Source organism: Pseudomonas sp. HS6, from assembly GCF_023375815.1.
Taxonomy (GTDB): Bacteria; Pseudomonadota; Gammaproteobacteria; order Pseudomonadales; family Pseudomonadaceae; genus Aquipseudomonas.
The window spans coordinates 737,643-794,179 of sequence record NZ_CP067412.1 but is presented as its reverse complement, the minus strand read 5'-3'; the positions used below and the strand labels follow the sequence as shown (position 1 = coordinate 794,179).

At 60.1% G+C, this 56,537-nt stretch carries 53 protein-coding genes and 1 other RNA gene (2 of these 54 cut by a window edge); 33 read left to right on the top strand and 21 right to left on the bottom strand.

Annotated elements, in window-relative coordinates:
* The 3 genes from JJN09_RS03790 to JJN09_RS03780 form a co-directional block, all read left to right on the top strand.
* Positions 1–1,236: the 3' portion of an efflux transporter outer membrane subunit gene (locus JJN09_RS03790; RefSeq protein WP_249485781.1), read on the top strand. The gene continues 216 nt to the left of window position 1, outside the view; only the last 1,236 of its 1,452 coding nucleotides appear in the window; the start codon falls outside the window, past its left edge; the stop codon is at positions 1,234–1,236.
* A 129-nt stretch (positions 1,237–1,365) separates the two neighbouring features.
* Complete coding sequence (locus tag JJN09_RS03785) at positions 1,366–1,731, top strand: helix-turn-helix transcriptional regulator (RefSeq protein WP_007953843.1); 366 nt, start codon at positions 1,366–1,368, stop codon at positions 1,729–1,731.
* 75 nt (positions 1,732–1,806) lie between these two features.
* On the top strand, positions 1,807–2,364 hold the full coding sequence (locus tag JJN09_RS03780; RefSeq protein WP_249485780.1) for a chorismate lyase: 558 nt from the start codon (positions 1,807–1,809) through the stop codon (positions 2,362–2,364).
* A gap of 51 nt (positions 2,365–2,415) precedes the next feature.
* On the opposite strand, the gene JJN09_RS03775 is transcribed toward JJN09_RS03780, so the two are convergent.
* The 5 genes from JJN09_RS03775 to JJN09_RS03755 all read right to left on the bottom strand — a co-directional run bounded on the left by JJN09_RS03775 (position 2,416) and on the right by JJN09_RS03755 (position 5,338).
* Entirely contained in the window at positions 2,416–2,691 is a 276-nt protein-coding gene (locus JJN09_RS03775; RefSeq protein ID WP_249485779.1) for a LysR family transcriptional regulator, read from the bottom strand.
* Between the two features lie 59 nt (positions 2,692–2,750).
* The gene (locus tag JJN09_RS03770; RefSeq protein ID WP_007953834.1) at positions 2,751–3,260 is read right to left on the bottom strand and encodes a flavin reductase; all 510 of its coding nucleotides are present in this window, start codon (positions 3,258–3,260) and stop codon (positions 2,751–2,753) included.
* Between the two features lie 146 nt (positions 3,261–3,406).
* Entirely contained in the window at positions 3,407–3,784 is a 378-nt protein-coding gene (locus tag JJN09_RS03765) for a MerR family transcriptional regulator (protein ID WP_249485778.1), read from the bottom strand.
* Positions 3,785–3,835: 51 nt separating this feature from the next.
* Positions 3,836–4,411, bottom strand: coding sequence for an NAD(P)H-dependent oxidoreductase (locus tag JJN09_RS03760; protein WP_249485777.1), 576 nt, complete (start codon positions 4,409–4,411; stop codon positions 3,836–3,838).
* Positions 4,412–4,456: 45 nt separating this feature from the next.
* A complete protein-coding gene (locus tag JJN09_RS03755) occupies positions 4,457–5,338 on the bottom strand; it encodes a LysR substrate-binding domain-containing protein (protein ID WP_249485776.1) in 882 nt (293 codons plus the stop codon).
* Positions 5,339–5,479: 141 nt separating this feature from the next.
* On the opposite strand from JJN09_RS03755, the gene JJN09_RS03750 reads away from it, so the two are divergent.
* On the top strand, positions 5,480–6,244 hold the full coding sequence (locus JJN09_RS03750; protein ID WP_249485774.1) for a sulfite exporter TauE/SafE family protein: 765 nt from the start codon (positions 5,480–5,482) through the stop codon (positions 6,242–6,244).
* Here the strand turns inward: JJN09_RS03750 and JJN09_RS03745 are convergent.
* Complete coding sequence (locus JJN09_RS03745; protein ID WP_249485770.1) at positions 6,234–6,548, bottom strand: putative quinol monooxygenase; 315 nt, start codon at positions 6,546–6,548, stop codon at positions 6,234–6,236. The two genes, JJN09_RS03750 and JJN09_RS03745, sit on opposite strands and share 11 nt — an antisense overlap.
* 201 nt (positions 6,549–6,749) lie before the next feature.
* Here JJN09_RS03745 and JJN09_RS03740 point away from each other — a divergent pair, with 201 nt between their 5' ends.
* The 9 genes from JJN09_RS03740 (at position 6,750) to JJN09_RS03700 (ending at position 15,981) form a co-directional block, all read left to right on the top strand.
* Entirely contained in the window at positions 6,750–7,340 is a 591-nt protein-coding gene (locus JJN09_RS03740) for an NAD(P)H-dependent oxidoreductase (RefSeq protein WP_249485768.1), read from the top strand.
* A 60-nt stretch (positions 7,341–7,400) separates the two neighbouring features.
* Positions 7,401–8,312: a LysR family transcriptional regulator gene (locus JJN09_RS03735; protein WP_249485766.1), complete on the top strand. Its 912-nt coding sequence runs from the start codon at positions 7,401–7,403 to the stop codon at positions 8,310–8,312.
* A 103-nt stretch (positions 8,313–8,415) separates the two neighbouring features.
* On the top strand, positions 8,416–9,309 hold the full coding sequence (locus JJN09_RS03730) for an NAD-dependent epimerase/dehydratase family protein (protein WP_249485764.1): 894 nt from the start codon (positions 8,416–8,418) through the stop codon (positions 9,307–9,309).
* 432 nt (positions 9,310–9,741) lie between these two features.
* Positions 9,742–11,463, top strand: coding sequence for a carbamoyltransferase C-terminal domain-containing protein (locus JJN09_RS03725; protein WP_249485762.1), 1,722 nt, complete (start codon positions 9,742–9,744; stop codon positions 11,461–11,463).
* 65 nt (positions 11,464–11,528) lie between these two features.
* Positions 11,529–12,704, top strand: a complete 1,176-nt coding sequence (locus tag JJN09_RS03720) for an MFS transporter (protein ID WP_249485759.1) — start codon at positions 11,529–11,531, stop codon at positions 12,702–12,704.
* Positions 12,670–13,377, top strand: a complete 708-nt coding sequence (locus JJN09_RS03715) for an HAD family phosphatase (protein WP_249485756.1) — start codon at positions 12,670–12,672, stop codon at positions 13,375–13,377. Before JJN09_RS03720 ends, JJN09_RS03715 begins: the two co-directional genes overlap by 35 nt.
* Entirely contained in the window at positions 13,374–14,012 is a 639-nt protein-coding gene (locus JJN09_RS03710; protein WP_249485754.1) for a YdcF family protein, read from the top strand. The genes JJN09_RS03715 and JJN09_RS03710 overlap by 4 nt, the downstream gene beginning before the upstream one ends.
* A 25-nt stretch (positions 14,013–14,037) precedes the next feature.
* Positions 14,038–15,495 carry an amidohydrolase family protein gene (locus JJN09_RS03705; protein ID WP_249485751.1) on the top strand — a complete coding sequence of 486 codons (1,458 nt, stop codon included), beginning with the start codon at positions 14,038–14,040 and terminating at the stop codon, positions 15,493–15,495.
* 117 nt (positions 15,496–15,612) lie between these two features.
* Complete coding sequence (locus JJN09_RS03700) at positions 15,613–15,981, top strand: glyoxalase superfamily protein (RefSeq protein WP_007953815.1); 369 nt, start codon at positions 15,613–15,615, stop codon at positions 15,979–15,981.
* Between the two features lie 220 nt (positions 15,982–16,201).
* Here the strand turns inward: JJN09_RS03700 and JJN09_RS03695 are convergent, their stop codons facing one another.
* Positions 16,202–17,233 carry an AraC family transcriptional regulator gene (locus JJN09_RS03695; RefSeq protein WP_249485749.1) on the bottom strand — a complete coding sequence of 344 codons (1,032 nt, stop codon included), beginning with the start codon at positions 17,231–17,233 and terminating at the stop codon, positions 16,202–16,204.
* 211 nt (positions 17,234–17,444) lie between these two features.
* Here JJN09_RS03695 and JJN09_RS03690 point away from each other — a divergent pair, with 211 nt between their 5' ends.
* The 8 genes from JJN09_RS03690 to JJN09_RS03655 all read left to right on the top strand — a co-directional run bounded on the left by JJN09_RS03690 (position 17,445) and on the right by JJN09_RS03655 (position 28,233).
* On the top strand, positions 17,445–19,040 hold the full coding sequence (locus JJN09_RS03690; RefSeq protein ID WP_249485747.1) for an FAD-binding oxidoreductase: 1,596 nt from the start codon (positions 17,445–17,447) through the stop codon (positions 19,038–19,040).
* A gap of 5 nt (positions 19,041–19,045) precedes the next feature.
* Positions 19,046–20,641, top strand: coding sequence for a glycerol-3-phosphate dehydrogenase/oxidase (locus JJN09_RS03685; RefSeq protein WP_249485745.1), 1,596 nt, complete (start codon positions 19,046–19,048; stop codon positions 20,639–20,641).
* 20 nt (positions 20,642–20,661) lie between these two features.
* Positions 20,662–22,230 (top strand): FGGY-family carbohydrate kinase, encoded by a 1,569-nt coding sequence (locus JJN09_RS03680; RefSeq protein WP_249485743.1) that lies wholly within the window; start codon positions 20,662–20,664, stop codon positions 22,228–22,230.
* A 116-nt stretch (positions 22,231–22,346) separates the two neighbouring features.
* Positions 22,347–23,633 (top strand): phospholipase, encoded by a 1,287-nt coding sequence (locus tag JJN09_RS03675; protein ID WP_249485741.1) that lies wholly within the window; start codon positions 22,347–22,349, stop codon positions 23,631–23,633.
* 45 nt (positions 23,634–23,678) lie between these two features.
* Complete coding sequence (locus JJN09_RS03670; protein ID WP_249485739.1) at positions 23,679–25,637, top strand: DUF1302 domain-containing protein; 1,959 nt, start codon at positions 23,679–23,681, stop codon at positions 25,635–25,637.
* 163 nt (positions 25,638–25,800) lie between these two features.
* Complete coding sequence (locus JJN09_RS03665) at positions 25,801–27,174, top strand: DUF1329 domain-containing protein (RefSeq protein ID WP_249485737.1); 1,374 nt, start codon at positions 25,801–25,803, stop codon at positions 27,172–27,174.
* Between the two features lie 179 nt (positions 27,175–27,353).
* Positions 27,354–27,707, top strand: a complete 354-nt coding sequence (locus JJN09_RS03660; protein ID WP_249485736.1) for a type II toxin-antitoxin system HigB family toxin — start codon at positions 27,354–27,356, stop codon at positions 27,705–27,707.
* 52 nt (positions 27,708–27,759) lie between these two features.
* Entirely contained in the window at positions 27,760–28,233 is a 474-nt protein-coding gene (locus tag JJN09_RS03655; RefSeq protein ID WP_249485734.1) for a type II toxin-antitoxin system HigA family antitoxin, read from the top strand.
* A gap of 214 nt (positions 28,234–28,447) precedes the next feature.
* On the opposite strand, the gene JJN09_RS03650 is transcribed toward JJN09_RS03655, so the two are convergent.
* Positions 28,448–30,367: a methyl-accepting chemotaxis protein gene (locus tag JJN09_RS03650; protein ID WP_249485732.1), complete on the bottom strand. Its 1,920-nt coding sequence runs from the start codon at positions 30,365–30,367 to the stop codon at positions 28,448–28,450.
* Positions 30,368–30,620: 253 nt separating this feature from the next.
* Here JJN09_RS03650 and JJN09_RS03645 point away from each other — a divergent pair, with 253 nt between their 5' ends.
* Together JJN09_RS03645 and JJN09_RS03640 are read left to right on the top strand one after the other, a co-directional pair.
* Positions 30,621–31,292 (top strand): histidine phosphatase family protein, encoded by a 672-nt coding sequence (locus JJN09_RS03645; RefSeq protein ID WP_249485729.1) that lies wholly within the window; start codon positions 30,621–30,623, stop codon positions 31,290–31,292.
* Positions 31,289–32,110, top strand: coding sequence for a phosphatase PAP2 family protein (locus tag JJN09_RS03640; RefSeq protein WP_249485727.1), 822 nt, complete (start codon positions 31,289–31,291; stop codon positions 32,108–32,110). Before JJN09_RS03645 ends, JJN09_RS03640 begins: the two co-directional genes overlap by 4 nt.
* 64 nt (positions 32,111–32,174) lie before the next feature.
* Here the strand turns inward: JJN09_RS03640 and JJN09_RS03635 are convergent, their stop codons facing one another.
* The 10 genes from JJN09_RS03635 to JJN09_RS03590 all read right to left on the bottom strand — a co-directional run bounded on the left by JJN09_RS03635 (position 32,175) and on the right by JJN09_RS03590 (position 43,666).
* The gene (locus JJN09_RS03635; RefSeq protein WP_249490752.1) at positions 32,175–33,611 is read right to left on the bottom strand and encodes a glycosyltransferase family 39 protein; all 1,437 of its coding nucleotides are present in this window, start codon (positions 33,609–33,611) and stop codon (positions 32,175–32,177) included.
* 69 nt (positions 33,612–33,680) lie between these two features.
* Positions 33,681–34,268 (bottom strand): ribosomal protein S5-alanine N-acetyltransferase, encoded by a 588-nt coding sequence (gene rimJ, locus JJN09_RS03630; RefSeq protein ID WP_249485725.1) that lies wholly within the window; start codon positions 34,266–34,268, stop codon positions 33,681–33,683.
* Positions 34,269–34,506: 238 nt separating this feature from the next.
* Positions 34,507–34,872, bottom strand: coding sequence for a hypothetical protein (locus JJN09_RS03625; RefSeq protein WP_249485723.1), 366 nt, complete (start codon positions 34,870–34,872; stop codon positions 34,507–34,509).
* A 289-nt stretch (positions 34,873–35,161) separates the two neighbouring features.
* Positions 35,162–35,551, bottom strand: a transfer-messenger RNA (tmRNA) gene (gene ssrA, locus JJN09_RS03620).
* Between the two features lie 95 nt (positions 35,552–35,646).
* Positions 35,647–35,925: a hypothetical protein gene (locus tag JJN09_RS03615; RefSeq protein ID WP_249485721.1), complete on the bottom strand. Its 279-nt coding sequence runs from the start codon at positions 35,923–35,925 to the stop codon at positions 35,647–35,649.
* A gap of 130 nt (positions 35,926–36,055) precedes the next feature.
* Entirely contained in the window at positions 36,056–38,878 is a 2,823-nt protein-coding gene (locus JJN09_RS03610; RefSeq protein ID WP_249485719.1) for an FAD-binding and (Fe-S)-binding domain-containing protein, read from the bottom strand.
* On the bottom strand, positions 38,875–39,546 hold the full coding sequence (locus JJN09_RS03605) for a lactate utilization protein C (protein ID WP_249485717.1): 672 nt from the start codon (positions 39,544–39,546) through the stop codon (positions 38,875–38,877). Before JJN09_RS03605 ends, JJN09_RS03610 begins: the two co-directional genes overlap by 4 nt.
* Positions 39,546–41,000 carry a LutB/LldF family L-lactate oxidation iron-sulfur protein gene (locus JJN09_RS03600; protein WP_249485715.1) on the bottom strand — a complete coding sequence of 485 codons (1,455 nt, stop codon included), beginning with the start codon at positions 40,998–41,000 and terminating at the stop codon, positions 39,546–39,548. The genes JJN09_RS03605 and JJN09_RS03600 overlap by 1 nt, the downstream gene beginning before the upstream one ends.
* On the bottom strand, positions 40,997–41,821 hold the full coding sequence (locus JJN09_RS03595; RefSeq protein ID WP_249485713.1) for a (Fe-S)-binding protein: 825 nt from the start codon (positions 41,819–41,821) through the stop codon (positions 40,997–40,999). Before JJN09_RS03595 ends, JJN09_RS03600 begins: the two co-directional genes overlap by 4 nt.
* A 150-nt stretch (positions 41,822–41,971) precedes the next feature.
* A complete protein-coding gene (locus tag JJN09_RS03590; protein WP_249485710.1) occupies positions 41,972–43,666 on the bottom strand; it encodes a lactate permease LctP family transporter in 1,695 nt (564 codons plus the stop codon).
* Positions 43,667–43,927: 261 nt separating this feature from the next.
* Here JJN09_RS03590 and JJN09_RS03585 point away from each other — a divergent pair, with 261 nt between their 5' ends.
* Positions 43,928–44,695, top strand: a complete 768-nt coding sequence (locus JJN09_RS03585; RefSeq protein ID WP_249485708.1) for an FCD domain-containing protein — start codon at positions 43,928–43,930, stop codon at positions 44,693–44,695.
* A gap of 56 nt (positions 44,696–44,751) precedes the next feature.
* On the opposite strand, the gene smpB is transcribed toward JJN09_RS03585, so the two are convergent.
* On the bottom strand, positions 44,752–45,234 hold the full coding sequence (gene smpB, locus JJN09_RS03580; protein WP_007915208.1) for an SsrA-binding protein SmpB: 483 nt from the start codon (positions 45,232–45,234) through the stop codon (positions 44,752–44,754).
* Between the two features lie 119 nt (positions 45,235–45,353).
* Here smpB and JJN09_RS03575 point away from each other — a divergent pair, with 119 nt between their 5' ends.
* From JJN09_RS03575 to JJN09_RS03565, 3 genes are read left to right on the top strand one after another with little or no spacing between them, the layout of a single operon-like run.
* Positions 45,354–46,757 carry a sodium-dependent transporter gene (locus tag JJN09_RS03575; protein ID WP_096818805.1) on the top strand — a complete coding sequence of 468 codons (1,404 nt, stop codon included), beginning with the start codon at positions 45,354–45,356 and terminating at the stop codon, positions 46,755–46,757.
* A gap of 7 nt (positions 46,758–46,764) precedes the next feature.
* Complete coding sequence (locus JJN09_RS03570) at positions 46,765–47,199, top strand: type II toxin-antitoxin system RatA family toxin (RefSeq protein ID WP_016986510.1); 435 nt, start codon at positions 46,765–46,767, stop codon at positions 47,197–47,199.
* Positions 47,192–47,506, top strand: a complete 315-nt coding sequence (locus JJN09_RS03565) for an RnfH family protein (protein WP_249485706.1) — start codon at positions 47,192–47,194, stop codon at positions 47,504–47,506. The genes JJN09_RS03570 and JJN09_RS03565 overlap by 8 nt, the downstream gene beginning before the upstream one ends.
* Positions 47,507–47,566: 60 nt before the next feature.
* On the opposite strand, the gene JJN09_RS03560 is transcribed toward JJN09_RS03565, so the two are convergent.
* Positions 47,567–48,094, bottom strand: coding sequence for an outer membrane protein assembly factor BamE (locus tag JJN09_RS03560; RefSeq protein ID WP_085729538.1), 528 nt, complete (start codon positions 48,092–48,094; stop codon positions 47,567–47,569).
* A 97-nt stretch (positions 48,095–48,191) separates the two neighbouring features.
* Here JJN09_RS03560 and fur point away from each other — a divergent pair, with 97 nt between their 5' ends.
* Entirely contained in the window at positions 48,192–48,596 is a 405-nt protein-coding gene (gene fur / locus JJN09_RS03555; protein ID WP_249485699.1) for a ferric iron uptake transcriptional regulator, read from the top strand.
* Positions 48,597–48,671: 75 nt separating this feature from the next.
* Here the strand turns inward: fur and recN are convergent, their stop codons facing one another.
* On the bottom strand, positions 48,672–50,345 hold the full coding sequence (gene recN / locus JJN09_RS03550) for a DNA repair protein RecN (RefSeq protein WP_249485696.1): 1,674 nt from the start codon (positions 50,343–50,345) through the stop codon (positions 48,672–48,674).
* A gap of 240 nt (positions 50,346–50,585) precedes the next feature.
* Here recN and grpE point away from each other — a divergent pair, with 240 nt between their 5' ends.
* From grpE to carA, 5 genes are all read left to right on the top strand, one after another.
* On the top strand, positions 50,586–51,155 hold the full coding sequence (gene grpE / locus JJN09_RS03545) for a nucleotide exchange factor GrpE (protein WP_249485694.1): 570 nt from the start codon (positions 50,586–50,588) through the stop codon (positions 51,153–51,155).
* A gap of 102 nt (positions 51,156–51,257) precedes the next feature.
* On the top strand, positions 51,258–53,174 hold the full coding sequence (dnaK, locus tag JJN09_RS03540) for a molecular chaperone DnaK (RefSeq protein WP_249485692.1): 1,917 nt from the start codon (positions 51,258–51,260) through the stop codon (positions 53,172–53,174).
* 296 nt (positions 53,175–53,470) lie between these two features.
* The gene (gene dnaJ, locus JJN09_RS03535) at positions 53,471–54,595 is read left to right on the top strand and encodes a molecular chaperone DnaJ (RefSeq protein WP_249485688.1); all 1,125 of its coding nucleotides are present in this window, start codon (positions 53,471–53,473) and stop codon (positions 54,593–54,595) included.
* A 9-nt stretch (positions 54,596–54,604) separates the two neighbouring features.
* Complete coding sequence (dapB, locus tag JJN09_RS03530) at positions 54,605–55,411, top strand: 4-hydroxy-tetrahydrodipicolinate reductase (RefSeq protein WP_085729543.1); 807 nt, start codon at positions 54,605–54,607, stop codon at positions 55,409–55,411.
* Positions 55,412–55,668: 257 nt separating this feature from the next.
* Positions 55,669–56,537, top strand: the 5' portion of a protein-coding gene (gene carA / locus JJN09_RS03525; protein ID WP_064593337.1) for a glutamine-hydrolyzing carbamoyl-phosphate synthase small subunit. Its footprint extends 268 nt past the window's final position; 869 of the gene's 1,137 nt are visible here — the first part of the coding sequence; the start codon lies at positions 55,669–55,671; the stop codon falls past the right edge of the window.

The following is a 56,537-nucleotide window of genomic DNA, read 5'->3' as shown; positions in this document are numbered from 1 at the left end:
GAAGAGGCGTATGCCAGCAACCCGGACTTGCAGGAAGTCGCTGCCCGGGTCGCCAAGGCCAACGCGTTTCTCGATCTGCGCGATGCCGAACGTTACCCGGAAATGGATGCGTCGGCGGGTGTCACTCGCGGTCGGCTGTCGCGCTTCGAGGACTACAGCGGCGAAGGTGAAAAGTACTTCACCGCACGCAATCTGGCGGTGAATTTCAGCTACACCTTCGATCTTTGGGGCGGCCAGCGTGCCTCCTGGGAATCGGCACTCAACAGCGCGAGAGCCGCGGAAGTCGACCTGCAATCGTCGCGGCTGATTCTGGCGACCAACGTGGTCAAGGCTTACAACCAACTGGCGTACGCCTGGCAGGTGTCGGAGCTCAATCAGCGCGATCTCGAACGCTTGAGCAAACTGGTGGAGCTGACGGATTCGCGCTACGGCTCGGGGCTCGATAACCTGTCGCAGCTCAAGCAAGTGCAGAGCCTCAAGGCGCGTTCGGAATCGACCCTGATCGGCGCCAACGAAGACATCGAAATCGCCCGCCTGCAACTGTCGGCGCTGATCGGCAAGGGCGTCGATCGTGCGCACACGCTTGAGCGGCCATCGAATCTGCAGGCCAGCGTGGTGGCATTGCCGGCGCAGTTGCCGGCCCAGTTGCTCGGTCGTCGCCCGGACATCGTTGCGGCGCGCTGGCGAGTGGAGGCCGAGACCAGGAACGTCGAGGCGGTGAAGACCACTTTCTACCCGAACATCAACCTGGTGGCGGCGGCGGGTTCGCATGCCTTGATCGGTGATGCGATGTTCGCCGGGGTCAGCAAGTTCTGGAATGTGGCGCCGACGGTGTCGCTGCCAATCTTCGATGCGGGGCGTTTGCGCTCCGATCTGAAGGCCGGCAACGCTGAACTCGACAGCTCCATCGCGCAGTACAACCGAGTGCTGAATTCGGCCCTGCACGAGGTGGCGATTTCGGTGACGCAGCTGCGTTCTTTCGAACAGCAAATTGTTGTGCAGCGCGATGCCTGTTCGATTGCGCAGTCGTCTTACGATCTGTCGCAGTCGCGCTACAAGGCCGGGGAGGACACGTTCCTCGATGCGCTGAACATCGAGCAGCAATTGATTCAGGACGAAATGCGCCTGGCCTTCCTCAACAGCAAGCACATCGACAGCTCGGTTTCGTTGATGGCGGCGCTGGGCGGCGGCTTCCAGGCCCCTGCGCTGGAGACGGCACAGAGCACTGCTCTGTAGTGTTTTCCGGGACGCCGCCTTCGGGGCGGCTGTCGCGGGAAAAAAGCATCTTGTGTATAGTCTTACTGTTCTCGTATAGACGAATACAAGACGGATTTTTCCCGCCTATATCATCAAGGGTACCTACCTATGAACGTCCCGAATCATCCCAATCAGGATCAGATCCTTCTGGAAAATGTGCTGAACGCATTGGGAAGCCCGCTACGCCTGACCGTGTTGAAAGTGTTGTCCGATGGCCAGGAACATCCATGCGGCCGGATCCTCAAGGGCGCATCGAAGTCGACCATGACTCACCACTGGCGGGTTCTGCGCGACAGCGGTCTGATTTGGCAACGCCCCTACGGTCGGGAAAACCTGCTGTCCCTGCGTCGTGAAGACATGGACGTGCGTTTCCCGGGGCTTCTCGACTCGCTGCTGTCGGCGGTCAAGACTGATGAACAGACCATCAGCGTGATCAGCAAACACGAAGTGACCGAAGAAAACGGAGCCGAGTGACAGACACCGCCGGTGAAGGGTTGGCCTTCCACGGCAACCAATCAATTCACCATCACCAGGAAGGTGTGTGCGGGTATGGATACAAGTCATTACTGGTCGTCGCGACCCCTGTCGGAATTGACCGGCTCCGAGCATCACTGGCTGTTTTTGCCCGGGGCCTTGACCCCGCGTCTGAAGGCCATGGGCGACTATTCAATCGAAGTGGTCGAGCAGTCCCATGGCCCGCTCAATCCTGAAGAAGCGCAAGCGCTGAACGTGCCGCCGATGACCATCGGCTGGGTGCGCGAGGTGGTGATGAAACTGGATGGCGAGGCCTGCGTCACCGCACGCAGCCTGACCAGCGTGCCGGCCCTGAACGGCGACTGGGCGGATCTGAACGGCTATGGTCGTCGACCGCTGGCCGAGATTCTCTACACGTCGGAGCAGACTCTGCGCGAGCCCTTCCAGTGCGCCTTGCTGCCCCCCGGCGCACCGCTGGCGGCGCTATCCCGTCGCTACGCGCCGCAGGCCAAACGTCTGCTGGCCCGACGTTCGCGCTTCACCCGCAATGGTTCGGCGCTGCTGGTCAGCGAGTGTTTCCTGCCGGCGTTCTGGGCACGGGTCGAGTACGCTCAGGCGCTCAAGTCGGCCTGACAAAATGAAACCTGCGGGAGCGAACGCCCGCAGGTTTTTTTTCGCAGTTTTTTAGAGCCGGATGACCGCTTCGATCTGTTTGATCGCCGGTGCCAGCGCTTGCGCCAGTTCCTCGGCTTTCGAAGTCGGGTGCATGGTTCTGGAGGCGCGCAGAAACAGAGGATCATCGAACCGCTTGCGCAGTCGTGCCAGCGATCCGCTGATGGCGGGTTGTTTGACGTGCAGGCGTTCGGCCGTGCGTGACACGCTGCGTTCGCGGAACAGCACCAGGAAAATGATGATCAGGTTCAGGTCGATATCCGCGAAGTTGTCTTCATTGAATAGCATGGTTACATCCCTGTCATGACCCGCCGGCTGACGTCAGCCAGCGCCGGCGGGTGTCTGGATCACTGCTCGGGTGCCAGGCGCAGTTCGTCGTTCAGACGGTAGTAACTGCGGTTGAAGTAGACCAGGCCTTCCGTGGCCTCGCTGTGTTGCTGCAGTTCGAGGATTTCACAGTAGAAAATGCTGTGGGTGCCGACCTCGTCGACTTTGCTGACCCGGCAATCGAGGCTGACCAGCGCCTCTTCGATCACCGGCGAACCGGTCTTGAGCGTCTGGCAATTCACGCTGGAAAAGCGCTCCTGCATGCTCAACTGCCGATTGGCGAACGCCCCTGATGTCGACTGATGATCGCCGGTCAGGACGTTCACGCACAGCACGCCATTGGTCTTGAAATGCTCGTGGTTGGACGACGAGCGATTGACGCACACCAGCAGCGTGGGCGGTGAATCCGTCACGCTGCACACCGCCGAGGCAGTAAAACCGAAACGCCCCGCAGGGCCATCGGTCGTGACGATGGTGACGGCACTCCCCAGCATCGCCATTGCATTACGAAACTCCGTTGAATCAACCATCGCGTCACCTCATTCCATGTAGGTTTAATGGAGCCGATCCGTTCTTCCTTGTCCGTTGTCGTTGTGCGAAAACGGGTACCGGGCAACACGTTCGCTCTGGCGATATAGTACGTATGTATTCGTACCTTGAAAACTATTCCTTGTGCTTATTTTGCAGTCGATACGCTCGACAGGCATTGCTGTTGCGCGTGTTCAAGGCTGGCCTCCAGCGCGCTCAGTTCCTCTTGCTGTCGGGTGAGTGTGAGGAGCTGCGCTGCGATCTCCTGCTGCTTGCCGGCAATCGCGCGTCGGGCCTTTTCATAGGGCGACAATTCCGGTTGGCCGGCAAAGATCGCCTGCAATTCCCTGAGGCGAAAACCCAATGCCTGCGCGCATTTGATAAAGCTCAGCAGCTCGACCGTCTGCGGATCGTAAATCCGGTATTTGCCCTGGCGCCGGGCCTCGGGCAACAGGCCGATCGATTCGTAATGGCGGATGGTCTTGATCGTAGTTCCCGAACGCTGTGCGGCCTGGCCGATGTACATGTGCAAATCCCTTTTCTCCGTCAGCGGGCATGCGCACCAATAGCGGAAAACTCAATGGCGGGCAATCGATCCGGCCTGCTTCAGCCAGGTTTCGCGCTGATGGTCGCTGGCGCCGAGTACCGGCCCGAAGGTCAACGTGCGACGGGGTTCGATACCGCAGAACGCCAATGTGTTCTTGCGCACTTCGTGCAGGCCGGGCATGCGGTAGATCCAGCGGTAATACCAAGGCGGCGTGTCCATGGTGACCAGAAGGTGGGCGCTGCGACCGTGCAGGAGTTTGTCGGGAAACGCTTTGCCCTCGCGGTATTTGAACGCGAAACCCGGGAGCAGGACCCGGTCGAAAAAGCCTTTGAGAATCGCCGGAATTCCGCCCCACCAGATCGGGTACACCAGCGTCAGGTGTTCGGCCCACAGTATGTCGGCCTGGGCCTGGAGCAGGTCCGGTTCAAGTGTCTGAGCTCGGCTGTAGCCGTCGCGCAAGACCGGGTCGAAATCGAGCTGGCCGAGGGACAGTTGTCGCACCTCGTGCCCGGCCTCGCGGGCCGAGGCCAGGTAGTGTCCTGCCAGTGCCGCGCAGAAACTGTCGCTGGATGGATGGCCGAGAATCAGCAGGATTCGCTTGCCCATAGTTACTGTCCCTGAAGAAGAAACCTCAAGGGTAAAGTCTGCCCCTCAGGGCAGAGTCAAGGCGTCCAGCAAGGCGCGGGCGTAGGCGGGGAGTGCGGTGAAGTCGCGGGCGCACAGCAACAGTTTGCGCCTGGCCCACGCTTCATTCATCGGCAGGGATTTGAAGGCCTGCGGCGCGGCACGCTGGACCGCTGCCAGCGGCACGATTCCGATGCCAGCGCCCCGTGCCACCATGCGCATCACGCCGTCGAAACCATCGGCGCGGATGCGGATTTGCATTCGCGAGCCGCTGTGCAAGGCTTGTTCTTCCAGGTACACCGCCAAGGCGCTGTCGGCATGCAGCCCGATGAAGGCGTGGCGCAGGGCGTCGCTGAAACTGATTTCCGTCGCGTCAGACAGTGGATGCTCCAGAGGCAGGATCAGCACCAGCGGATCATCGCGAAAGGCTCGGGTCTGCAAGTCGGTGGTGTCGATCGCGTCGGACACGATGCCCAGATCCGCCGCGCCCTGGCGCAAGGCATGGGTGATGCGAGCGCTGGGCAACTCCTGCAAATCGATATCGAGATTGGGATGCTCACGCAAAAAATCCGCCAGCACCTCCGGCAGGTATTCGCTGAGCGCTGTGGTGTTGCACAGCAACCGCACCTGGCCTTTGACGCCGCGTGCGTACTCGGCCAGATCCTGTTGCAGACGTTCGGCCTGTTGCAGCAACACCCGCGCATGTTGCGCCAAGGCCTTGCCGGCCGGGGTCGGCGTGACGCCACGGCGCCCCCGTTCAAGGAACTCGGTGCCCAGCGACGCTTCCATGGTACGGATCCGCGCACTGGCCGCCGCCAGCGACAGATGGCTGCGAGCGGCGCCAGCAGTGATGTTGCCGCTGTCGAGGATGTGCAGGTACAAGCGCAGGTCGGTGAGGTCGAAGTGCATGGGGCAGCCTCAATATCAGTGTTGTCAGTCCCGACGAAGAGGCCGGTGGCCGCGAATAATCTACAAGCCTCTTGTACTGAAAGAGGCTGCCTCAGTGTATGACAGATTTTCAGTTCACCCGCGCAGGCGCACAGTATCGCCATGAACGCACTCGCAGATTTTTATCAAAACCTCGGTCTGGCCCTTTCATTGCTGGTTATTGCGACCTTCGTCATCGCCGGCCTGATCAAAGGCGTGATCGGCCTCGGCCTGCCCACCGTCGCCATGGGTTTGCTCGGTCTGGCTATGGCTCCGTCGCAGGCTGCGGCGTTGCTGATCATTCCAGCGACCCTCACCAACGTCTGGCAACTGGCGTTCGGCGGGCATTTGCGCGGGCTGGTAAAACGGCTGTGGTCGATGCTGCTGGCGATCTTTCTCGGCACCGCCATCGGCACGTTGTGGATCGGCATGGCGGGGGGGCATTGGGTGGTGCGCGGTCTGGGTGCGGCGCTGTTGCTCTATGCGCTGAGCGGATTGTTCCTGCCGACGCTGAGTGTCTGTCGCCGCCATGAACCGTGGCTGGGGCCGCTTTGTGGCGTGATCACCGGCGTCATCACTTCGGCCACCGGAGTATTTGTGATTCCCGCCGTTCCGTACCTGCAGGCACTGGGTTTGAACCGCGATGAACTGGTGCAGGCGCTGGGCCTGTCCTTCACCGTGTCGACCCTGGCGCTGGCCGGTGGATTGCTCTGGCGCGGGTCACTCGGCGGCGCGGAACTGAGCGCTTCGCTGCTGGCGCTGATCCCGGCGGTGCTCGGCATGCTGCTCGGCCAATCGCTGCGCCAGCGCATCAGCGCCGTGCTGTTCAAGCGAGTGTTCTTCATCGGTCTGGGCGCGCTAGGCGCCCATCTGTTGATCAGCGGCTAGCGGACGAATCGCTGAGCATGTCGATCGGGCGGATGTCGAAATCCCGCTCCAGATACTCCATGCGCTGAGCGAGAAACCGCTGCATGTGCGGCAGGTTCGAGTGCACGTCCAGATGCGCCTGGGTTTCCCAGATCTCGTAGAAGATGAACAGGCTCGGATCTTCCTTGTCGCGCAGCATGTGGTACTCGATGCAGCCGGGTTCCGCGCGGCTGGGTTCAACGTAGGCGCGGAAAAACGCTTCGAAGGCCTCGGCTTTTTCCGGGCGGGTCTTGGCGTGCAGGATGAAACCCTGGCGTTCGCTCATCGCAAAAAACTCCTCAGATTCAGATGGCGACCAATCCTAAGGCAACAATCGGCATTCGATTCGTGCGTTTTACTCAAATGAATTTTGCGCAACCGGTGCTTATTCCGCGCGAGGCGGATCGCTAATCTGCCGCCATTCAATTTTTCCCCTTCTCCATCCAGCGCTCTGCGCTGCGCATCGGAATCCGACCGAGGCTCTCTCATGAAAAAAGTGCTGTTGCTCAATGGCGGTAAAAAATTCGCCCACTCCGACGGTCGCTACAACACCACCCTGCACGAAGCGGCGCTGAGCGTGCTGGATCGTGGCGGTGTCGACGTCAAGACCACCTTCATCGACGAGGGTTACGACATTGCCGAAGAGGTCACGAAATTCCTCTGGGCCGACGTGATCATTTATCAGATGCCGGGCTGGTGGATGGGCGCGCCGTGGACGGTGAAAAAGTACATCGACGAAGTGTTCACCGAAGGCCATGGCAGCCTTTATGCCAGCGATGGTCGCACCCGTTCCGACTCGTCGCAGAAGTACGGCAGCGGCGGTCTGATCCAGGGCAAGCAATACATGCTGTCGCTGACCTGGAACGCACCGCAGCAGGCGTTCGATGACCCGACCGACTTCTTCGAAGCCAAAGGCGTCGACGCTGTTTACTTCCCGTTCCACAAGGCCAACGAGTTTCTCGGCATGACCGGCCTGCCGACGTTCCTCTGTGTGGACGTGATGAAACGCCCGAACATTGAAGCGGATGTGGCGCGTTACGAGCAGCATCTGACCGAGGTGTTTGGCCTCAAGGCCTGACGCTCGGCTACTATCGAAGGCCTGAGCTTGCGCAGCAGGCCTTTCGATTCGAGGACACCCGTGAAAGCCAGATCCGATGAGTTGCAGATTTTCGTCTGCGTGATCGAATGCGGTTCGATCTCCGCCGCCGCCGAGCAGGTCGGACAGACGCCGTCGGCCGTCAGTCGTACGCTGTCGCGGCTGGAAGCCAAGCTCGACACCACGCTGATCAACCGCACCACTCGGCGCATGGACCTGACCGAGGAGGGCAAGTATTTCTTCGAACAGGCCAAGCTGATCCTCGACCAGATGGATCAACTCGAAGAGCGCCTGTCCTCGCGTCAGCAAACGCCGTCCGGGCGACTGCGCATCAACGCCGCGTCGCCGTTCATGCTCCACGCCATCGTGCCGTACATCGACGAATTCCGTCGGCTGTACCCGGACATCCAGCTCGAACTCAACAGCAACGACCTGATCATTGACCTGTTGGAACAAAGCACCGACGTCGCCATCCGCATCGGCACCCTCGCCGATTCGACGTTGCATGCCCGGTCGCTCGGTTGCAGCCCGCTGCTGATCGTTGCCAGTCCTGCGTATCTGGAAAAACATGGCGCACCGCTCCAGGTGGCCGATCTCAGCGAACACACCTTGCTCGGCTTCACCCAGAACGAAGGACTCAATCAGTGGCCGTTGCGTTACGTGCACGGCGACCGCTGGCCGATCTCTCCGGCGATCAGCGCCTCCAGCGGCGAGACGGTTCGCCATCTGGCGCTGGAAGGCCAGGGCATTGCCTGCCTCTCGCATTTCATGACCATCGACGACATTCGCGCCGGGCGCCTCAAGGTGTTGCTGGCGGAATTCAACAGCGGTTATCGCCAGCCGATCAACGCGGTGTACTACCGTAACTCGCAACTGGCGCTGCGCATCCAGTGCTTCCTGGATTTCATCCAGAGCAAACTGGCGGCTTACGCCAGCGCCGATTTCAAAGGCTGATTCGTGACCCCTGCGCAAGAGTGAATTGGTTGAGGGCGGGTTTTTCCACAGGGTTCACCGGCCGATACTCGCTCTATCACTTATTTACGCAGGGAGTTTCTCCATGAACGTATTCGTCACCGGTGCTGCCGGTTTTATCGGCGGCTCCATCGCCACCGGTCTGGTCCAGGCCGGCCACACCGTCACCGGTCTTGTGCGCAGCGCCGAGCAGGCCGATGAGTTGAAAGCACTGGGCATCACCCCGGTGATCGGCACCCTCGACGACAAGACATTGCTGGCCGAACAGGCCCGCGCCGCCGACGCTGTGATCAACGCCGCCAGCAGCGACCATCGTGGTGCGGTCGAAGCCTTGCTCGATGCCCTGCGCGGCTCGAACAAAGTGTTCTTGCACACCAGCGGTTCGAGCATCGTCGGCGATGCCTCGGGCGGCAAATCCAGCGACGTCATCTACTTCGAAGACAACCTGCCGGAGCCGACTGTCGACAAAGCTGCACGCGTGGCCATCGACAACCTGATCCTCGACGCAGCGAAGGACGGCGTGAACTCGGCCGTCATCTGCAACACTCTGATCTACGGCCACAGCCTGGGCGTCCATCGCGACAGCGTGCAACTGCCGCGACTGCTGAAACAGGCGCGCAAAAACGGCGTGGTGCGTCACGTTGGCACTGGCCAGAACATCTGGTCCAACGTGCACATCGAAGACGTGGTGTCGCTGTACCTGCTGGCGCTGACCAAAAACGTCCCGGGCACGTTCTACTTCGTCGAAAGCGGCGAAGCGTCGTTCATCGACATGACCACTGCCATGGCTGAAGCCTTGAATCTGGGCCTGCCACAAGACTGGCCTCTGAAAGACGCCGAAGCCGAGTGGGGCTATGAAATGGCCAACTACGGCCTCGGCTCCAACAGCCGGGTACGCGGCAAACACGCCCGCGAATTGCTGGGCTGGGCGCCGAAGCGTACGTCGGTGGTTGAATGGATCCGTAACGATATGGTGTGAGTCCACACTGAACCTGTGAACGCCACTGAACCTGTGGGAGCTGGCAAGCCAGCTCCCACAGGTTTTTTTGTGCCCCGGAAATGAAGGACAGGGCGCCGAGGGGCATCGAAACGTTCAGAAAATTCCTACTAGCCTGATCCCCGCACAGACATGGCCAACGCAGCTGGCCGGTTTGTAGGATAGCGGGCACCCACTGGTTGTCTGGCCAAGAGGCCAGGTCGGTGGGTAACGCCCGTGGATTTTTTTTGCAAAAGGAATTTGCGATGGCAATACGCACCTCTGCTGCCTGCTCGTAAAGGCATATCCCGGGCGAACCAGATGATTTCGCCTCCTAACGGTTCATGACACGGCGCCAAGCGCCTTGGCCGGAGCATTGCGCTCTTCGGTCGTGGGCACACTCATCCGCGAAATTGGCAAGAACAAGGAGTAGTTATGGTCATTTTGGGCATTACCAATAACGATTTGTCAGGCGCTTGCCTGGTACGCGATGGTCAGATTCTCTCGGCGGTCAGCGAAGAGCGTTTCACCCGCATCAAGGACCACAAGATCTGGCCCGCCAAATCCATCGAGTTTGTGTTGAGCCAGGCTGGCGTGTCCCTGGAAGATCTCGATTACGTGGCTTACGGATGGAATGCCGGTTTCAACGCAGATAAACACCTTGAGTTGTATTTCGACCGAATCGTCGAGGAAGTCCGGAACAACCCCGAGGGCTTGGCGCAGTTCCGCCAGCGTGTCACCGATGAAGTCCGAAACGACAGAGAGAAACGCGCCGAATTCGACCAGTACATTGTCGCCAACGGCCTGGCCGGCAAGGCGTATTACATCGATCACCACGAGTGCCATGCCCTCGGCGCCTATGTCTGCTCGCCGTTCGATGAGGCCTTGACCCTGACCTGTGACGGGCGCGGCGACTTCCAGTCGCTGACCGTGACCTGGTACAGCCCGGCCGAAACCACGGTGCTGCAGCGCGAAACCAGCATCGACAGTCTTGGTTATTTCTACGGTCGGATCACTCATTTACTGGGCTACAAACCGAACCGGCATGAGGGCAAGGTCACGGGGCTGGCTGCTTTTGGTGATCCGCAGAAATTGCTGGGGGTGATGCAGGAGATGATCCGTTTTGAAGACGGACGCATCAAGGCCCGTTGCGGCGACCTGTTCGTGCCGTCTTACAACAACTACAGCGAATCACTGGAAACCCTGTTCTCCCGGGAAACCCCCGAGGACATCGCCGCCGCCGTGCAGCGCCATTCCGAAGACTTGCTGGTGGCGACCGTCAAACATCACCTGGATCAACGCGGCAGCACCAACCTGTGCCTGGCCGGCGGTGTGTTTGGCAATGTGAAGCTCAATCAGCGCCTGCGCGAGATTCCCGGCGTGAAAAACGTCTATGTGCTGCCATGCATGGGCGATGGCGGGCTGGCACTGGCGGCGGCTGTCGGGGCGGCGTACCTGGAAAGCGGCACTCGCTTCAAGAACCCGGCAATGACCCTCGGGCCGGACTCGCGCAGCGTTTCGCAGAACATCAACCTGATCCATCGCGACTACCCTGAGCTCGGATATCACACACCGTCGAACATCATCGACGTGCTGACCGACGCACTGATGGAAAACCAGGTGCTGGGCATGTTCAAGGGCAAGATGGAGTTCGGCCCGCGCTCACTGTGCAACCGCAGCATTGTCTATCACGCGCAGGATGGCGAAGTGAACGACTGGCTGAACAAGCGCATGCACCGCACGGAGTTCATGCCGTTCGGCCCGGTCACCGCCATCGAACAGGCAGCGGCCTGCTACGTCGGCTGGGATGAGGATCAAGTGGCGGCAGACACCATGACCATGACCTACGATTGTCATCCGCAGTTCAGCGAGGCCAGTCCGGCGGTGGTGCACATCGATGGCACGGCGCGGCCGCAGATCATTCGCCCGGAGCGTGATCCATTCATGCATCGTCTGTTGAATGCCTGGCATGAGCGGACCGGTCAGGCGGCGTTGATCAACACCTCGTTCAATCGCCATGAAGAGCCGATCGTGTGTTCGCCTCAGGATGCATTGGATGCGCTGAAAGAAGGGATGGTCGATCTGGTGGTGATGAGTGAATCGCTGATTGTCTGGCGCAAAGGCAAAAACAGCTTCACCCAACAACGCTTCGAGTAATGGAAGGATGATTTACAGGGCTCCGCTGGAGCCCTGTTCAGGAGCATCGAGCGTATGGTTGACCCATGTATCTGATCTTTTTCGGGTTCTTTGCGGCAGAAGGCATCATCTACCCGTTTTGGCCAACGTGGCTGAATTCGCTGGGCTTCAGTGCCAGCCAGATTGGCCTGTTGATCGCGGCGGTCTATTGGCCCCAGGTGGTGACCGGCGTCTTGATTACCTACGTGGCCGATTGGCGCGTGGACCAACTGCGGCTCGCGGCGTTTCTCGGTTTCTCGGCAGCGTTGTGTACGTTGTTGTTCTATTTCATGCCGGTGCACCTGTGGGGATTCGTGTGCCTGAGCATCCTGTTTGGCGGTCTGTGGATGGTGGTGTTGCCGCTGTCCGAGTCCTATCTGCTCAAGCGTGACAAGCAAGCCCTGCAGAACTATGGCTGGGTCCGCGCGGTGGGCTCTTCGGCGTTTATCCTGACATCGACCCTCGGCGGGCTGTTGTTCGCGCAGTACAGCCAGTCATGGGTGCCGGTGGTGATTGCGGTGTGCATGCTGCTCACTGCACTGGCGTGCCTGTGGCTGAAACGCCAGGTCTCCCGTGCACATCTGGAACCGGTCAGCCGCACGATTGAACGACCGGACTGGAGGGCGCTGTTCGCGCAAAAAAGTCTGTTGATTGCGATTGCGGCGGCCAGCTTCATTCAACTGAGCCACACCCTGTACTTTTCCACGGCGTCGATCGGCTGGGGCGTGAAGGGCTATTCTTCAACCGCCATCGGGGTGTTCTGGTCAGTAGCGGTGATCGCGGAAATCACCTATTTCGCGTTCTCCAACAAAGTCCTGTCGTACTGTTCGCCGTTGTCCATTGTGATGTTTTCCAGTGTCTGCGCGGCGGCGCGCTGGGCGTTGTTTTCCGACGGCGATGCGGTGCCGGTGATCCTGTTGGGACAATGCCTGCACGCCTTGAGTTTTGCGGCGTACCACTCGGCGATCATGCGCTGCATTCGCGATCACGCCCCACCAGATATCCAGGTCTTTACCCAGGGTGTCTATTACTCGCTGGCGGTTGCCTTGCCCATGGGTTTGGCCACACCCTTTGCCGGGTATCTGTACGAGACGCAGCCACAATGGTCCTGGTATGTCATGGCGCTGTTTGCCCTGATGGGAACCGTGCTGGCATTCATTGCTCACCAGAAAATGCGAAGTGCAACCGATGACACAACGAACGTTTACAGCCGTCTGCTTTGATATGGATGGCGTGCTGATCCAGTCGCGCCAGGTCATCGAACTGGCCTGGACCACGGTGGCGCGCAAGTACGGTGTGACGGTCGATCAGGCCTTCATCGACGATCACATTCACGGTCGCCCGGGCGGTTACACCCTGCTGGCCCTGTTTGGTCAGTTTGACGAGCAGCAGCGTGTGGTGATCAAGCAGGAAGTCGATGCCATCGAAGAGGTTTCGATCTGCGCGCTGGTGCCGGGCGTTGCTGCGTTCATCGCCGAATTGAATGGGCGGGTGCCGCTGGCGCTGGTGACCAGCAGTTGGCGAGCGCGAGTCGACCACGTTTTGCAGCAACACGACCTGACGTCGGTTTTCGACTGCATCATCTGCCGCGACGATGTGCGCAGTGGCAAACCGGCTCCCGATCCTTATCGTCTGGCCGCCTCCCGACTGGAGCGTCAGAGCGATGAATGCCTGGTCTTCGAAGATTCCGTCAGCGGCGTGCAGTCGGCGGTCAGCAGCGGCGCGCTGTGTATCGGAATCGGCGACGATCCGACGCTGACTGCCCACGGGGCACTGCGGACGTACGCGGATTTCACAGCGCTCCCGGTCTCGCAGAGCGGGGTGGATACACACCTCTATGCCGACGGTGGATTGTTTATCAGCGGGCAGGTTGCCCAGAGGTTCGCACGCTCATGACACCGACCTTGCGACACGCGACCGTCCTGTGGAATTTCCTGGGAGCAGGGCGCCAACACAGTGAGTGTGAGCTGATCGTGGTGTGCGGCTCCTACGACCTGCGGGTCTGTGATTACGCCTGCCAGTTGCTGAAAAAAGGCGTCGCCCCGCATCTGTTGTTCACCGGCAATACCGGAAATTGGACGAAGCATTTGTGGGAACGGACCGAAGCCGATATTTTTGCGCAACGGGCCATGATTCAAGGCGTTTCACCGGATCAATTCACCCTCGAATCCCGTGCCACCAACTTCGCCGAGAACATCGCGTTTGCCCGGGCGTTGTTCCCGGACGTGCGCCGGGCGACGTTCCTGACCAAGCCGAATTCGATCCGGCGCGTGGCGTTGACCGTGCCCGTTCAATGGCCAGGGCTTGAGGCCTGGGTGGATGCGCCGTCCTTCAGTTTTCCGGGGGAGGTCAGCAACCTGATCGGGGTCCTGGGGCTGATCGACGAAATGGTCGGGGATGTGCACCGGATCATGGTTTACCCTTCGCTGGGCTTTCAGGTCGAGCAGGTGATTCCCGAGGAAGTCGAGGTAGCCTGGCGCTACCTGATCGAACAAGGATTCGATCACCATTTGATCAAAGGCAGACACTGACGCCGAGCTGCCGCCGGAGACTGACATGTTGTACGACACACTGATTCGCAACGCACTGGTCATCGACGGCAGCAACAGCCCCGGCTATACCGCCGACGTGGCGATCCTCGATGGCCGCATCGCGCGCATCGGTGACTTGCGCGACGACCGCGCCACCGATGAAATCGACGCCGTCGGCCGAGTGCTGGCACCGGGCTTCATCGACGTGCACACCCACGACGACACCGTGGTGATCCGCCAGCCGCAGATGTTGCCCAAGCTAAGTCAGGGCGTGACCACGGTGATTGTCGGCAACTGCGGCATCAGTGCAGCACCGGTCCGTCTCAAGGGCGATCCACCGGATCCGATGAACCTGCTCGGCACGGCCGCCGCATTCGTCTATCCACGTTTCAGCGATTACCGCGCGGCGGTCGAAGCGGCCAACACCACACTGAACGTCGCGGCACTGGTCGGCCACACGGCGCTGCGCAGCAATCACCTCGATGATCTGTTTCGCACCGCGACTGACGATGAAATCGCTGCGATGCGCGAGCAGTTGCGTGAAAGCCTGGAGGCGGGCGCCCTCGGTTTATCCACAGGTCTGGCGTATGCGAGTGCGTTCTCGGCGTCCACCGATGAAGTCATGCAGCTGACTGAAGAATTGAACGCGTTCGGCGCGGTGTACACCACCCATCTGCGTAGTGAATTCGAACCGGTGCTGGAGGCGATGGACGAAGCCTTCCGCATCGGACGCCACGCTCAATCTCCAGTCATTATTTCCCACCTCAAATGCGCCGGTGCCGGTAACTGGGGGCGCAGTCCGCAGTTGCTCGCTTCGCTGGAAGAGGCGGCAAAGGCTCACCCGGTCGGCTGCGATTGCTATCCGTACGCGGCGAGTTCTTCGACGCTGGATCTTAAGCAGGTCACCGACGCCCATCGCATCACCATTACCTGGTCGACCCCGTATCCTGATGTCAGTGGTCGCGACTTGATCGACATCGCCGCCGAATGGAATCTGTCATTGCTCGACGCCGCCAAACGCCTGCAACCGGCGGGTGCGGTGTATTACGGCATGGACGAGAACGATGTACGCCGGATCCTCGCTCATCCGCTGTCGATGGTCGGTTCCGACGGCCTGCCGGAAGACCCGTTCCCGCATCCGCGTCTGTGGGGGGCTTTCCCTCGGGTGCTCGGCCATTTCAGTCGTGATGTCGGCCTGTTTCCGCTGCACACCGCCGTGCACAAGATGACCGGTCTGTCGGCGGCGCGTTTCGGTCTGAAGGAAAGGGGCGAGATTCGTGAAGGACACTGGGCGGATCTGGTGTTGTTCGACCCGGCGACCGTGCGTGACGTGGCGGATTTCAACGACCCGCAACGCGCCGCCCAAGGCATCGAGGGTGTGTGGATCAATGGCGTTTTGAGTTACCGAGACGGTCAGGCCAATGGCCAAAGACCAGGGCGGTTCCTGGCGCGCCAAGGCGATCTGCGCGACGGCTTTCGTTGAATTTTGCTGACTGTGTCACGGTGATGGCACATTGCGATTAAAGAAAGCCATCACCAAGCCGAATTGCTGACATCCACCCCGGCTACACTCTGGGGCCAATCAGTCAGGGAGCACCCCATGAGCTTCGGCAAAACCACCCCGATCCTGCGGATTTTCGATGAAGCCAAGGCCGTGGAATTCTACGTCGATTTCCTCGGCTTCAAGATCGATTGGCAGCATCGTTTCGAACCCGGTTTCCCGTTGTACCTGCAGGTTTCGCGCGGTGAGTGCGTACTGCATTTGTCCGAACACCACGGAGATGCAACCCCGGGTTCGGCCCTGCGGATCGAGACCGATGAACTGGAGGCGTTTCAGCAACAGTTGGTCGCCAAGAACTACAAATTCTCGCACCCGGGCATCCAGGCCATGCCGTGGGGCAGCCAGGACATGACCATCGCCGACCCGTTCGGCAACCGTCTGGTGTTCACCAACGCGATCAGCCTCTGAGCCAAAAGCCCCTCACCCTAACCCTCCCGAAACGTCGGACCGCCCCGAGGGAGAGGGGACTGACCGAGGTGTCTCTTGTCATACATCGACCTGAAAGATCGTGTCGATTATGGATTCGCAGAAGCGATTTCAGGTCAGCGTAGATCGTGAGTATTTCGCGGTCGGCTCCCTCTCCCACTGGGAGAGGGCTGGGGTGAGGGGACTGCTGTGAGTCGCACACTTATTCGGCACCACCACTAACCCGGTGAGTCTGCCGAAACTCCCCGGGCGGCATCCCGCGTCGGCTCTTGAACGTGCGGTGAAACGAGCGCGGTTCGGTGAAGCCCAGATACTGGGCGATGTCCTGAATCGGCAAGGTACTGTTGAGCAGGTAATGCTCGGCCAGTTCCTGGCGCAAGTCATCGAGAATCTGCTGATATGACGTGCCAGCCTGATGCAACTGGCGTTGCAGCGTGCGCACGGACACGGCGAGATGTTCGGCCACTTGTTCCTTGCGCGGCAGACCTTCCTTGAGCAACTGGCGCAGGATGCTTTTGACCCGCTGCTCCAGCGACGCATCCTCCAGTGTCGCCATCAGGCTTTGTGCGTGTTCTTCGAGAGTGCGCAGCAAATGCGCATCAGCCTGGCGCAACGGCAACTGCAAATATGGCAAAGGCACAATCAGCGCGGAGTAGGGCTGATCGAACAGCACCGGGCATTCGAAAAACTGTTCGTACTGTTCCAGCGTCGTGTCCGCCGGGCGTGAGTGTTCCAGCCACACGGCGGCCGGCGACAGTTGGGTATCGGCGATCCAGCGTGCGTATTGCAGCCAGGAGCCGAGCACGTTTTCCACCAGATGCCGGCGAATTCGCGGGCGTTCAAAACGGCAGCTCCAGATCAGGTGCACGTGGCTGTCCTGCACCTCGGCGCGGCTGACGCCCATGTCGCCCACCAGTTTTTCGAACGGCATGATGCGGCTCATGGCATCGCCCAGTGTCGCGCAGTTCATGGTGATGTAGCCCAGCACGCTCCATGAGTTGGGCAGGACGAAATTCGCGGCGTTGAGGCCAAACAGCGGATCGCCCGAGTGTTCGCAAAAGTAATCGAGCAACCGCTCATGGGTTTCGCCCGGCAGGCGCAGGCTGTTGTCGCTCAACTGCTGCGGCTGCAACCCCGCCGCCGCCAACGCAGGCTCGATGGCCATGCCCAGGTGTTCGGCATGGCGCAGGTACTTGAGCAGTGGCGGAACGGAGGTGAAGCCGAGCGATTGCATGACCGAATTCCCTTGATCGAGGCCGCCACGGGCGGATGAGCGCCCTGAAAGGTAATTTGAATCCACGACTAAAGTAAATGGCTGACGCTTGCGCGACGTTTGACTCAATTGGCTACTCGAACTGGCCGGATGCGACCGTGACACTTTCGGCCGGCTGACTAGTATGAGGCCCTGAAATCTCACTGATCAGACTGCACAGAAGGACACACGCATGCGACGCTGGAACGGCTGGGGAGATGCAACCACGGTGGTCGAACTGCCGGCCCAGGGCGCAAGTTTTCTCCATGAACGGCTAGGGGACGGTCGAGCGCTGCCCGACGCAACGCTTGAAGCAGCATTGGCCCGCGTGCCGGTCTCGCGGCTGGCGGAGCACGCCTTGTACAGCATCGATGCCCATGACCGTCTGCTGCATGCCCGCGGCCAGAGCCTGCCGGACTGGCTGGCGCTGCGCGAGGGGGCGCTGGGTAACTATCCCGACGCCGTGGCGTTCCCGGAAACCGCCGAACACATCCGCCAGTTGCTGGCCCTCGCCCAGGCGCAGGACCTGTGCCTGATTCCCTACGGCGGCGGCACGTCGGTGGCCGGGCACATCAACCCGCCAGAGTCGACGCGGCCCGTGGTGACGGTGTCCCTGGCGCGGATGAATCGCCTGATCGACCTTGATGAACAAAGCCTGCTGGCGACTTTCGGCCCCGGCGCCAGTGGGCCGCAGGTAGAAAGTCAACTGCGCGCCCGAGGCTACACGCTGGGGCACTTCCCGCAGTCGTGGGAGTTGTCGACGCTGGGTGGTTGGGTGGCCAGTCGTTCCAGTGGTCAGCAATCGCTGCGCTATGGGCGGATCGAGCAGTTGTTCGCCGGCGGAACCCTGGAAACCTTTGCCGGGCCGCTACAGATTCCAACCTTCCCGGCCTCCGCGGCCGGCCCTGATCTGCGCGAAGTGGTGCTGGGTTGCGAGGGGCGTTTCGGGATCATTTCCGAGGTCAAGGTGCGAGTCAGTGCGCTGCCGGCCGACGAACGTTTTTACGGTGTGTTTCTGCCCAGTTGGAGCAAGGCGCTGCAAGCCATACAGCAACTGGCGCAAGCGCGGGTGCCGCTGTCGATGCTGCGCCTGTCCAACGCGGTGGAAACCGAAACCCAACTGGCACTGGCCGGCCATCCGCAACAGATCGCCTGGCTGGAAAAGTACCTGAGCCTACGCGGCGCCGGGCAGGGCAAGTGCCTGCTGACTTTCGGCGTGACCGGCAATCGCAAGCAAAATGCGCTATCCCTGAATCAGGCCCGTCAGCATCTGAAAGCGTTTGGTGGTGTGTTTACCGGCACGCTGCTCGGCAAGAAGTGGGCGCAGAACCGTTTCCGTTTTCCTTATCTGCGGGAGAACCTGTGGAACGCCGGTTACGTGGTCGACACCCTGGAAACCGCCACCGACTGGAGCAACGTCGACAACCTGCTCAACCTGATCGAAAACAGCCTGCGCGACGCGTTGGCGGCGGAGGGTGAGTGCGTGCACGTGTTCACGCATCTGTCCCACGTCTACGGCGAAGGTTCGAGCATCTACACCACCTACGTGTTTCGCCCGGCAGCGGACTATCCCGCGACGCTGGCACGCTGGAAGGCCCTCAAGCACGCGGCCAGCCAGACCATCGTCGACAACCACGGCACCATCAGCCATCAGCACGGCGTGGGCAAGGATCATGCGCCGTACCTGTTGCGCGAGAAGGGCGTTTTGGCGATGGACACCTTGCAGGCGCTGAGCCGGCACTTCGACCCGGCCGGGCGCCTGAACCCCGGCACGTTGTTGCAGGAGTGACCGCCATGTGCGCGGACTGGAACGCCGAATGGCGCCAGCAAATCCTGCTCACGTTGGCGGGTGAAACCTGGGATTTGATCGTGATTGGCGGCGGCATCAGCGGCGCCGGCATCCTGCGTGAAGCCGCACGCCGTGGCTGGCGCTGCCTGCTGCTGGAGCAGCGTGATTTTGCCTGGGGCACCTCCAGTCGGTCTTCGAAAATGGTCCATGGCGGTTTGCGTTATATCGCCAAGGGCCAGTGGCGACTGACCCGCGATTCGGTGCGCGAACGCCAGCGTCTGCTCGACGAAGCGCCGGGACTGGTGGAGCCGATGAGTTTCATGATGCCGCACTATCGCGGCGGCTTTCCCGGGCCGCGAGTGTTGGGTGGTCTGTTGTCGATCTATGACGCATTGGCCGGACGCCGCGACCATCGTTTCCATGATGCGCGGCAACTGCGTTATCTGGCGCCTGGCGTGAAAGAACATGACCTGCTGGGAGGCACCTGTTTTGTCGATGCACTGACCGATGACGCGCGGCTGGTGATGCGCGTGTTGAGCGAAGCGCGGGCCGATGACGCGGTGGTGCTCAACGGCATGCGTGTCGAACATCTGTTGCGGGAAAACGGGCGGGTGTGCGGGGTTCAGGTAGAGGATTGCGAGGCCGGCGCATCGCTGCAACTGCGTTGTGGTGTGTTGGCGGTGGCTACCGGAGCCTGGGCCGAACGCTTGCGCCCTCCCGAAGCGCCACGACAGTTGCGCCCGTTGCGTGGCAGTCATTTGCTGCTGCCGGGCTGGCGCTTGCCGGTGGCGCAAGCCTTCACGTTTCTGCATGAGCGTGATCGTCGGCCAGTGTTCGTTTTCCCGTGGGAAGGCGCCACAGTGGTCGGCACCACCGACCTCGATCACCGCGAGAATCTGGACCAGAGCGCGAGTATCAGCACCGACGAACTCGACTATCTTCTGGCCGCCTGCCGACAGCAGTTTCCCGGCGCTGAAGTGACAGCCGCCGACGTGCTTTCAACCTGGTCCGGCGTGCGCCCGGTGGTGGGCGGTACGGCGGGTGAGCATCAGGACAAACCGTCGAACGAAACCCGTGAACATGTGCTGTGGCAGGAGCCGGGTTGCGTCACCCTGGCCGGCGGCAAACTCACGACGTTCCGCCCGCAAGCCATCGAAGTGCTCAAGGCGTGCGCCGACATGCTCAACCGTTCTTTCGAAGATCATGCCGCGCCAGTGTTTGCCGCCGTTCCGCCACTGGCGATCCCGGGTCTCAGCCCCGGTCAGTGGCGACGTCTGGCCGGGCGACACGGCCGTGACCTGCCGAGGCTGGCGCAACTGCTCACCGAACTGGGCCATGAAACGGTCGGCGCCACCGACACCTTGTGGGCGGAACTGGCCTTCGCCTGTGAAGCGGAAATGGTCCTGCACCTGGATGACCTGCTGCTGCGTCGAACCCGTCTCGGCCTGTTACTGCCCCGTGGCGGCGCGGAGTATTTCCCGGCCATTCGCCAACTCTGCCAACCACGGCTGGGCTGGAACGACGAACACTGGCAACAGGAACAGCAACGCTACCAGGCGTTATGGCAACGCCATCACGGCCTGCCGGATATCGCGCAGTGATGCCCCTCGAAGAGAGCTCAATGGACAACCACCCGAACAAGCGTTACCTGCTGGCCATCGACAATGGCACCCAGAGCGTGCGCGCGCTGCTCTTCGATTTGCAGGGCAATCTGCTCGGCAAGGGCAAGGTTGAATTGCAGGCCTATTACTCGACGCAACCGGGCTGGGCCGAGCAGGATCCGGAATATTACTGGGCGAAACTGGGCGAGGCCTGCCAGCAGGTGTGGGCGCAAACCGGTATCGATCGTTCGCAGATTGCCGGGGTTTCTCTCACGACGCAGCGCGGCACGGTGATCAACGTCGATGCTCAGGGCAAACCGTTGCGCCCGGCGATTCTCTGGCTTGATCAGCGCCAGAGCGAAGTCGAAGGCGGGATCAAGGGACCGTGGGGCTGGCTGTTCAAACTGGCCGGCGCGCAGGCCACCGTGGATTACTTTCGCGCCCAGGCCGAGGCCAACTGGATCGCCCGTCATCAGCCTGACGTGTGGGCGGCGACCGACAAGTTTCTATTGCTCTCGGGGTTTCTCACGCATCGCCTGTGCGGGCGCTTCGTCGACTCGGTGGGCTGTTGCGTCGGCTACTTGCCGTTCGACTTCAAACGCCTGCGCTGGGCCGCGCCGCGTGACTGGAAATGGCAGGCGCTGGCGGTGCGTCCCGAGCAACTGCCGACCTTGCACAAACCCGGTGAAACCCTCGGCCACATAAGCGCCGAAGCGAGCAGACACACCGGCATTCCCGAAGGCGTTCCGCTGATCGCAGCGGGGGCCGACAAGGCCTGTGAAGTGCTCGGCTCCGGCGTCGTCGACTCGGGCACGGTGTGCCTGTCTTACGGCACCACGGCGACGATCACCAGCACCCGCTCGCGCTATCTGGAAATCGTCCCGTTGATTCCGCCGTACCCGTCGGCGGTGCCGGATCAGTACAACTGCGAGGTGATGATTTATCGCGGCTACTGGATGGTCAGCTGGTTCAAGAATGAGTTCGGCCTGCGGGAGATGCAGCAGGCCAGGGAGCAGGGCATCGAGCCTGAGCAACTGTTCGATGCCCTGGTCGAGGCGGTGCCGCCGGGCTCGATGGGGTTGATGCTGCAACCGTACTGGTCGCCGGGGATTCGCGAGCCGGGTGTGGAAGCCAAGGGCGCGATGATCGGCTTCGGCGACGTGCACACCCGCGCGCACATTTACCGGGCGATCCTGGAAGGACTGGCCTATGCCTTGCGCCAAGGCATGGAGAAAATCGAGAAGCGTTCGAAGATCTCCGTCACCCGTTTACGTGTTGCTGGCGGTGGCTCGCAAAGTGATGCGGCGATGCAACTCACGGCGAACATTTTCGGCCTTCCGGCGGAGCGGCCGCACGTCTATGAAGCGTCCGGTCTGGGCGCGGCGATTTGCTGCGCGGTGGGGCTGGGGCTGCACGCGGATTTCCCCACGGCGATAGCGGCGATGACCCGGGTTGGCGCGGTGTTCACGCCGCAGCCCGAGGCGCAGCAGGTCTATGAGCGACTGTACAGGGACGTCTATCTGCGCATGTATCGGCAGCTCAAACCGCTGTACCAGAGCATTCGCAAGATCACCGGTTACCCGGCGTGAAACAACAGCGCACGTGGCGCTATCGGAGAACTTTTCTGGTGAGATCGGACAGTGTCAGGGGCGAGGTCGGTTGTTAGGCTCGATCCCCACGGCACACATAACAAGAACCAGAAGCAATGAAGCTGATCTCCCTCCTGCTGCTTTGCGCAATAACCCCGACGGCGTGGGGCTGGTCGAATCATACGGTGGGCAGCTACCTGGCGTTGCAGGACCTGCCGGCGTTGCGCGATGCGCCGCCAGTCGAAGTCGAACCGCTGGAGCAGTTTCTCGCCGAACAATATCCGGCCATCGTCGCGTTGCTCAATGAGCAGGAACGCTTCGCCCGCGAGCATTTCAAGCAGTACCCGCCGCGCCCCGACAACCTCAAGTTGCCCGCCGCGCCGAGCGACAATCTGCGCCACGACTTCCTCACCGCGCTGCGGATCAATCCGCAGATTCATCTGGCGATGGTCATACAGCCGTTGCCGGGCAAAGACCTGCCCGAACGCGAGCATCTGCAGGCCGATCAGGTCATGGTTGAGCAGACGCTTTCGCCGTGGAATCGCCAGCGTTTCATTCGCGTGGCCGATCACGAAAAAGTCGCGCCCCTGGCCGTACTGGCGAGCGCCGCCGATGAGCCGGATTACGGCCACGACATCAATCTGTTCAGCGACAACCCCGGCGAAGTTGCCGCGTTGTACGGCTTCGGCCTGCAGCCGTTTGGCGATGCGCGCTTCCAGTACAGCTCCCAGGCGCCGTTCCACATGGGCTTCTTCCATGAGAGCCCGGTGGTGTACGCGGCTGCCGGATTTCTCGAGCGCAGTTGGCCGGACTGGCGCGCCTATCAATACATGGGGCTGGCGCGACTGGCGTTTGCCAGCGGCCATTCTTACTGGGGTTATCGCTTTCTCGGTTGGGGCCTGCACCACGTTCAGGACCTGACCCAGCCGTATCACGCCAAGCCGCTGCCGGGCGTCGAACTGCCGAGCCTTCTGCTGCTGGAGGGCAAGGCGCTGGCCGGGTTCGCGGATGACAAACAGGCGTCCATCGAACGGGTCGCGACCCGCCACATGGAAGTCGAGAAATACCAGTCGACCTGGCTGCGCCGCGTGCTGCGTGCCGGTCAGCCACATCCGATGCTCGACGCTTACGCCGATGCCGCCGGGGACGCGCATTACCCGCCGTACTCCGTGGACTACCTGCGCGAAGTGGTGAGTGCCGAGTCCGTCGATGACTCCGCCGCGTTCGATGAAGCCATCGGCCAGTGGCTGGAAACGGCGCCGGTCACCAGCGATTTCAGCGCGGGCAATCAGTTGCAGCGCGAGACCTTCGAGCACCCGGAACTCAACCGGCAATTGCTCAAATTGCTCGGCCATTTCGGCGCCCACAGCCGGATTTATGTCCGTGCGGGGCTGGCGCCCTAAGCATCGCGGCAACACACAACAATAAGAACAGGGAAGGAGGAACAGATGATCAACACTCGATTGCGCCTGTCTGGCGTAGCGCTCCCCGGTGTCGGTTTGGCAGGGTTGCTGCAACTCTGCGCAGTCGACGCGGTGCAGGCCGCCGAGTTCAGCGTGCTGGACAATCAGGTCACCGGCTCGCTCGACACGACCTTGTCCTACGGTCGCCTGTGGCGGGTTCAGGGCCGGGACAAGAACAACGATGACGTCAACACCAACGACGGCAATCGCAACTTCGACACCGGGCTGGTTTCCGAGGTGTACAAGATCACCTCAGAGCTGGAGGCGAACTACCAGAACTACGGAATGTTCCTGCGCGGCACCGCGTTCTACGACACCCAGTTGATGGACAAGCGCAACGACTACTACCACAACAACAGCCCGTCGCAGCCGAGCCAGAGTTATCCCCAGGACGACCGTTTCACCAGCCAGACCCGCGACATCGCCGGCAGCCGGATCGAGATGCTCGACGCCTACGTCCACGGCAGCTGGGACGTCGCGCAAATGCCGGTCACGGCACGGGTGGGGCGCCAGGTGTTCAACTGGGGCGAGGGAATTTTCTATCGCGGCGGGATCAACACCACCAACCCGGTGGACGCCGCCAAGTACCGCTTGCCGGGCGCCGAGGTCAAGGAAGTGCTGATGCCGGTGGAGGCGGTCAGCTTCAACATCGGCCTGACCGACAGCCTGACGATGGAGAGCTTCTACCAGACCAACTGGAAAGAAACCCGCATCGATCCGGTCGGCACGTTCTACTCGCAGACCGACTTGTTCGCCGATGGCGGCAACACCGCTTACAACAACTTCAGCGGCACCGCGCTTGATACGCCGGTGCCGGGGTTCGGCAACGTCATCGGTCTGTACAGCGCACTGGGCAACAACCCGCTGCTCGGCCCGGCGCTGAAGTCCACCGGCCTCTACGCCAACGGCGTGACCCCGGCCTACGGCAACACCCTCAAAGTGGCGTCGATCGGCAAGGACTACAACGCGCGCAACGACGGCCAGTTCGGCTTTGCCTTTCGCTACATCGCCGAAGAGCTCAACAGCACCGAGTTCGGCTTGTACATGGTCAACTACCACGCCAAGGAGCCGACCATCGCCGCTGACCTTGGCGGTTACAAGGGCATCGACATGAATGCTCTGACCAACATGCTCTCCAGCGTTGCCGGCAGTCAGGCCGGGGCCCTCGCCAACGGGCTGGCGACCGCCGATGTGATGGGCAACATCCAGGCCCATCGGCGCTATGCCGAAGACATTCGCATGTACGGTTTCAGCTTCAACACCACGCTGGGCAATGCCTCGGTGTTCGGCGAACTGGCTTATCGACCGAACCTGCCCATCGGCATCGCGGCCACCAACGACCTGATCGGCGATCTGGCCAACGGTGCCGCCGCAGCGGTGTCCGGCAAGTCCATCAACGTCGGCGGGCAAATGGTCACCCTCGACAGCCAGATCAACAACGCGGAGCGGGTGGAAGCGTTCAACACTTCGTTGGGCAGCATCTACAACTTCGGCCCGACGCTGTCGTTCGACTCGATGTTCGGCATCTTCGAACTGGCCTCCGAGCACCTGCGCGGCAGCAGCCTGCAATACACCGCCTACGACGGCAGCACCCGTTACTACGCCGGCACCGGCAACACTTCGTACGTGTCCGGCGGCGATCGCGACGATCAGGTCAACCGCAATTCCTACAGCTACACGGTGATGTTCAACGGCACCTGGAACGACGTGTACGCCGGGATCAACGTCTCGCCTTACCTCGTCTACAAGGACGATTTCAAGGGCAACAGCTACCAGGCCGGTAATGCCATCGATGGCCGCAAGGCCTACACGCTGGGGGTCAAGGCCAACTACCAGAACAAGCTCGAAGCCGAGTTGCAGTACACCGAGTTCTGGGGCGGCGGGCAGAACAACGGAATCCGCGACCGCGACAACGTCGGTTTCAACCTCAAGTATTTCCTCTGATTTTCGAGTGTGGTCTTCAGGGCACTCATCCCCCTGTGGGAGCGGGCTTGCCCGCGATGACGGCAGCACTTCCTACATCAATGCAGGCTAATCCACCGCAATCGCTGGCAAGTCGGATCGCCGCATCGCAGCTCCCACATATTTTTGTACTTTGGAGAAGATCATGTTTCACACTTCAAGACTGACCAAGATCTCGCTGACACTCGTCCTCGGCCTTGTCACCGGCAGTACGCTGGCCGCCATCTCGCCCCAGCAGGCCGAACAACTGAAAACCTCGCTGACCCCCATGGGCGCCGAGCGCGCCGGCAACGCGGCCGGCACCATTCCGGCCTGGACCGGCGGCATTACCCAGGCGCCGGCCGGCTACAAGCCCGGCCAGCATCACCCCGATCCGTACGCGGCGGACAAACCGCTGTTCACTATCACCAAGGCCAACCTTGACCAGTACAAGGCGCATCTCAGCCCTGGTCAGATCGCCCTGTTCAACAGCTACCCCGACACCTTCCAGATGCCGGTCTACCCCTCGCGCCGATCCGGCTCGGCGCCGCAATGGCTGTATGACAACACCCTGAAAAATGCGACCTCGGCCAAACTGCTGGAGGGCGGCAGCGGGTTCGCCGATGCCTATGGCGGCGTGCCGTTCCCGGTGCCCAAGGATGGCGTCGAAGTGCTGTGGAACCACATCACCCGCTATCGCGGCATCTACGTGGTCCGTCGCGCCTCCGAAGCGCCGGTGCAGCGCAACGGCAGCTTCGCGCTGGTGACCTCACAGCAGGAAGGTTTCTTCAACTACTACCGCCCGGGCGGTCAGTTCGCCGACCTGAAAAACATCCTGTTCTACTACCTCGCCTTCGTGAAAAGCCCGGCGCGCCTCGCCGGTGGCGCAGCGTTGGTGCACGAGACACTGGACCAGCTCAAGGACGCCCGCCAGGCCTGGATCTATGACGCCGGCCAACGCCGCGTCCGCCGCGCGCCGAACCTCGCCTACGACACGCCGATCGCCTCATCCGATGGCCTGCGCACCGCAGACGACACCGACCTGTTCAACGGCTCGCCCGACCGCTTCGACTGGAAGCTCAAGGGCAAGCAGGAAATCTACATCCCCTACAACAACTACAAAGTCGGCAGCCCCGACGTGAAATACGCCCAACTGCTCACCCCCGGCCACCTCAACCCGCAATACACCCGCTACGAGCTGCACCGGGTCTGGGTGGTCGAAGGCACACTCAAGCCGGGTGCGCGGCATATCTATTCCAAACGCGTGCTGTTCCTCGACGAAGACAGCTGGGGCGCGGCCCTGGTGGACCAATACGACGGGCGAGGGGAGCTGTGGCGCGTATCGATGGCCTACCTGAAAAATTTCTACGACCTGCCCACCACCTGGAGCGCACTCGACGTCTTCCACGACTTGCAGGCGCGGCGGTACTACGTGCAGAACCTGGATAACGAAGAGGCCTCCACTGTCGACTTCTCGCAACCGGTGCCGGAGGATGCGTATTTCATGCCGTCGGCGTTGAGGCAGCGGGGGACTCGGTGAGATGTCACCAGCTCCTTTCCTCCCAAACCCAATTTGGGTTGAGGGAGGAATCTTGTGACGAGTTCAGCGCTCCCGGCCTTTGACTGACAGATCCCGGATCCATAAAAATATCTGCTTTACAGATATCTGAATCCGAGATAAGTTGCTCTGCGTGTAGGGACGCCAGAACCGAAAAATCTATGAGAGTGATCACAAAAGCGGCGGTTGCGCGGGCTATCGAAACCCATAGCCAGTGGAGAGATCCTCTCACCTTATGGTTAACCATCTTCGACAGGGCATCCCTGCGGTTCGAGTCTTTTGAGAAGCTTCGCAAAGACTGGGCTATGGCATCAGGCTGGAACGTTGATCGAATCCCTCACTCGAAGCTGAGGATTACGAGTAAAAAAGGACCTCTTGATATTTATGTTTTCGATATCAAGAAAAATGAGTGCCGGGTCATTACATGGATTAACCCCAAGATCGGCACCATTTATATAAAGGAGATTTTGCCCCATGCCGGATATGACAAGTGGTGGAAGGGTGATGTTAAGTAGTGGGTCAGAATGAACCGTACTATTTATGTTTAATGAGATGAAGGGTGGCAACATGAAGCGCAATAAGGTCGAAGCCTCTGGACTGGATTCCTTCATAGCTGACATTTCACCCATGCTTGATGGTTTGGGCGATCAGATCGCTACGTTGTCCAAATTGCTGTCTGCCTGCCACGATCCGATAAAGAGCGATGCTGACTTGCAAGGGCGAATGGCGTTAATCGATGAGCTCTACTCTCATGCTGACAGTGAAGATCATGCAGCGGCACGATTTGCAGAGTTGGTGGCTGATCGTGTGTATGAGTACGAGACTGAAACCGTTTTGATTCCTTACTCCACTCAATCGGAAGCGCTTGCGTTTCTGATCTCCGAAAGAGGGGTAAAGCAAAAGGATTTGTCCGGGATTGCAACTCAGAGTGCCGTTTCAGAGATATTGAATAACAAGCGCAAGATGACCGTCGCTCAGATCAAAGGCTTTGCTGAGTTCTTCAAGGTTCCGGTCGAGTTTTTCATGCACGGTGTCGTTTGAGACGCCTGTAAAGGACGGTTGATTTCCAGAGCCCCGCCACACGTTGTGTACGCGGGGCTTTTTGTTGGCTCAGACAAAAAAATGGTGAGAGCAACGCTTGTGTAATAGCGGCTCAAAACGCTTCATCCAGTTCCTGAGGATGGCAATTTCAGGACAAAAAGAAGGGCAGCTTTTCAGCTGCCCTTCTTTATACATCGGCTTTCGTGTGCAGTTCTTACACGCGGAAATGGCTCACCATCTGCTGCAACTGCCCACCCAACCGCGCCAGTTCAACGCTGGACTTGGCCGTCTCATCACTCGCCGCAGCCGTCTGTTCCGACACGTCACGGACGTTGATGATGCTGCGGCTGATTTCTTCGGCCACGGCGCTTTGCTGTTCGGCGGCAGCGGCGATCTGTTGGTTCATCGACTGGATGTTCGACACCGTGCGGGTGATGTTTTCCAGGGACGAACCCGCCTTGCGGGTCAGGGCGACGCTGCTGTCGGTCAGGGCGCGGCTGTTGTTCATCACGGCGGAGACCTGTTGCGTGCCGTTCTGCAGACCGGCCACCAGGCCTTCGATTTCCTCGGTGGATTTCTGGGTGCGTTGGGCCAGGCCACGGACTTCGTCGGCGACCACGGCAAAACCGCGACCGGCTTCACCGGCACGGGCGGCTTCGATGGCGGCGTTGAGGGCCAGCAGGTTGGTCTGTTCGGCCACGGCCTTGATCACGTCCATGACGCTGCCGATCTTGTCGCTTTCCTGTTGCAGCACGGCCATGGCTTCGGTGGAGCGCACCACTTCGCTGGCCAGACGCTCGATCTGGGCGATGGCTTCGTTCACGACCTTGTCGCCTTCGCGAGCTTCGCCGTCAGCGGCGGCTGCGGCTTGCGAGGCCTCTTCGGCGTTGCGCGCGACTTCCTGCACGGTGGCAGTCATCTCGTGCATGGCGGTGGCCACCTGATCGGTCTCGATCTTCTGGCTGTTCACGCCGGCGCTGGTCTGTTCGGTCACGGCTGACAGTTCTTCGGCAGCGCTGGCGATTTGGGTCACGCCGTCGCGGATGCCGCTGATCAGGTCGCGCAGGGTTACGCCCATGCGCGCGATGCCTTGTTGCAGCACGCCGAGTTCGTCGCGGCGGGTGACGATCACGTTGTGGCTCAGATCGCCGCTGGCGATGCGATCGACCACGGCCATGGTTTCCTGCAACGGACGGGTGATCTGACGGGTGATGATAAAGGCAGCGATGACGCCCACCAGCAACGCCAGCAGGGTGCTGATCAGTTGCAGGGTGCGGGCCTGAGCGCTTTCCATGTCGCGACGATCGAGCTGGATCTGATACATCTGCTCGCTCAGGGTCACGATGGTGGCGCCCTGATCGGTCATTTCCTTGCGTGCCTGCACCGCCTCGGTGTTGGCATTCTTGAACGCCTGCAACGCGCTGCGGTAGTTGGTCAGGGCGGTTTCCAGCTGACGCAGTGTGTCTTGCTGGGTGCTCGAGAAGTGGGTGTTCAGTTGCTTGAGGCTGGCGATGGCCACATCCAGTTGGCCGACGGCTTTCTGCTCGGTTTCGGCATTGGCGGTGGCGGTGTAGCCGCGCACTTCATAGCGCGCCAGGATGAACGCTTCCTTGGCTTCGGTAATGGCCTGGAACTGTTCGAAACGTGTATCGCTCAGCGGCATTTGCTGCACGCGGGTGCTGATCGACTCGATCAGGTTGTACGCGGTCTCGGCATTGGCGGCCATGGTGTCGCGCGCGGTGTTGCCGGTGCGGTAGGCGTTGCGCATCTTGTTCAGGGACGTCTGGTATTCGGCGATGGTCGCCGCCTGCGCCTTGAGCAGCTTGACGTTTTCCGGGCTCTTGAATTTGCCGATCAGCGCCTGCTGTTGCGCAGCGAAACCGTCGAGGGTGGTCTGCACGTTCTGCGCGGCGGTTTCATCGCCATTGGTCAGCATGTATTGCAGGCGCACCACGCGCAGCTTGGTCAGGCCAGAGTTGAGCTGGGTGATGTCACTCATCCAGTTGCTGCGGTCAATCAGGCCGCCCAGGCTGGTCCAGCCGGTGAGCGCCAGGATGCAGGTCAGGGCCAGGACGAGGCCGAATCCCAGCCCCAGTTTGAGGTTCACGCTGATGTTGCCGAACCAGCTATTCATCACAATTCCTCCAGAAACGTTGTGCTTCTTGATCGTCAGTTAGGCTGGAAGATTGTTGTTTTTTTGAGCCAGCAAGGGTGTTAGCAGGACTGTATCGGCCGCAAATCCTGGAGCTGAAAGGATTTTGTCCTACGGAATTTGTAACAAGGGATCCCAAGACTTTTTTCACATGACTTTCACTGGCTGCCCACGGGGGCGTCTGTACCTTCGCCGCATCAAATGACAGTGATACAGGCTGGCGAGGCGAATTTTTGTGGAATTGAGACTGAGTCTGTTCGGCGTCAAACGCTCGATCGATCTGAGCGGTTTGGCCCGTTTTCGAAACGCCGGGGTTGTTCTGGCCGTGTCGGCACTGGTGATTCCGCTGACCCTGTGGCTGCTCGCCCCGGCGGCAGTGCCTGATCTCGCTCACGGCAATGTGGCTGGCGCGCAGGCGTTGGCGACCGGTTGGGCCAAGGGCGACATGATCGTGCTGGTGCGCCATGTCGAACGCTGCGACCACTCCAAAGCCCCGTGCTTGAGCGGCAACGACGGCATCACCGATCGCTCGCGCAGTGTCGCGGTCGCCGTCGGCGCGCAATTCGAGCATCTGGGCCTGAACCATGCCGACATCTATAACAGCCCGATGACCCGCACCGTGCAGACCGCCGGTTACATGTTCAACCGGGCGACGACCGGCGAAGACTGGCTGATCAGCTGCAAGGGCCGCATGTTGCAGGACGCGCTCGCGCACAAGGTGCCGGGGCGTAACCTGATCCTGGTCACCCACAGCGAATGCATGGCGCAGCTGGAAAAAGACCTCAAGGTCCCGGCCTCGACCCTCGGTTATGGTTCTTCGCTGTTCGTTTCCGCGGCCAGCCCGGCGGCCCCAAAGATGCTCGGCTTCATCGAAGCCTCTGACTGGCGCACGGTGACCACCCGATGAGTTCTCGCTTTTACGCTTACAACTTCGGCATCCCTCTGTTTTGTGCGGCGGTGGTGTTCCTGATGTTCGACATGACGAACATCGACATCGCCTTCAGCAACCTGTTGTTCGATCCGCTGACGAATACCTTCCCGCTCGACAAGATTCACTTCTTTGAAAAGCTGACCCACAAGTGGGCGCGGATCATCCCGAACTGGACCGCTGAAATCGCGTTGGTCGGCGCGATGCTGTCGGTGGTCTGGCCGCTGGTCAATCCGCAGAGGCGCCCGCGTATCGGCGGATTTCTGGAGCGCAGCAAAGTGGCTCCGGTGCTGCGTTTTGCCGCTGACCATCGCCGGGATTTTCTGTTTGTGGTGGTGGCTTTTGCGGTGTGTACCGGCGTAATCCACTTCCTCAAGGCTCACACCAGCGTTTACTGCCCGATCGAGACGACGTTGTACGGCGGCAAAATGGCTCACATCGAGTGGTACAACAATTTCCAGTTGTTCCATGAGGCCGGTGACGGTCGTTGTTGGCCGGGCGGGCACGCGTCCGGCGGCTTCACCATGCTGGCGCTGTATTTTGTCGCGCGTCGTTATCAGTGGCGCTTCTCCAGCGCCTTGTTGTGGGGATCGCTTTTGCTCGGTTTCGTCTACGGCACGACACGGGTCCTACAGGGTTGGCATTACATGTCCCACACGTTTTGGGCCGGTATCTTCGTCTGGTTGGCGTGTTTGCTGACGGCGCTGGCGTTTTATGGGCGCGCTCGTCTGGAATTGCCGGTGTTGAGCAAGCGTGAGCGAAAGGTGTTCAGTGCACAGCCTGAGGTTTCTCTCTGAAGCGTCGTCACTGAAATGAAAAACCCGCCATCATCGGCGGGTTTTTCATTTGCGCATCAGGGCATCAATAGCCGACGAAGTAGTACGCCTGGCGTCCGACCATCATGGTCTTGAGGACTTTCAGCGGGGCAGCGGGTTCGCTGTCCCCTGACATCACCGCGATGTTCGAAGGCGAGGCACTGAGGAAGTCCTTCAATTGCGCATCGGTATCCAGCCCCTTGAGGACACTCTGGGTATAGAACACGCTGGCGCCGCCGACCCGTTCGTTGGCTTGAAACAGCGCGACCTGATGGCCGCTGGCTTGCAAGCTCTGGATGTGTTCGGTCAGCGGCAGGAACGACAATTCCTTGTCCGCCTTCGGCAGTGCCCATTGCGCGGCACCGAGGTAGCTGGCGATCACCACGGTCAGGATACCGGCCGCCAGTGCCTGACGATGACGGGCGATCCATCCGACAAACCCGCTGTTACGGTCCTTCAACCTCTCGAACAGTACGCCCGCATATTCCGCCGCGATCACCGCCGCTGCGGGTGTCATCGACATCAGGTACACCGTGCGCTTGCTCGAGGCCAGAGTCAGCATGATGAACTGCGCAACGATCCACAGGCTGAAAAACAGCAGGTAACGATTGGCCTTCAATTGCTTGCGGAAGTGCCACAGCCCCATGTACACCAGAATGTTCCAGGGCAGGAACGCTTCGGGCAGTTTGGCGATGTAGTAGTAGAACGGCTCATAGTGCCCGGCTTCGACGAAGGAACCGCTGAAACGCCCGACGCTGTTGGTCAGCAAGACTTCTCTGACTGCCTGGGCGCCGCCGTGCTGATAAAGCACCGCGAGCCAGATCAGTAGCGGAATCAGACCGGCCAATGTCAGCAATCCCGGCCGCAGCCACTCGGTCAGTTTCAAGCGTTTGTCCATCAGGTTGTCGGCCAGCAGGTAGGCGAAAATCACCACCCCCGGCATCGCCAGACCGAGCACGCCTTTACTCAGCGTGGCGATGGCAATCCCGACCACAAACAGCAACGAATTGCCGAACGTCGATGCTCGTTGCGCCTGGAAAAACGCCAGCAGTGCGGTGGTCACGCCGAGTGCGAGCAACGCATCCTCGCCAACCCCGCGCACGTTGCTCCAGTAACTGGCCATGGTCGCCAACAGAATTCCCGCCGTCCACGCGATCGCTTTTGGCCGTTCGAAGCGCCGCAACATGCCGTACAACAGCATCACGCTGAGCAGACCGGCCACCGCCGATGCCAGTCGCACCGCCCACGGCGAAACACCGAACACGCGCATGGCGCCGGCATCCAGCCACAGACTCAGTGGCGGTTTCTCCAGAAACGGTTCGCCGAACAGACGGGGCGTCACCCAGTCATCGTCCAGATGCATCTCCATGGCGATGCCAGCGACGCGGGCCTCGGTGGAACCTTGCAATTGATGGTTGCCCAACGCGAAGAAAAACAGCAGGGCGGCAAGCAGGAACAGGGAAGTGGCGGCACGCGACGACATAGGTTTCAGATAACCGGAAGGGGCGAGAGGCGTGAGCATACTTCGCCAATGCTTAACAAATTGTGAAACTCACGCGAGTCGTCGCGACCAGCGCTGATCCGGCGCCTCAACCCCCGGATTGACCAGCGCGGTCAGCACATGATCCTGCCAGCGCCCGGCAATGTTCAGGTAGGCCTTTGCGTAGCCTTCTTTATCGAACCCAAGGCGCTCAAGCAGCCGCGCACTGCGTTCATTGCCGGGAATGTAGTTGGCCATGATCCGGTGCAGGTTCTGGGTCTCGAACATGTAGGCGATGGCGGATTCCAGCGCTTCCTGCATCAGACCCTGACCCTGATGGGCTGCATCGATGTGATAACCCAGATAACACGCCTGGAACGCGCCGCGGATGATCCCGCTGAAATTGCAGGCGCCGATCATCTGCTGACCGTCTGGGGTCAGCAAAGCCATATGCACCGCCAGCCCGGCATCGAAAGCGCTGGCCTGTATTTCAAGGCGTCGGCGGATCTGTTCGGTGGAGAAATAATCGGTGGTACGAATCGGTGACCACGGGGCGAGATGGCGCAGGTTGCGTTGATAGAAATCGCTTTCCAGAGGCGCCTGATCCGGGTCGAGCACCGCGAGCGTCAGGCGTTGGCAGGGCAGGGTCAACAGCGACATCGGGCGCTCCGGGTCTCGGGATTGATCAACAGAATTGCCCGGTGGGCGGGAAAATACAAACGCGTGGCCAAATCCCGGGCAAAAAAAAGCCCGCAGGAGAGCGGGCGAACCGTAGTTTCTTGAATGAGCGAGCGGACTGTACAGGTTTGATGGTGAAGGGGCTGTGAAGAAAAATTCATGTCGCTGAACCCCTTCGCTCAAGACGCTGGGTCTGCTGATTTCGGCTCTTTCAAGAGGGTCAGTGGCAGAGAACTGGCTTCGAATCGGCCGCCTGCTGCAATGGATCTAGCTTGCTCAAGGCGCTGCTGACCAGCATCTCTGCCAACCCCGCCAACTGATGTATCGCGACGATCCGGGCCCGTTGCACCTCATCCGGTCGGTGAACGAGATCATGCGCCATCATATTGAGCGCCGCGAGATTCTGGCTGGCGTGGGTCAACAGAGTGATCAGGTCGACATCGGGACGCACGCTGAGGATCTGATCGACCGGAAGAAGCCGGGAATTGCGCCTGCGGGCAACGGTAATGGGGCGTTCGGAAGTCGAGATCGTCCTGGACTCGGTAACCGGGGAATTTTCGGATGGATCGGGGGTGTCTTTTTTCATGACCGGACTCCATGTGAGGGGTGATCCTTGCGCTTCGGCGGGGCTGTGCCGTTCACCTGTGTGTTGCGAGGAATGGAGGGTAACCGGGTGGGGCGGGGGGCACTAGTTCATGGAAGTCGACGCGGGTTGAGGGAAATTTCCTAGGATGTTGTAAGGGGGGACAGTCAGGGACTGGTATGCGATCCGGATCAGGCTTTCGAACTTTCGAGAGTGCAAGCGAGGGGGAGAACCGGAAAGGAATCCCCAGATGCGACAAAGCCCGCACTTGGCGGGCCTTGTCGTTGAGAGTTGGTGGAGCCGGGGGGATTTGAACCCCCGTCCGCCAGTACTCCGCTGTCGGTACTACATGCGTAGCCGTGTCTATTAAGTTAACCCTCAGCGACCCGACGGGCAGGGTGCTTTGGGCGAGTTGTGTAAGTTTTAGCCGCTTCGTCCACAACGTACTGCACGGCGATTCTGTTCTATATGACAATCATTTTGGGTTTACAGACATCCCCTGATGATTGCTGGACCCGAAGGTACCAGGAGTGCATGTCAGCTGCAATTAAGCAGCGAGAGCAGCACCGTATTGGTCGTCATTGGCAACTATAAGTAGTTGCAACAGTGGATTTACGACTTCTGTTACCAAGTCGGCATGCACCTAAAGTTTCGCAACCGGCGTCGAATCCTAAACGGCCCCGAGCCTGATGCTCTGTACATCTCAAAGAGCAGCAAGCCTGCGCAGTGTACGCCAATCGGCCGTCAAGGCCAACCCGAAGGTTGGCCGGGCCTGGATCAATTGTTGGTGCCGGTGGATTTGCGCAGTTCCACAATGGTCTGCGAGGTTTCCGCAACACAGTCATCGATCTTGCCTTGGGCCTTGAGTGCCTGAGCCTTTTGCACGCTGGTTTCTGCACGCTGACTCAGCTCTGGCGACGATGACAGCTGCCCCTTGGCATTGTTGATGGTCTGGATATTGGCATCGCACAGGTCGGCAGGCTTGCCGGCAGCAAAGGACGTGGAAGCCATCATCGAGGCAGTAACGAACAGACCTAACAGTACAGAACGTTTCATATGAATCTCCTTGAACTGAGGGATCCCGACTTCGCTGGCCGTCAGGACGGGCAACCGAATGGAGGAAAAGCCCCGATTGTTCGGGGCTTGTTCTGTGGACTGCGGTCGCTCGCAAGGGTTCTATTTTTCTTCAGATGGCGGTTTCGCAGGTTTTGGCCCGGGTCACTCGATCCACCAGATAGACCAGACCGTGGTAGTCGATTCCGCCGTGTTGCGTCAGACCGATCTCACAGGTGCGACTGGTGGAAATCCCTTCGCTGCAATGCTGCACCGCATCCTTGAGGGTGCGCAGGGAATGGCTGTTGAGTTCCGGTGTGGTGAAGCCTTTATCGCCGGCAAAACCACAGCAATGAATGCCCTCGGGAATGACCACGGTTTTGCTGCACTTGCGCGCCAGATCGATCAACGCCTGGCTTTCCCCCAGATGCTGAGTGCTACACGTCACATGAACGGCAATCGGTGCTTCCTGCGGGGTGAATTCCAGCCGATCAATCAGATGCGTACGGATAAAACGCACAGGGTCATACAGATCAAGGCGAACATTTCCCACATCCTGCACCAGTCGCAATGTGCAGGGGCTGGTATCGCAATAGATCGGATCGAGCCCACCTCGGCTGGCGTGGAGTAAGGCGCCGATCAGTTCCTGACGCTTGTGCTCGGCCTGTTCGGCATAGCCTTTGGACGCGAAAGGCTGGCCACAACAGAGGTTGTCCAGATTGTCCGGGAGCACCACTTGATAACCGGCCTTTTCCAGCAGGCCACGGGTTTTGTCGTACAGCGACATCTGCTCCTTGTCGCCCGCCGCGGGGCCCATCACTCGCGACACGCAGGCCGCCAGATACACCACGCGCGGGCGTTCGTCCGAGATTGTCGGACTGAGGCGAATGGCTCTTTCCGGCTGGGGCATCGCGTTGCTCCACTGCGGCACCTGGCCTTTGGACAAGCGCGTCAGCGTTGCCGAAAGCTTCGCCAGACGCGGCGCACCCAGCAACATCCGCGCACCATTGGCCACGTGCAGGGTGAAGCGCGCCCCTTGCAGGGCGGTGGCGAAATTTCCTTCGATCCAGTTGGCGGTTTTCGTATGCGTGGCGTGACGGCCGCGGAGCTTTTTCACCAGTTCGCCGGTGTTGATGCCTACAGGGCAACGTTGCGCACACAAACCGGTCGCGGCGCAGGTTTCGATGCCCTGGTACTCGTAGGCTTCTTCAAGTTCGCGGGTGTCGATGCCGGCCCGTTTTTTCGCCTGAATATCTCGCCAGATCACGATGCGCTGGCGTGGGCTCAGGGTCAGGCCCTTCGATGGGCAAACCGGCTCACAGAAACCGCATTCGATGCACTTATCCACAATCTCATCGGCCGCTGGCAGCGGTTTAAGGTGCTTGAGGTGGATCTGCGGATCTTCGCTGAGCACCACGTCCGGATTGAGAATGCCCTGAGGGTCGAGCAGGCGCTTGAGTTGCCACATCAATTGATAGGCATCGCTGCCCCATTCCAGTTCGACAAACGGCGCCATGTTGCGCCCCGTGCCGTGTTCGGCCTTAAGCGAACCGCCGAACTCCACGGCCACCAGTTGCGCCACGTCGTCCATGAACGCCTGATAGCGTGCGACTTCTTCCGGGCTGTTGAAGCCTTGGGTGAAGACGAAGTGCAGATTGCCTTCCAGTGCGTGTCCGAAAAGGATCGCTTCGTCGTAGTGATGTTTGTCGAACAGCTCGATCAGGCGATTCACGCCGCTGGCCAGTTGTTCCACCGGGAAGGTCACGTCTTCGATGATCACTGTAGTGCCGGTCTTGCGCACGGCGCCGACGGCGGGGAAGGTGTCCTTGCGGATCGCCCAGAGGCGGGCGTTCTCGACCGGGTCCTCGGTGAAGTCGACCTGCTTTTCCACCGGGAATCCGCCGAGCGAGGCCATGATCTGCGCCAGTTGCTCTTGCAGCAAAGTGGAAGAGGCAGCGCGGGATTCGATCAGCAGCGCGCAGGCGTTGTTCGACAGGTGCTGTACGAATTCCGGCATGCCGGGTTTGTTCTGCACCGAGCGCAGGCTGCGGCGGTCGAGCAGTTCCACGGCGGACACCGGTTGGCTTTTCAGCACGGTGACGGCGTTGCAGCAGGTTTCCACATCGGGGAAAACGATCAGCGCCGAGGCCTTGTTCGGGTGGTCGATCACCGTGTCGTAGGTCACCGCACTGATAAAACCGAGGGTGCCTTCGGATCCGACCAGTAGGTGGCTCAAGATATCCACAGGCTCATCGAAATCCACCAGGGCGTTAAGCGACAGGCCGGTGGTATTTTTCAGACGGTATTTGTGGCGGATTCGCGCGGCCAGTTCGGCATTGGCTCGGGTCTCGCGGCCCAGTGTCGCCAAACGTTCCAGCAACTCGCCGTGGCTCGCGCGAAACGTCGCGACGTTGGCGGCGTCTTCGGTATCGAGTCGGGTTCCGTCGGCCAATACCAGACGGATCCCGGCCAGCGTATGGTAGGTGTTTTGCGCGGTGCCGCAGCACATGCCGCTGGCGTTGTTGGCGACGATGCCACCGATTTTGCAGGCGTTGATCGAGGCCGGGTCCGGACCGATCTTGCGCCCGAATGGCGCGAGCCACGCGTTGGCCTGAGCACCGATCACGCCCGGTTGCAGGCGGATTTGCGTGCCTTGCCCTCGGATCTCACGCGCGTTCCAGTTATCCCCAAGCACGATCAGCACCGAGTCGCTGATCGCCTGGCCTGACAGGCTGGTGCCGGCGGCGCGGAAGGTCACCGGGACCTGATCGCGCTGGGCCAGTTTCAGCAGCGCCACCACTTCATCTTCGGACTCGACGCGGATCACCAGTTGCGGAATCAGTCGGTAGAAGCTGGCATCGGTGCCGAAGGCCAGTGTCGACAGCGGATCGTCGAAACGCCGTTCGGCCGGAATCAGTTGCTGCGCATCGCGCAGGAAAGTCGCCGGTAAGGTCATTGGTCCTCCAGGATCAACACCACCAGGTCTTTCGGGCCGTGGGCGCCGTAGGCCAGCACTTGTTCGATGTCGGCGGTTTTCGACGGGCCGGACACCAGCAAGGCGTTGGTCGGCATGCCTTGCGCCCACTCGAATTCCTGTTGCACTTGATAGAAGTTGTCGCGGATCTGACTGGCCTTGAGCAGGGCGAAATGCACCGGTGGTACGAGGCTCATCAACCGTGGTTCTTCGCGGGTCGGCCAAAGAATCAGGCTGCCGGTGGCGGCAATGGCACCGAGGGTGCCGGTGAGGCTGGCCGGGGTGTCGTTGAACAGCTCGGCTTTCCACTCTTCCATCGGCCGGTCGTAGGATTTCAGCGCCGGCAGATCAGGATTGTTCGCCCAGTGCTGTGTGATGCGCTGCCCATGAGGCGTAGTCGGTGCGATTAGCAGGCTTGGCAACTGACGGTCGCGCAGCAGTTGCGCCAGCAGTGCCGGCCATCCATCAGCGGAAGTCAGATGGATCTCGGTGTGCACCGCTTCCATCAGTTTGCGCAGTTGCGGAATGCGTTGTTCGGCGCTGTAGGTGTAGGGCTGAGTCACCAGATCGACATCGAAGTTGTCGGCAATCGGTGTGGTGCCGGTCAGACTGTTCCGTAACTTGCCGAGGATGTTTTGCTTGGCGCTCATCAACGGTCTCCTTGTTTGGCCAGATGCTCGCGAGCCATGTCATGCAGTGAGCGGGCGGCGGGTTTTGGAGCGCTGTGGTTCTGCGTCCACGGGCCGACGTTGTTTGGCGCCAGCGCACGCAGTCGCGTGGCGAAAAACGCAAACAGGCGATACAAAGTCGGCGAGCTGTTGAGCTTCGCCCAGGCGTTCCAGATAAAGCGTTCCTTGCGCGAATACTTGCTGCCTTGGCCGCGCATCACTTGATTAGGGCTGTCGGGGGCTTTGACGTTTTCTTCGCGCAGGCGACGCAGCAGTGCCGGGATCGGAATCTTCACCGGGCACACTTCACCGCAGGCGCCGCACAGCGAAGAAGCGCTCGGGTGGTCCGGGACTTTCGCCAGGCCGACCATGTGCGGAGTGATGATTTTGCCGATCGGGCCGGGGTAAACCTCGCCGTAGGTGTGGCCGCCGACGCGGGTGTAAACCGGGCAATGGTTCATGCAGGCGCCGCAGCGGATGCAATTCAGGGTTTGGCGCAATTCGCTGTCGGCAAATGCCTGGCTGCGACCGTTGTCGAGCAGCACCAGATGCACTTCCTGCGGGCCGTCGAGCTCGTGTTCCTTGCGCGGGCCGGAGATCATGTTGACGTAGGTGGTGATCGGAATGCCCAGAGCCGAGCGGGTCAGCAATGACAGCAGCGGCACCACGTCGCGCAGGTTTTCCACGACTTTTTCGATACCGGTAACGGCGATGTGCACCGGCGGCACAGTCGTGGTCATGCGCCCGTTGCCTTCGTTTTCCACCAGCAGCAGGGTGCCGGTTTCGGCCACGGCGAAGTTGACGCCGGAGACGCCGATGTCCGCTTCGAAGAATTTCTGCCGCAGGACCCTGCGACCGATCTGAATGAGTTGGTCAACGTCCTTGGTGTATTCCACGCCAAGTTTGTCGTGGAACAAGGACGCGACCTGACCGGCATTCTTGTGGATTGCCGGCATGATTATGTGAGAAGGCTTCTCGTGGTCGAGCTGGACGATGTACTCCCCCATGTCGGACTCCAGACATTCAATGTCCCGAGCCTCGAGGAAATGGTTCATCTCCATCTCTTCGCTGACCATCGATTTGCCCTTGATCACTTGCCGCGCCTCGTGAGCGCGGATGATCGAAAGGACGATGCCATTGGCCTCGTCCACCGTTTCCGCCCAGTGCACTGTCACACCGTTGCGGGTCAGGTTCTGTTCCAGTTGCTCGAGCAGGTCGGGCAACTTGGAGAGCGCGCGGGCACGGATCGCATTGCCCAGTTCACGCAGGTGTTCTCTTTCGTGGGCATCGCTGAAAGCCGCTGCCCGCTTGGTCATCAGTGAATCCATCGCGGTGCGGAAGTTGTTCCGCAACTGCTGGTCGCCCAGGGCGTTGTGTGCCCGGGTGCGGAAATCTTCTTCTACGGCAACCGTAGGAATAATCGTGGAAGTGCTCATCGGGCACCTCCGGTTCGTTGCCAGAGGAAGCTCGCCAGGTGTTGCCCGCGCAGCGCTTCCTTCTGTTTTTCCAGCGAGCCGTTGATGTTCATCAAGCAGCCGCAATCGGCACTGAGTACCTGATGCGCGCCGGATTCCTTCAACGCTCGGGTCTTGTCAGCCACCATCGCGCCGGAAATGTCTGGCATACGGACGCTGAATGTCCCACCGAAGCCACAGCATTCGCTTTCATGGTCGTGATTGACCCGTTCCACGTTGCTCAACTGCGCCAACAACTCGCGGCCGTGCAGGTGGGTATTCATTTCCCGTCGCGCCGAACACGAGGTGTGCAGCGCCACTTTGACCGGCTCGCCGCTGTCCTTGAGCTGCACCTTGCAGACGAACAGCAGGAACTCGGCCAGCTCATAGGTGCGAGCCGCGAGGGCCTGAACCTGTTTCAACGTTTCCGGCTCGTCCTTGAACAAGTCGGCGTAATGCTCGCGCAGCATTCCTGCGCAGGAGCCTGACGGCACTACCACCGGAAAATCGCCGGCAAACAGCGCCAGTTGCGAGCGCGCCACCGTCCGTGCCTGCTCGGTATACCCCGAGGTGTAGGCCGGTTGTCCGCAGCAGCTCTGCCCTTGCGGGTAGTCGACCCGAATGCCCTCGCGCTCCAGCAAGTGGATCGCGTCCATCCCGGCTTCGGGATAAAACAGGTCAACCACGCAGGTGCCGAACAGGTAGACCCGCGACGGTTTCTCGCTCGGGTATTGCCGGGGTTCGGGCAGTGGCGGTGCAACGCGAGTGGCGTTGGGCACAGCGTTGTAAAAAAGCTCGCTCATCAGGCGTGTCTCCGGGTGGGCCCGGTTATTCGTCTGTTGAGGCTGCCGAATATAGAGCGCGTTGCTTTCAGCAGCCTTACAGACCGGGTTGTGAATTGCTGACGCCGGAATCACGAACCGGCGTCGGTTATTTCCATGTCGCTTGTGGTCTTAATGCACCAGCATGCCGGTGAACCAGTAGGCCTGAGCCAGGGTGATCAGGCCGACAATCGTTGCAAAGAATAGGCTGTGCTTGAGGGTGAAGCGGAACAGATCGGATTCCTTGCCCACCAGCCCGGTCGCGGCGCAGGCCACTGCGATCGATTGTGGCGAAATCATTTTGCCGGTCACGCCGCCGCTGGTATTGGCCGCCACAAGCAAGGTGTCGTTGACCCCGATCTGATGCGCGGTGGTCGCTTGCAGCGAACTGAACAGCGCGTTGGACGAGGTATCGGAACCGGTGAGGAACACGCCCAGCCAACCCAGGAACGGCGAGAAGAACGGGAATGCCGCACCGGTCGCTGCCAGCACCAGGGCCATGGTCGAAGACATGCCGGAATAGTTGGTCACGAAGGCGAACGCCAGCACCATGCCGATCGACAGAATTGGCCAGCGCAGTTCGTAGAAAGTTTCTTTCAGAGTGGTCAGACCAATTTTGAAATTGATCTTCAGGATGACCATCGAGATCAGCGCCGAGAAGAAAATCGCCGTGCCGGTGGCGGAGATCGGGTCGAGCTTGAACACGGCCGGAATGGCGGTCGGCGTCGCGACGATCGGTGCAGTCTTGATCACCAGTTGATCCAGGTGCGGGATCGCGAAGTTGAATACCCAGGCGTACATCGAGCCGCCGGCGGCGAACATTGCCTTGAACGGTTTGAGGGTCCAGATGGTGACCAGCACGGTGAGGATCAGGAACGGTGACCAGGCCTTGAAAATCTCCCCGAGGCTGTAGGGCGAAGCGATGGTGGTGCGTTGCTGGCCGAAACCGCCGGCGCTGGCGGTGACCGCCACGTTCGAGGTCGCACCGGCGATCTGTGCACCTGCGGTGCGTTTTGGTTGCCAGACTTTCAGGAACAGGGTCAGCGAGATCAGGCTGGCCAGGGCCGAGGTGATATCCGGCAGTTCCGGGCCGATGAAATTCGAGGTGAAGTACTGGGTCACGGCGAAACTAAGCCCGGCAACCAGTGCGGCTGGCCAGGTTTCACGCACGCCGCGCAGGCCGTCCATCATGAACACCAGCCAGAACGGCACGAACAGCGATAGCAGCGGCAGTTGGCGGCCGGTCATGGCGCCAATCTTGAACGCGTCGATACCGGTGACTTGCCCGGCGACGATGATCGGAATTCCCAAGGCGCCGAACGCGACCGGTGCGGTGTTGGCAATCAGGCACAGACCGGCGGCGTACAGCGGGTTGAAGCCCAGGCCTACGAGCAGCGCAGCGGTAATCGCCACGGGCGCGCCGAAACCGGCTGCACCTTCGAGGAAGGCGCCGAAGCAGAAACCGATCAGCAGCACCTGCAAGCGCTGGTCATCGGTGATCGACAGGACCGAGCTGCGGATGACTTCGAACTGACCGCTCTTAACCGTCAGTTTGTACAGAAACACCGCCGCGACAATGATCCAGGCAATCGGCCACAGACCATAGGCGAAACCATAGCCTGCGGCGGCGAACGCCATGTCGACCGGCATCTGGAACGCAAAGATCGCCACAAGGATCGCCAGGGCCAGCGTGATGCTGCCGGCGACATGGCCTTTGAGGCGGAACACCGCAAGGGCAAGAAAGAAGAAAACGATGGGGATGACGGCCGCGAGTGCGGACACGCCGAGACTGCCGAGCGGGCTGTAAAGCTGTTGCCAGGTTTGCATATGGGGTGGCCCCTAATTGTTGTTGGTCAGGCACTGTCAGCGTTCTTGGTTAATTGGTAAGACCAATTTACAATCGCTGTTGGCTAGGGTAAAAGCCTTGATGTCGGTGTGTCAATTTGCCGCCCTAAAACTTTTGTCGAATGACCGGTGCAGGCTCGATCTGATCCGGTCCGGGGCGTTTCATCTGGCAGGTGTCGGCAAGGCGCCGATAGGCCAGAATAGAGAGCCCGGCGAGTGGTCGGGATCGTGGAGAATTGAGTAATGGGGTTTGATCAGATACGTCAGCGCCGTTTGTCTGACGATATTGTCGAGCGGCTTGAGGGGATGATCCTCGAAGGGACATTGAGGTCCGGCGAGCGCCTGCCGGCCGAGCGCACATTGGCGGAGCAGTTCGGCGTGTCCCGGCCTTCGTTGCGTGAGGCAATCCAGAAACTGGCGGCCAAGGGGCTGTTGGTCAGCAAGCAGGGCGGCGGCAATTACGTGGTGGAAAGCCTGGGCTCGACCTTCAGTGATCCATTGCTGCAATTGCTGGAAAGCAATCCGGAGGCTCAGCGCGATCTGCTGGAGTTTCGCCACACACTGGAGGCATCGTGTGCCTATTACGCAGCATTGCGCGCCACCGATGTGGATCGCGAGCGGCTGACCGCGGCGTTCGAAGAACTACAGGATTGTTACTCGCGCCATGACGAAGTGAGTCGGGCGGAGGAGGGGGCGGCCGACGCGAAATTTCATCTGGCAATCGCCGAGGCCAGTCACAACGCAGTGTTGCTGCACACCATTCGCGGGTTGTTCGACCTGCTCAAGCGCAACGTGGTGACCAACATTGGCGGCATGTACAAGCAACGCACGGAAACTCGCGACATGCTGATCACTCAGCATCGGGAACTGTACCAGTCGATTATCGAAGGTCGTGCAGAGCAGGCGCGAGAGGTTTCCAGTCGACACATTCTGTATGTACAGGAAGTGCTGGAAGAGGTGCGTCAGGAAGTTCAGCGCGTGGCTCGGGCCGAGCGACGCAAGGGGATGTAGGTTCAGGCATGACCGTTCCCGCGCAGAACGCGGGAGCGATCATTCAGGCAGAGGAATCAGTCTTCCTTGCCCTTGTTGCGCACCGCACGCTGCAACTCGCGCCCGGCATCGCGTTCGCGCTCGGTATCACGCTTGTCGTATTCCTTCTTGCCCTTGCCCAGAGCGATCTCGCACTTGACCATGTGCTTGCTCCAGTACCAGGACAGGCATACGCAGGCATAACCCTTCTGCTGCACGGCGGCGGCCAGCTTCTCCAGCTCGCGCCGGTTGAGCAGCAGCTTCCGGGTGCGGACCGGGTCAGCGATGACGTGGGTGCTGGCGGTCATCAGCGGCGTGATGTGGCTGCCAAGCAGCCAGGCTTCGCCATCCTTGAGCAGGACGTAACTGTCGACCAGTTGCAGCTTGCTTGCCCGCAGACTTTTTACTTCCCAGCCGGCCAGGACCAGACCAGCCTCGAACTTGTGCTCGATGAAGTAATCGTGTCGCGCCTTTTTGTTCTGCGCGATGGTCCCTGTTGGGTGTTTCTTCTGTTTAGCCATAGGGGCGGCATTATATGGAGATAAACGGCTGTCGGCTACGGTGATGCTGCGTGCTTGAGCAGGTTGAGTGAATCCCGGACAATGCGGCCTCTTTTTCTAACGCTTGGGCGTGATAAACGATGTCGACAGACAAGGTTTCTGTCCACGGCAGTTGGGCTAGCCGCTGGGTTTTCATATTCGCCGCGACCGGTTCGGCCGTGGGATTGGGCAGCATCTGGAAGTTCCCCTACATGGTCGGGGTCTACGGTGGCGGCGCCTTCGTGCTGATGTTTCTGGCCTGCATCGCGCTGATCGGCATTCCGGTGATGCTCGCGGAAACCCTGATTGGCCGGCGTGCTCGATTGAGCCCGGCCAACGCCCTCAAGGTGCTGGCAATCGAAGCCGGGCATTCGGGCAAGTGGTCGTGGGGCGCGTTCGCCGGGATGATCACGGCGTTGCTGATCCTGTCTTTCTATAGTGTCGTCGGCGGTTGGTCGCTGGATTACATCATTGATATGGGGCGCGGGGACTTCCAGGGCGCGACGGCCGATCAGGTCGGTGCCTATTTCGGTAATGTCATCGCCGACCCTTGGCGCATCACGCTGTGGCACACGGTATTCATGCTGCTGTCCGCCGTGGTGATCGCCAAAGGCGTGGTCGCCGGGCTTGAGCGCAGTCTGCGGATCATGATGCCGCTGTTGTTTGTGATGGTCCTCGTCCTGCTGGGCTACAGCATGACCACCGGGCATTTCATGGAAGGCGTGCATTTCATGTTCGACTTCCATCCGGAAAAAGTCCTCGACGGCTTGTTGCCGGCCATGGGCCACGCGTTCTTTTCCCTGAGCGTGGGCGTGGGCTCGATCATGATCTACGGCGCTTACATGACGAAGGAAGCCTCGCTGTCCGGCACCGTTGTGGGTGTGGCGCTGCTCGATACCTTCGTTTCGCTGGTGGCCGGTCTGGCCTTGTTTCCGATTGTGTTCGCTGGCGGTTTGAACCCGAGCGAAGGCCCGGGGCTGATGTTCGTCAGCCTGCCATTTGCTTTCGGTAACGTGCTGTTCGGCCAGTTGATGGGCGTGGTGTTCTTCGTACTGGTAGCTATCGCTGCCTGGAGTTCGGCGATTTCCCTGCTGGAGCCAATGGTCGCCTATCTGGTCGAGCGGACTAAAATCAGTCGTGCTTGGGTGACATTCTGGTTGGCGTTCACCTGCTGGTTTGTCGGCTTGGGCACGGTGTTTTCCTTCAATATCTGGAAGGAAGCGAAATTTTTCGTGAACGAAGGCGGGATGTTCCATCTCTACCAATGGGGTGCCGCAGGCGGTCTGGACTTCTTTGGTGTGATCGACTTCTTCACCTCGCGGATCATGCTGCCGCTCGGCGGGCTGTGCTTTGTGCTGTTTGCCGGATGGGTGATGGGGCGAGACGCAGTGCGCGACGAATTGTCGATTCGCAGCCCCGCGCTGTTCGCCTTGTCTCTGTTCTTGATGCGCTATGTGGCGCCCATCGGCATTCTTGTAGTGTTTGCCACCCAGCTCTGGAAGTGACGCTTACATGACGACACATATTCAACGATCAGCGCTGCTGCCTTACCCGGCGCAATTTCTCTATGACCTGGTCAATGACGTGGCGCGTTACCCGGAGTTTCTGCCGTGGTGCTCGTCAGCAGAGGTCCTGGAGAGCTCGCCTGAACACATGCGCGCCAGTGTCGGTGTGGCCAAGGGCGGCCTCAGTCAGCACTTCGTGACACGCAATACCCTGGTGCCGGGACAATCGATCGAAATGAACCTCGAGGAAGGTCCGTTCAATCAGTTGCACGGTGTCTGGGTGTTCAAGGTGTTGAACGAGAAAGCCTGCAAGATCAGCCTTGATCTGTCCTTCGATTATGCCGGGCCCTTGGTGCGTGCCACGCTCGGGCCGCTGTTCAATCAGGCAGCGAACACACTGGTGGATGCATTCTGTCAGCGCGCCAAGCAGATGCATGGTTGAGCCGGTGATCGAAATAGAAGTGGTGTATGCGGCGGTTGAGCGTCAGGTGTTGCGTACGATCAGCGTGGCAGAAGGCTCAACGGTTCGTGCTGCGCTGTCGGCCAGCGGCATTGATGCCGAATTTCCTGAGCTGGATCTGGCCGGTTGTCCGGTCGGGATTTTCGGTAAAGTGGTTGCCGATCCGGATGTGCGGGTTGTTCAGGCGGGGGATCGCCTCGAAATCTACCGACCGCTGCTGGCTGATCCGAAAGAGGTGCGCCGATTGCGGGCCGCCAAGGCTGCCGAGGCTAAAGCCAGAAATCAGTGACGCACCAATCTGCAGGCAATAAAAAACCCGGAATTTCCGGGTTTTTTATTGCGTCGCAAATTATTGCGGCGAGGTGTCCAGCGGTTCTGGTGTCGGAACCGGAACGGTTTCCACACCATCGACGTCCTTCTGGATCTGATCCAGCAAGGAGCCTGGCTTGACCGGTTTTTCCGGTTTTGGCTTCTCGGCGTTTTCAGCGGGAGCGGTCACGCTGGTGCCACTGTCCTTGCCGAGAATGGCTTCGTCACGGCTCACGCCCGGCATGAAGTCACCGGACAGGCTGACAAGGCGGTCGTTAGAGTCGAAAATTACACTCATGCGTTCCTGCTGGCGTTCACCGCCACCAGGTTGCAGGCTGTACAGATAATCCCAGCGATTGGCATGGAACGTGTCGACAAGCAGAGGGTTGCCCATGATAAACCGTACTTGCGGCCGGGTCATTCCCGGGCGTAACTGGTCTATCATGTCCTGCGTGACGACATTGCCCTGCTGGATGTCGATTTTGTAAACCCCGGGGAATGAACAACCGGCGAGTGCGAGCAGTCCCACAAAGGTGAAACTGGTTAGCAAGAGCTTGGTGTTTTGCATCGGTGGGCGACTTCCACTATCTTGGCTGGGACAACGTAAACGCCGATCATACCCGCATTAAGAGAAGCTGCGAAGCAGCATCGCGAGAAAGCTGACCATGGTTGAAAATAGCGAACTACGCAAAGCCGGCCTCAAAGTGACCCTGCCACGGGTCAAGATCCTGCAAATGCTCGACTCTACCGAGCAGCGTCACATGAGTGCCGAGGACGTCTACAAGGCGTTGATGGAAGCTGGCGAGGACGTCGGGCTGGCCACGGTTTACCGTGTTCTGACCCAGTTCGAAGCGGCTGGCCTCGTGGTCCGTCATAACTTCGATGGCGGTCACGCGGTATTCGAATTGGCCGACGGTGGCCACCACGACCATATGGTCAACGTGGAAACCGGTGAGGTTGTCGAATTCGTCAGCGTCGAAATCGAAAAACTCCAGAAGGCAATTGCCGAGGAGCACGGTGTCGAGTTGGTGGATCACAACCTGGTGCTGTACGTGCGCAAGAAAAAGTAAGCATGTCGCGCGAATTTCAGGTTCGCGAAACGAACGAAGGCGACCCAAGGGTCGCCTTCGTGCTTTCTGTCGTGCTTAAACCTTTGCGGTAACCACCATCTTTTTGGCGTGCGCCAGAGACTCTTTGGTCAGATCAATGCCGCCGAGCATCCTCGCGACTTCTTCTATGCGGTCACTTTTGCTCAGCTTCGAGACGGCGGTGTGAGTCGCCTGTTCGCCTCGCACCTTGTGCACGAACAGATGCTGATGCCCCTGGGCTGCCACTTGCGGCAAGTGCGTAACGGTCAGTACTTGTCCGCGTTCGCCCAGGCGCCGCAATAGCTGGCCGACAATCTCGGCCGTCGGGCCGCCGATGCCTACGTCCACTTCGTCGAATACCAGTGTCGGGACGCGCGAGGTCTGGGCGGTAATCACCTGAATTGCCAGACTGATCCGCGAGAGTTCGCCGCCGGATGCCACTTTCGCCAAGGCTTTTAATGGTTGGCCGGGGTTGGCGCTGACCAGTAGTTCGACCTGCTCGAGGCCGTTGGGCAGAAGTTCGCCACTGGCGTTGGGGTGCAGTTCGATGGTGAAGCGCCCGCCGGGCATGCCGAGCCTTTGAATCTCTTGTTCGACTGCGCTGGCCAGGCTGTCTGCAGCCTGATGGCGCAGATCGCTCAGCTCCCGAGCCTTTTCCTGATAATGACGGGCATACGAAGCAAGTTCTTCGCCCAGGCGCTCGATGGATTCGTCGTTGGCGTTGAGGGTTTCGATTTCATCCAGCAATTTTTGTTGCATCTCGGCGACTTCGGTCGGCTGGATCCGGTGCTTGCGTGCCAGGGTGTAAATGGCGTCCAGGCGTTCTTCCAGATACAGCAGGCGCGCCGGATCGGCGTCGAAGTTGTCGAGGAAGCGGTTGAGTTCGCCGACAGCCTCTTCGACCTGGATCTGCGCGCTGGTCAGCAAACTGCTGGCTTCGCCCAATGCGTCGATCGAGTTGTTCACGCTCGACAGGCGATTGAGGCTGGCGGTCAGCGCATTCAGCACATTGCCGGAATCGCTTTCGCTGCATTGCTCGACCACTTGCCGGCAGATGCCCAGCAGGGTTTCGGCGTTGGTCAGGTTCTTGTGTTCCTGCTCCAGATCTTCCAGTTCGTTCTCGCCGAGGCCGAGGTTTTCCAGCTCTTCGAGTTGATAGCTGAGCAGTTGATGGCGGGCGCGCTGTTCGTCGCCGGAGTTGGACAGGCGCTCTAGCTCCAGGCGGGTCTGGCGCCAGCGCTGGGCGGCCAGTTGTACCTGTCGGGCCAGATCGGTGGCACCGGCATACTCGTCGAGCAGGCGACGGTGGGTATCCGTCTTGAGCAGGGATTGGTGTTCGTGCTGGCTGTGGATGTCGATCAGCAGCTCGCCGAGGGCCTTGAGGTCGCCGAGCGGGCAGGGCGTGCCGTTGATATAGCCACGGGAGCGGCCTTCCGAGGTGATGACCCTGCGCAGAATGCACGGGCCGTCGATTTCCAGGTCGCGCTCGGCCAGCCAGGCGCTGGCTTCGGGAATGTCGACCAGGTCGAAGGTCGCCAGGATATCGGCCTTGTCGGCGCCCGGGCGAACCACGCCGCTGTCGGCGCGATCGCCAAGGGTCAGGCCCAGCGCGTCGAGCATGATCGATTTGCCGGCGCCGGTTTCCCCGGTAATCACGCTCATCCCGCGATCGAGTTCGAGATCGAGATGTTCAACGATGGCGTAGTTGTGTACGGACAGGTGCACCAGCATAAAGGCCGCTCCCAGGCTTTAGGTCTGGTTATTTATACAGTGTTTTGTTTCGGCCTGACAATGCCCTCGCTTAGCTCGATTGGCTTGATCCGATCAAATGCTTATCGCGCCCGGGAATGACAATGCAGCACTTTTTTGTAGGGTTAATCATTGTCAGCCCTTGAAGCCTGATTTTGCGGCCCCATATACCGGGGCAGAAGCGCGAGTCGAGCTCGCGGACGTTATTGAAAGGAGAATTCTATGGCTGACGAACAGACAGTAGATACGCAAAAAGCAGAAGCCAATCAGGCGCCCGAGACTGCGGGTGATGACCTGGCGACCCGTGTACAAGTGCTCGAAGAGCAATTGGCCGCCGCGCAGGATCAATCTCTGCGCGTAGCTGCCGATCTGCAGAACGTCCGCCGCCGTGCCGAGCAGGACGTCGAAAAGGCTCACAAGTTTGCGCTGGAAAAATTCGCCGGCGATCTGCTGCCGATCGTCGATAGCCTGGAGCGCGGCCTCGAGCTGTCGAACCCGGACGACGAAAGCATCCGTCCGATGCGCGAAGGCATCGAGCTGACCCTGAAAATGTTCCACGACACCCTTGCGCGCTATCAGCTAGTGGCTGTCGCACCGCAGGAAGGTGAGCCGTTCAACGCTGTTCAGCATCAGGCGATGGCCATGCAGGAAAGCGCTGATGTGGAACCGAACAGCGTGTTGAAGGTTTTCCAGAAGGGCTACCAGCTCAACGGTCGTCTGCTGCGTCCGGCGATGGTCGTGGTCAGCAAGGCGCCGGCGCCAGTTTCGCCTTCGATTGACGAGAAGGCTTGAAATTAGCCGCAAGGCCCCCATTTAGAAGTCAAGCGTTTAAGTGCTACCGCAGTTGGCCACAACCGCTGCGGCAACCAAATCCAAAGTTTCGGGAGAGTTAACATGGGCAAAATTATCGGTATCGACCTGGGGACTACCAACTCCTGCGTCTCCATTCTTGAAAACGGCCAGGCCAAAGTTATCGAGAACGCCGAAGGCGCGCGTACCACGCCTTCGATCATCGCTTACGCCAATGATGGCGAAATCCTGGTCGGCCAGTCCGCCAAGCGTCAGGCAGTGACCAACCCCCACAACACCCTGTACGCGGTAAAGCGTCTGATCGGTCGTCGCTTCGAAGAAGAAGTCGTACAGAAAGACATTCAGATGGTGCCTTACAAGATCGCCAAGGCTGACAACGGCGACGCTTGGGTGGAAGTGAACGGCCAGAAAATGGCGCCGCCACAAATCTCGGCTGAAATTCTGAAGAAGATGAAGAAGACCGCCGAAGACTACCTCGGCGAAGCGGTGACTGAAGCGGTGATCACCGTTCCGGCCTACTTCAACGACAGCCAGCGTCAGGCGACCAAAGACGCCGGCCGCATCGCGGGTCTGGACGTTAAACGTATCATCAACGAACCAACCGCAGCCGCTCTGGCTTACGGTATGGACAAGGCCAAGGGCGATCACACCGTGATCGTTTATGACCTGGGTGGCGGTACTTTCGACGTATCCGTGATCGAGATTGCTGAAGTTGACGGCGAGCACCAGTTCGAAGTGTTGGCCACCAACGGTGACACGTTCCTGGGCGGTGAAGACTTCGACATTCGTCTGATCGACTACCTCGTTGACGAATTCAAGAAAGAAAGCGGCATGAACCTCAAAGGTGACCCGCTGGCCATGCAGCGCCTGAAAGAAGCCGCTGAGAAAGCCAAGATCGAGCTGTCGTCCGCTCAGTCGACCGACGTGAACCTGCCGTACATCACTGCAGACGCCACCGGTCCTAAGCACCTGAACGTGAAGATTTCGCGTGCCAAGCTCGAAGCACTGGTTGAAGACCTGGTTCAGCGCACCATCGAGCCTTGCCGTATCGCCATGAAAGACGCCGGTCTCGACGTTGGCGCGATCAACGACGTGATCCTGGTCGGCGGTCAGACCCGTATGCCGCTGGTACAGAAACTGGTTACCGATTTCTTCGGTAAAGAAGCTCGTAAAGATGTGAACCCGGACGAAGCCGTTGCCATGGGTGCTGCTATCCAGGGCGCCGTTCTGGCCGGTGACGTGAAAGACGTTCTGCTGCTCGACGTCAGCCCGCTGACTCTGGGTATCGAAACCATGGGTGGCGTGATGACTGCGCTGATCGAGAAAAACACCACGATTCCTACCAAGAAATCGCAAGTGTTCTCGACTGCCGACGACAACCAGGGCGCCGTGACCATTCACGTCCTGCAAGGCGAGCGCAAGCAAGCCGCACAGAACAAGTCCCTGGGCAAGTTCGACCTGGCCGAGATTCCACCAGCGCCACGTGGTGTGCCACAAATCGAAGTGACCTTCGACATCGACGCCAACGGCATCCTGCACGTCGGCGCGAAAGACAAGGCGACCGGCAAAGAGCAGAAGATCACCATCAAGGCCAACTCCGGCCTGTCGGATGAAGAAATCCAGAAGATGGTGCGCGACGCCGAGCTGAACGCTGAGGAAGACCGCAAGTTCGAAGAGCTGGCCGGTGCCCGTAACCAGGGTGACGCGCTGGTTCACTCGACTCGCAAAATGATCACCGACGCTGGCGACAAAGTGACTGCAGAAGAGAAAACTGCAATCGAAGCGGCCGTGGTTGCCCTGGAAGCCGCCGTCAAAGGCGACGACAAGGCTGCCATCGAAGCGAAGATCGAAGAGCTGTCGAAAGTCTCCGCGCCGGTTGCCCAGAAGATGTACGCCGAACAGGCTCAGCCTGCCGAAGGCGCGGCACCGCACGCAGAGAAAGCTGAAAAGGCTGACGATGTTGTCGATGCCGAGTTCGAAGAAGTCAAAGACCACAAGTAAGTTGTTGGTCGGCCGGTTGACTGCCTTTGGGCACTGACTGGTAGGATGTCGCCGCGCGGGAGCTTGCTCCCGCGTTGGCGTATCTGGAATACGCGAATTTTTACAGCATGCGACAAGCTTTGCGTGTTGGTGGCATGGTCGGAAATGCTCCTGCTTTTCGAGCCGAAAGTGCCGCATGAATCAAAGACCAGGATCGTTGAATTGACGTGAGTTGGGTCCGGGCCTGTATTGGGGCTCAACGAGTTTGGCGAAGCTCAGGAGGGGTTTGCCGAACGTCCTTAAGAGTGCAAAGACTTATGGCAAAGCGTGACTATTACGAAGTGTTGGGTGTTGAGCGTGGCTCGAGCGACGCAGACCTGAAGAAGGCCTATCGCCGTCTGGCGATGAAGCATCACCCGGACCGTAATCCCGATGACAAAGCGTCGGAAGAACTGTTCAAAGAGGCCAACGAGGCCTACGAAGTATTGTCCGATTCCAGCAAGCGTGCGGCGTACGATCAGTACGGCCATGCCGGCGTCGACCCGAGCATGGGTGGCGGCGGCGCCGGTTTCGGCGGTCAGAACTTCTCCGACATTTTCGGTGATGTCTTCAGTGACTTCTTCGGTGGCGGTCGCGGCGGTTCCCGTGGCGGCGCCCAGCGTGGCAGCGACTTGCGCTACACCCTGGAGCTGAACCTGGAAGAAGCGGTGCGCGGTACGACCGTGAATATCCGTGTTCCGACGCTGGTGAACTGCAAACCATGCGATGGTTCGGGCGCCAAGAAAGGTTCGTCGCCATCGACGTGCCCGACGTGCGGCGGCATCGGCCAGGTGCGCATGCAGCAAGGTTTCTTCTCCGTACAGCAGACCTGCCCGCGCTGCCATGGCCAGGGCAAGATCATTTCCGACCCGTGCGACTCCTGCCACGGTGACGGTCGCGTCGAAGAGTACAAAACCCTCTCCGTCAAAGTGCCAGCCGGTGTTGATACCGGTGATCGCATTCGTCTGTCCGGCGAAGGCGAGGCGGGTACCCAGGGTGGGCCGACTGGCGACCTGTACGTTGTGATCAACGTGCGTGAGCACGCGATCTTCCAGCGTGACGGCAAGCATCTGTTTTGCGAAGTGCCGATCAGCTTTGTCGATGCGGCGCTGGGTGGAGAGCTGGAAATCCCGACCCTCGACGGTCGCGTCAAACTGAAAATCCCTGAAGGGACTCAGACCGGCAAGCAGTTCCGCGTACGCGGTAAGGGCGTGGCGCCGGTACGTGGTGGCGGTGCGGGTGATCTGATGTGCCGTGTGGCGGTCGAGACTCCGGTCAACCTGAATCGTCGTCAGCGTGAATTGCTCGAAGAGTTCCGCAGCTCTCTGGCGGACGACAACAGCCACTCGCCAAAAACCACCGGTTGGTTCGATGGCGTGAAGCGCTTCTTCGGTGATCTGTAAGGAGTCGGCATGCGACGTATAGCTGTAATGGGTGCCGCCGGGCGCATGGGCAAGATTCTGGTCGAGGCCGTGCAGCAGCGCGCGCCGCTGACCGGTTTGACGGCTGCCATTGTCCGTCCTGGCAGCACGCTGATCGGAGTGGATGCCGGTGAGCTGGCCTCGCTTGGGCGAATCGGCGTGCCGTTGTCCGGGAATCTGGAATCGGTAGCGGAGGAGTTCGATGTGTTGATCGACTTCACCCTGCCGGAAGTCATGCTGAAAAATCTGGCGTTCTGCCGCAAGGCCGGCAAGGCCATGGTAATCGGCACCACCGGTCTGGATGCTGCCCAGAAACAGTTGCTGGCCGAGGCGGGCAAGGATATTCCGATCGTGTTTGCTGCCAACTTCAGTGTTGGCGTCAACCTGTCGCTGAAACTGCTCGACATGGCGGCGCGGGTGCTGGGTGATGACGCAGACATTGAAATCATCGAAGCTCATCACCGTCACAAGATCGATGCGCCATCAGGCACCGCCCTGCGCATGGGCGAGGTGATCGCCAGTGCGCTGGATCGTGATCTGCAGAAGGTTGCGGTCTATGGTCGTGAAGGTCACACCGGTGTGCGTGAGCGTGAAACCATTGGTTTCGCCACCGTGCGCGGCGGTGATGTCGTGGGCGATCACACGGTGCTGTTCGCCTGTGAAGGCGAGCGTCTGGAGATCACCCATAAGGCTTCGAGCCGCATGACGTTCGCCAAGGGTGCTGTGCGTGCTGCGCTGTGGCTGGATGCTCGCGAGCCCGGTCTTTATGACATGCAGGACGTGCTCGACTTGCGTTGAGCCTTGTTTGAACCCGGCGCAAACGCCCTGTTTGTGCCGGTTTTACTCCGCCCGGCGACGCCCTGTCGCATTCTGCGGCCTTTCAGGCTCATTGGCGGTAGACCAAAAATCCCTTTTTCTGTAAGCTACAGCTTTAGTGTGTCCACTAAAAGCGCGCAGAATAATTCAGTGAAGAAGCGGGGTGACGTGTCCATACGTCACTCCGCTTTTTTACAACCTGCGATTGCCCTTTCATGCGTTATTTACGGGAGGTCTTCTTGACTAAGCCAGCCATACTCGCCCTTGCTGATGGCAGCATTTTTCGCGGCGAAGCCATTGGAGCCGACGGTCAGACCGTTGGTGAGGTGGTGTTCAACACCGCAATGACCGGCTATCAGGAAATCCTTACCGATCCTTCCTACGCCCAACAGATCGTTACCCTGACTTACCCGCACATCGGCAACACCGGCACCACGCCGGAAGACGCCGAGTCCGACCGCGTCTGGTCCGCTGGCCTGGTCATCCGTGACCTGCCGCTGGTAGCGAGCAACTGGCGTAACACGATGTCCCTGTCCGACTACCTGAAAGCCAACAATGTTGTGGCAATCGCCGGTATCGACACCCGCCGTCTGACCCGCATCCTGCGTGAAAAAGGCGCTCAGAACGGCTGCATCATGGCCGGCGACAACATCTCCGAAGAAGCCGCCATTGCCGCTGCGCAAGGCTTCCCGGGCCTGAAGGGCATGGACCTGGCGAAAGTCGTCAGCACCAAGACCCAATACGAATGGCGCTCCACTGTCTGGGATCTGAAAACCGACAGCCACGCGACCATCGAAGCCTCCGAGCTGCCTTACCACGTGGTTGCCTACGACTACGGCGTCAAGGTCAACATCCTGCGCATGCTGGTCGAGCGCGGCTGCCGCGTCACCGTGGTACCGGCGCAAACCCCGGCTGCCGATGTGCTGGCCCTGAAGCCGGACGGCGTGTTCCTGTCCAACGGCCCTGGTGATCCGGAGCCTTGCGACTACGCGATCAAGGCGATCAAGGAAGTGCTGGAAACCGAAATTCCGGTCTTCGGCATCTGCCTCGGTCATCAACTGCTGGCTCTGGCTTCCGGCGCCAAGACCCTGAAAATGGGCCACGGCCA

Bases quoted from the DNA above. Each gene is read 5' to 3' on its own strand.
- JJN09_RS03565 (WP_249485706.1), top strand. From the start codon at position 47,192: ATGGTTGAGCCGGTGATCGAAATAGAAGTGGTGTATGCGGCGGTTGAG.
- JJN09_RS03670 (WP_249485739.1), top strand. From the start codon at position 23,679: ATGATCAACACTCGATTGCGCCTGTCTGGCGTAGCGCTCCCCGGTGTC.
- JJN09_RS03720 (WP_249485759.1), top strand. From the start codon at position 11,529: ATGTATCTGATCTTTTTCGGGTTCTTTGCGGCAGAAGGCATCATCTAC.
- JJN09_RS03610 (WP_249485719.1), bottom strand. From the start codon at position 38,878: ATGACCTTACCGGCGACTTTCCTGCGCGATGCGCAGCAACTGATTCCG.
- JJN09_RS03665 (WP_249485737.1), top strand. From the start codon at position 25,801: ATGTTTCACACTTCAAGACTGACCAAGATCTCGCTGACACTCGTCCTC.
- JJN09_RS03625 (WP_249485723.1), bottom strand. From the start codon at position 34,872: ATGAAAAAAGACACCCCCGATCCATCCGAAAATTCCCCGGTTACCGAG.
- JJN09_RS03590 (WP_249485710.1), bottom strand. From the start codon at position 43,666: ATGCAAACCTGGCAACAGCTTTACAGCCCGCTCGGCAGTCTCGGCGTG.
- grpE (WP_249485694.1), top strand. From the start codon at position 50,586: ATGGCTGACGAACAGACAGTAGATACGCAAAAAGCAGAAGCCAATCAG.
- dnaK (WP_249485692.1), top strand. From the start codon at position 51,258: ATGGGCAAAATTATCGGTATCGACCTGGGGACTACCAACTCCTGCGTC.
- JJN09_RS03740 (WP_249485768.1), top strand. From the start codon at position 6,750: ATGAAAAAAGTGCTGTTGCTCAATGGCGGTAAAAAATTCGCCCACTCC.
- JJN09_RS03775 (WP_249485779.1), bottom strand. From the start codon at position 2,691: ATGCTATTCAATGAAGACAACTTCGCGGATATCGACCTGAACCTGATC.
- JJN09_RS03745 (WP_249485770.1), bottom strand. From the start codon at position 6,548: ATGAGCGAACGCCAGGGTTTCATCCTGCACGCCAAGACCCGCCCGGAA.
- smpB (WP_007915208.1), bottom strand. From the start codon at position 45,234: ATGGCTAAACAGAAGAAACACCCAACAGGGACCATCGCGCAGAACAAA.
- JJN09_RS03675 (WP_249485741.1), top strand. From the start codon at position 22,347: ATGAAGCTGATCTCCCTCCTGCTGCTTTGCGCAATAACCCCGACGGCG.
- JJN09_RS03640 (WP_249485727.1), top strand. From the start codon at position 31,289: ATGAGTTCTCGCTTTTACGCTTACAACTTCGGCATCCCTCTGTTTTGT.
- JJN09_RS03715 (WP_249485756.1), top strand. From the start codon at position 12,670: ATGACACAACGAACGTTTACAGCCGTCTGCTTTGATATGGATGGCGTG.
- JJN09_RS03750 (WP_249485774.1), top strand. From the start codon at position 5,480: ATGAACGCACTCGCAGATTTTTATCAAAACCTCGGTCTGGCCCTTTCA.
- JJN09_RS03690 (WP_249485747.1), top strand. From the start codon at position 17,445: ATGCGACGCTGGAACGGCTGGGGAGATGCAACCACGGTGGTCGAACTG.
- dnaJ (WP_249485688.1), top strand. From the start codon at position 53,471: ATGGCAAAGCGTGACTATTACGAAGTGTTGGGTGTTGAGCGTGGCTCG.
- JJN09_RS03725 (WP_249485762.1), top strand. From the start codon at position 9,742: ATGGTCATTTTGGGCATTACCAATAACGATTTGTCAGGCGCTTGCCTG.
- recN (WP_249485696.1), bottom strand. From the start codon at position 50,345: ATGCTGGTGCACCTGTCCGTACACAACTACGCCATCGTTGAACATCTC.
- JJN09_RS03600 (WP_249485715.1), bottom strand. From the start codon at position 41,000: ATGAGCACTTCCACGATTATTCCTACGGTTGCCGTAGAAGAAGATTTC.
- JJN09_RS03780 (WP_249485780.1), top strand. From the start codon at position 1,807: ATGGATACAAGTCATTACTGGTCGTCGCGACCCCTGTCGGAATTGACC.
- JJN09_RS03695 (WP_249485749.1), bottom strand. From the start codon at position 17,233: ATGCAATCGCTCGGCTTCACCTCCGTTCCGCCACTGCTCAAGTACCTG.
- JJN09_RS03685 (WP_249485745.1), top strand. From the start codon at position 19,046: ATGTGCGCGGACTGGAACGCCGAATGGCGCCAGCAAATCCTGCTCACG.
- JJN09_RS03760 (WP_249485777.1), bottom strand. From the start codon at position 4,411: ATGGGCAAGCGAATCCTGCTGATTCTCGGCCATCCATCCAGCGACAGT.
- JJN09_RS03570 (WP_016986510.1), top strand. From the start codon at position 46,765: ATGACGACACATATTCAACGATCAGCGCTGCTGCCTTACCCGGCGCAA.
- JJN09_RS03785 (WP_007953843.1), top strand. From the start codon at position 1,366: ATGAACGTCCCGAATCATCCCAATCAGGATCAGATCCTTCTGGAAAAT.
- rimJ (WP_249485725.1), bottom strand. From the start codon at position 34,268: ATGTCGCTGTTGACCCTGCCCTGCCAACGCCTGACGCTCGCGGTGCTC.
- fur (WP_249485699.1), top strand. From the start codon at position 48,192: ATGGTTGAAAATAGCGAACTACGCAAAGCCGGCCTCAAAGTGACCCTG.
- JJN09_RS03585 (WP_249485708.1), top strand. From the start codon at position 43,928: ATGGGGTTTGATCAGATACGTCAGCGCCGTTTGTCTGACGATATTGTC.
- JJN09_RS03705 (WP_249485751.1), top strand. From the start codon at position 14,038: ATGTTGTACGACACACTGATTCGCAACGCACTGGTCATCGACGGCAGC.
- JJN09_RS03765 (WP_249485778.1), bottom strand. From the start codon at position 3,784: ATGTACATCGGCCAGGCCGCACAGCGTTCGGGAACTACGATCAAGACC.
- JJN09_RS03605 (WP_249485717.1), bottom strand. From the start codon at position 39,546: ATGAGCGCCAAGCAAAACATCCTCGGCAAGTTACGGAACAGTCTGACC.
- JJN09_RS03660 (WP_249485736.1), top strand. From the start codon at position 27,354: ATGAGAGTGATCACAAAAGCGGCGGTTGCGCGGGCTATCGAAACCCAT.
- JJN09_RS03615 (WP_249485721.1), bottom strand. From the start codon at position 35,925: ATGAAACGTTCTGTACTGTTAGGTCTGTTCGTTACTGCCTCGATGATG.
- JJN09_RS03655 (WP_249485734.1), top strand. From the start codon at position 27,760: ATGAAGCGCAATAAGGTCGAAGCCTCTGGACTGGATTCCTTCATAGCT.
- JJN09_RS03730 (WP_249485764.1), top strand. From the start codon at position 8,416: ATGAACGTATTCGTCACCGGTGCTGCCGGTTTTATCGGCGGCTCCATC.
- JJN09_RS03700 (WP_007953815.1), top strand. From the start codon at position 15,613: ATGAGCTTCGGCAAAACCACCCCGATCCTGCGGATTTTCGATGAAGCC.
- JJN09_RS03755 (WP_249485776.1), bottom strand. From the start codon at position 5,338: ATGCACTTCGACCTCACCGACCTGCGCTTGTACCTGCACATCCTCGAC.
- JJN09_RS03710 (WP_249485754.1), top strand. From the start codon at position 13,374: ATGACACCGACCTTGCGACACGCGACCGTCCTGTGGAATTTCCTGGGA.
- JJN09_RS03650 (WP_249485732.1), bottom strand. From the start codon at position 30,367: ATGAATAGCTGGTTCGGCAACATCAGCGTGAACCTCAAACTGGGGCTG.
- JJN09_RS03770 (WP_007953834.1), bottom strand. From the start codon at position 3,260: ATGGTTGATTCAACGGAGTTTCGTAATGCAATGGCGATGCTGGGGAGT.
- JJN09_RS03575 (WP_096818805.1), top strand. From the start codon at position 45,354: ATGTCGACAGACAAGGTTTCTGTCCACGGCAGTTGGGCTAGCCGCTGG.
- dapB (WP_085729543.1), top strand. From the start codon at position 54,605: ATGCGACGTATAGCTGTAATGGGTGCCGCCGGGCGCATGGGCAAGATT.
- JJN09_RS03560 (WP_085729538.1), bottom strand. From the start codon at position 48,094: ATGCAAAACACCAAGCTCTTGCTAACCAGTTTCACCTTTGTGGGACTG.
- JJN09_RS03680 (WP_249485743.1), top strand. From the start codon at position 20,662: ATGGACAACCACCCGAACAAGCGTTACCTGCTGGCCATCGACAATGGC.
- JJN09_RS03635 (WP_249490752.1), bottom strand. From the start codon at position 33,611: ATGTCGTCGCGTGCCGCCACTTCCCTGTTCCTGCTTGCCGCCCTGCTG.
- JJN09_RS03595 (WP_249485713.1), bottom strand. From the start codon at position 41,821: ATGAGCGAGCTTTTTTACAACGCTGTGCCCAACGCCACTCGCGTTGCA.